This is a genomic window from Corynebacterium sp. HMSC073D01 (genome assembly GCF_001815555.1).
Classification (GTDB): domain Bacteria; phylum Actinomycetota; class Actinomycetes; order Mycobacteriales; family Mycobacteriaceae; genus Corynebacterium; species Corynebacterium glucuronolyticum.
Map to the genome: position 1 here is coordinate 57,672 of NZ_KV821013.1, position 57,671 is coordinate 115,342.

48 protein-coding genes (1 of these 48 only partly in view) are annotated in these 57,671 nt (G+C 57.7%); 35 read left to right on the forward strand and 13 right to left on the reverse strand.

Annotation, left to right across the window (positions count from 1 at the left end; translation table 11 throughout):
- The 6 genes from aroB to HMPREF3044_RS00545 form a co-directional block, all read left to right on the forward strand.
- Nucleotides 1-128, forward strand: the final stretch of a protein-coding gene (gene aroB, locus HMPREF3044_RS00520; protein WP_070738918.1) for a 3-dehydroquinate synthase. The gene continues 958 nt to the left of window position 1, outside the view; only the last 128 of its 1,086 coding nucleotides appear in the window; its start codon lies off the left edge, out of view; its stop codon occupies nucleotides 126-128.
- Between the two features lie 392 nt (nucleotides 129-520).
- On the forward strand, nucleotides 521-1,024 hold the full coding sequence (gene aroQ / locus HMPREF3044_RS00525) for a type II 3-dehydroquinate dehydratase (protein ID WP_231286055.1): 504 nt from the start codon (nucleotides 521-523) through the stop codon (nucleotides 1,022-1,024).
- Nucleotides 1,025-1,443: 419 nt separating this feature from the next.
- Nucleotides 1,444-2,538 carry a M24 family metallopeptidase gene (locus HMPREF3044_RS00530; protein ID WP_040428824.1) on the forward strand — a complete coding sequence of 365 codons (1,095 nt, stop codon included), beginning with the start codon at nucleotides 1,444-1,446 and terminating at the stop codon, nucleotides 2,536-2,538.
- A gap of 146 nt (nucleotides 2,539-2,684) precedes the next feature.
- Nucleotides 2,685-3,248 carry an elongation factor P gene (gene efp, locus HMPREF3044_RS00535; RefSeq protein WP_034989002.1) on the forward strand — a complete coding sequence of 188 codons (564 nt, stop codon included), beginning with the start codon at nucleotides 2,685-2,687 and terminating at the stop codon, nucleotides 3,246-3,248.
- Nucleotides 3,249-3,252: 4 nt separating this feature from the next.
- Nucleotides 3,253-4,281 (forward strand): transcription antitermination factor NusB, encoded by a 1,029-nt coding sequence (gene nusB / locus HMPREF3044_RS00540; protein WP_005389918.1) that lies wholly within the window; start codon nucleotides 3,253-3,255, stop codon nucleotides 4,279-4,281.
- A gap of 244 nt (nucleotides 4,282-4,525) precedes the next feature.
- Nucleotides 4,526-5,377 (forward strand): PPK2 family polyphosphate kinase, encoded by an 852-nt coding sequence (locus HMPREF3044_RS00545; RefSeq protein ID WP_070738919.1) that lies wholly within the window; start codon nucleotides 4,526-4,528, stop codon nucleotides 5,375-5,377.
- Nucleotides 5,378-5,557: 180 nt separating this feature from the next.
- On the opposite strand, the gene HMPREF3044_RS00550 is transcribed toward HMPREF3044_RS00545, so the two are convergent.
- Both HMPREF3044_RS00550 and HMPREF3044_RS00555 read right to left on the reverse strand, forming a co-directional pair.
- Nucleotides 5,558-6,058 carry a hypothetical protein gene (locus HMPREF3044_RS00550; protein ID WP_005394072.1) on the reverse strand — a complete coding sequence of 167 codons (501 nt, stop codon included), beginning with the start codon at nucleotides 6,056-6,058 and terminating at the stop codon, nucleotides 5,558-5,560.
- A gap of 277 nt (nucleotides 6,059-6,335) precedes the next feature.
- Nucleotides 6,336-6,779 carry a YbjN domain-containing protein gene (locus HMPREF3044_RS00555; protein ID WP_070738920.1) on the reverse strand — a complete coding sequence of 148 codons (444 nt, stop codon included), beginning with the start codon at nucleotides 6,777-6,779 and terminating at the stop codon, nucleotides 6,336-6,338.
- Nucleotides 6,780-7,005: 226 nt separating this feature from the next.
- Here HMPREF3044_RS00555 and pyrR point away from each other — a divergent pair, with 226 nt between their 5' ends.
- From pyrR to tpiA, 27 genes are all read left to right on the forward strand, one after another.
- Nucleotides 7,006-7,623, forward strand: a complete 618-nt coding sequence (gene pyrR, locus HMPREF3044_RS00560) for a bifunctional pyr operon transcriptional regulator/uracil phosphoribosyltransferase PyrR (RefSeq protein ID WP_005389924.1) — start codon at nucleotides 7,006-7,008, stop codon at nucleotides 7,621-7,623.
- A gap of 19 nt (nucleotides 7,624-7,642) precedes the next feature.
- Nucleotides 7,643-8,956 (forward strand): dihydroorotase, encoded by a 1,314-nt coding sequence (locus HMPREF3044_RS00565; protein ID WP_070738921.1) that lies wholly within the window; start codon nucleotides 7,643-7,645, stop codon nucleotides 8,954-8,956.
- Nucleotides 8,957-10,216 (forward strand): glutamine-hydrolyzing carbamoyl-phosphate synthase small subunit, encoded by a 1,260-nt coding sequence (gene carA / locus HMPREF3044_RS00570; RefSeq protein ID WP_070738922.1) that lies wholly within the window; start codon nucleotides 8,957-8,959, stop codon nucleotides 10,214-10,216.
- 2 nt (nucleotides 10,217-10,218) lie between these two features.
- Complete coding sequence (gene carB, locus HMPREF3044_RS00575) at nucleotides 10,219-13,593, forward strand: carbamoyl-phosphate synthase large subunit (protein ID WP_005394065.1); 3,375 nt, start codon at nucleotides 10,219-10,221, stop codon at nucleotides 13,591-13,593.
- Nucleotides 13,594-14,389: 796 nt separating this feature from the next.
- Nucleotides 14,390-15,217 carry an orotidine-5'-phosphate decarboxylase gene (pyrF, locus tag HMPREF3044_RS00580; RefSeq protein ID WP_005389928.1) on the forward strand — a complete coding sequence of 276 codons (828 nt, stop codon included), beginning with the start codon at nucleotides 14,390-14,392 and terminating at the stop codon, nucleotides 15,215-15,217.
- Nucleotides 15,218-15,478: 261 nt separating this feature from the next.
- Nucleotides 15,479-15,802: an integration host factor, actinobacterial type gene (gene mihF, locus HMPREF3044_RS00585; RefSeq protein ID WP_034989000.1), complete on the forward strand. Its 324-nt coding sequence runs from the start codon at nucleotides 15,479-15,481 to the stop codon at nucleotides 15,800-15,802.
- Nucleotides 15,803-15,811: 9 nt separating this feature from the next.
- Nucleotides 15,812-16,387 (forward strand): guanylate kinase, encoded by a 576-nt coding sequence (gene gmk, locus HMPREF3044_RS00590; RefSeq protein WP_005389930.1) that lies wholly within the window; start codon nucleotides 15,812-15,814, stop codon nucleotides 16,385-16,387.
- 156 nt (nucleotides 16,388-16,543) lie between these two features.
- Nucleotides 16,544-16,822 carry a DNA-directed RNA polymerase subunit omega gene (gene rpoZ / locus HMPREF3044_RS00595; protein WP_034988997.1) on the forward strand — a complete coding sequence of 93 codons (279 nt, stop codon included), beginning with the start codon at nucleotides 16,544-16,546 and terminating at the stop codon, nucleotides 16,820-16,822.
- 740 nt (nucleotides 16,823-17,562) lie between these two features.
- On the forward strand, nucleotides 17,563-18,867 hold the full coding sequence (gene coaBC / locus HMPREF3044_RS00600) for a bifunctional phosphopantothenoylcysteine decarboxylase/phosphopantothenate--cysteine ligase CoaBC (RefSeq protein ID WP_070738923.1): 1,305 nt from the start codon (nucleotides 17,563-17,565) through the stop codon (nucleotides 18,865-18,867).
- Nucleotides 18,868-19,279: 412 nt separating this feature from the next.
- Nucleotides 19,280-20,485 (forward strand): methionine adenosyltransferase, encoded by a 1,206-nt coding sequence (gene metK / locus HMPREF3044_RS00605; RefSeq protein ID WP_005394060.1) that lies wholly within the window; start codon nucleotides 19,280-19,282, stop codon nucleotides 20,483-20,485.
- Between the two features lie 6 nt (nucleotides 20,486-20,491).
- The gene (locus HMPREF3044_RS00610; RefSeq protein WP_070738924.1) at nucleotides 20,492-23,161 is read left to right on the forward strand and encodes a primosomal protein N'; all 2,670 of its coding nucleotides are present in this window, start codon (nucleotides 20,492-20,494) and stop codon (nucleotides 23,159-23,161) included.
- Between the two features lie 251 nt (nucleotides 23,162-23,412).
- On the forward strand, nucleotides 23,413-23,946 hold the full coding sequence (def, locus tag HMPREF3044_RS00615) for a peptide deformylase (RefSeq protein WP_005389936.1): 534 nt from the start codon (nucleotides 23,413-23,415) through the stop codon (nucleotides 23,944-23,946).
- 59 nt (nucleotides 23,947-24,005) lie between these two features.
- Entirely contained in the window at nucleotides 24,006-24,968 is a 963-nt protein-coding gene (fmt, locus tag HMPREF3044_RS00620; protein WP_005394057.1) for a methionyl-tRNA formyltransferase, read from the forward strand.
- Nucleotides 24,969-24,983: 15 nt separating this feature from the next.
- Complete coding sequence (locus HMPREF3044_RS00625; RefSeq protein ID WP_070738925.1) at nucleotides 24,984-26,846, forward strand: RsmB/NOP family class I SAM-dependent RNA methyltransferase; 1,863 nt, start codon at nucleotides 24,984-24,986, stop codon at nucleotides 26,844-26,846.
- A 232-nt stretch (nucleotides 26,847-27,078) separates the two neighbouring features.
- Nucleotides 27,079-27,744, forward strand: a complete 666-nt coding sequence (gene rpe / locus HMPREF3044_RS00630; protein WP_034989055.1) for a ribulose-phosphate 3-epimerase — start codon at nucleotides 27,079-27,081, stop codon at nucleotides 27,742-27,744.
- A gap of 77 nt (nucleotides 27,745-27,821) precedes the next feature.
- Complete coding sequence (gene ribD, locus HMPREF3044_RS00635) at nucleotides 27,822-28,796, forward strand: bifunctional diaminohydroxyphosphoribosylaminopyrimidine deaminase/5-amino-6-(5-phosphoribosylamino)uracil reductase RibD (RefSeq protein ID WP_070738926.1); 975 nt, start codon at nucleotides 27,822-27,824, stop codon at nucleotides 28,794-28,796.
- Nucleotides 28,778-29,425 (forward strand): riboflavin synthase, encoded by a 648-nt coding sequence (locus tag HMPREF3044_RS00640; protein WP_070738927.1) that lies wholly within the window; start codon nucleotides 28,778-28,780, stop codon nucleotides 29,423-29,425. Before ribD ends, HMPREF3044_RS00640 begins: the two co-directional genes overlap by 19 nt.
- A 1-nt stretch (nucleotide 29,426) precedes the next feature.
- Entirely contained in the window at nucleotides 29,427-30,722 is a 1,296-nt protein-coding gene (locus HMPREF3044_RS00645) for a bifunctional 3,4-dihydroxy-2-butanone-4-phosphate synthase/GTP cyclohydrolase II (protein WP_070738928.1), read from the forward strand.
- Nucleotides 30,723-30,837: 115 nt separating this feature from the next.
- Nucleotides 30,838-31,326, forward strand: a complete 489-nt coding sequence (gene ribH / locus HMPREF3044_RS00650; protein WP_005389951.1) for a 6,7-dimethyl-8-ribityllumazine synthase — start codon at nucleotides 30,838-30,840, stop codon at nucleotides 31,324-31,326.
- Nucleotides 31,327-31,356: 30 nt separating this feature from the next.
- Nucleotides 31,357-31,944, forward strand: coding sequence for a PH domain-containing protein (locus HMPREF3044_RS00655; protein ID WP_005389953.1), 588 nt, complete (start codon nucleotides 31,357-31,359; stop codon nucleotides 31,942-31,944).
- Nucleotides 31,945-32,186: 242 nt separating this feature from the next.
- Nucleotides 32,187-34,229 (forward strand): excinuclease ABC subunit UvrC, encoded by a 2,043-nt coding sequence (gene uvrC / locus HMPREF3044_RS00660; protein ID WP_050762614.1) that lies wholly within the window; start codon nucleotides 32,187-32,189, stop codon nucleotides 34,227-34,229.
- A gap of 310 nt (nucleotides 34,230-34,539) precedes the next feature.
- The gene (gene rapZ, locus HMPREF3044_RS00665; RefSeq protein ID WP_005394038.1) at nucleotides 34,540-35,448 is read left to right on the forward strand and encodes an RNase adapter RapZ; all 909 of its coding nucleotides are present in this window, start codon (nucleotides 34,540-34,542) and stop codon (nucleotides 35,446-35,448) included.
- Between the two features lie 166 nt (nucleotides 35,449-35,614).
- Entirely contained in the window at nucleotides 35,615-36,589 is a 975-nt protein-coding gene (gene yvcK / locus HMPREF3044_RS00670) for a gluconeogenesis factor YvcK family protein (protein ID WP_005389958.1), read from the forward strand.
- A 184-nt stretch (nucleotides 36,590-36,773) separates the two neighbouring features.
- Nucleotides 36,774-37,715 carry a DNA-binding protein WhiA gene (gene whiA, locus HMPREF3044_RS00675; protein ID WP_005394035.1) on the forward strand — a complete coding sequence of 314 codons (942 nt, stop codon included), beginning with the start codon at nucleotides 36,774-36,776 and terminating at the stop codon, nucleotides 37,713-37,715.
- Between the two features lie 612 nt (nucleotides 37,716-38,327).
- Entirely contained in the window at nucleotides 38,328-39,335 is a 1,008-nt protein-coding gene (gene gap / locus HMPREF3044_RS00680) for a type I glyceraldehyde-3-phosphate dehydrogenase (protein WP_005389963.1), read from the forward strand.
- Between the two features lie 201 nt (nucleotides 39,336-39,536).
- Entirely contained in the window at nucleotides 39,537-40,754 is a 1,218-nt protein-coding gene (gene pgk, locus HMPREF3044_RS00685; RefSeq protein WP_070738929.1) for a phosphoglycerate kinase, read from the forward strand.
- A 2-nt stretch (nucleotides 40,755-40,756) separates the two neighbouring features.
- A complete protein-coding gene (gene tpiA, locus HMPREF3044_RS00690) occupies nucleotides 40,757-41,512 on the forward strand; it encodes a triose-phosphate isomerase (protein WP_070738930.1) in 756 nt (251 codons plus the stop codon).
- A 192-nt stretch (nucleotides 41,513-41,704) separates the two neighbouring features.
- On the opposite strand, the gene HMPREF3044_RS00695 is transcribed toward tpiA, so the two are convergent.
- Nucleotides 41,705-42,694: a fumarylacetoacetate hydrolase family protein gene (locus HMPREF3044_RS00695; protein ID WP_246820799.1), complete on the reverse strand. Its 990-nt coding sequence runs from the start codon at nucleotides 42,692-42,694 to the stop codon at nucleotides 41,705-41,707.
- Nucleotides 42,695-43,091: 397 nt separating this feature from the next.
- Between HMPREF3044_RS00695 and secG the strand changes: the two genes are divergently transcribed.
- Nucleotides 43,092-43,328 carry a preprotein translocase subunit SecG gene (gene secG / locus HMPREF3044_RS00700; RefSeq protein ID WP_070738931.1) on the forward strand — a complete coding sequence of 79 codons (237 nt, stop codon included), beginning with the start codon at nucleotides 43,092-43,094 and terminating at the stop codon, nucleotides 43,326-43,328.
- A 167-nt stretch (nucleotides 43,329-43,495) separates the two neighbouring features.
- Here the strand turns inward: secG and pgl are convergent, their stop codons facing one another.
- The 5 genes from pgl to tkt all read right to left on the reverse strand — a co-directional run bounded on the left by pgl (nucleotide 43,496) and on the right by tkt (nucleotide 50,704).
- Nucleotides 43,496-44,230, reverse strand: coding sequence for a 6-phosphogluconolactonase (gene pgl / locus HMPREF3044_RS00705; protein WP_070738932.1), 735 nt, complete (start codon nucleotides 44,228-44,230; stop codon nucleotides 43,496-43,498).
- A gap of 15 nt (nucleotides 44,231-44,245) precedes the next feature.
- A complete protein-coding gene (locus tag HMPREF3044_RS00710) occupies nucleotides 44,246-45,220 on the reverse strand; it encodes a glucose-6-phosphate dehydrogenase assembly protein OpcA (RefSeq protein WP_070738933.1) in 975 nt (324 codons plus the stop codon).
- Between the two features lie 77 nt (nucleotides 45,221-45,297).
- Nucleotides 45,298-46,818, reverse strand: coding sequence for a glucose-6-phosphate dehydrogenase (gene zwf / locus HMPREF3044_RS00715; RefSeq protein ID WP_070738934.1), 1,521 nt, complete (start codon nucleotides 46,816-46,818; stop codon nucleotides 45,298-45,300).
- A 694-nt stretch (nucleotides 46,819-47,512) separates the two neighbouring features.
- Nucleotides 47,513-48,595 carry a transaldolase gene (gene tal / locus HMPREF3044_RS00720; RefSeq protein WP_070738935.1) on the reverse strand — a complete coding sequence of 361 codons (1,083 nt, stop codon included), beginning with the start codon at nucleotides 48,593-48,595 and terminating at the stop codon, nucleotides 47,513-47,515.
- On the reverse strand, nucleotides 48,596-50,704 hold the full coding sequence (gene tkt / locus HMPREF3044_RS00725) for a transketolase (RefSeq protein WP_210400508.1): 2,109 nt from the start codon (nucleotides 50,702-50,704) through the stop codon (nucleotides 48,596-48,598).
- Between the two features lie 743 nt (nucleotides 50,705-51,447).
- On the opposite strand from tkt, the gene HMPREF3044_RS00730 reads away from it, so the two are divergent.
- Nucleotides 51,448-52,398 carry a heme o synthase gene (locus HMPREF3044_RS00730; protein ID WP_081446680.1) on the forward strand — a complete coding sequence of 317 codons (951 nt, stop codon included), beginning with the start codon at nucleotides 51,448-51,450 and terminating at the stop codon, nucleotides 52,396-52,398.
- A 162-nt stretch (nucleotides 52,399-52,560) separates the two neighbouring features.
- On the opposite strand, the gene HMPREF3044_RS00735 is transcribed toward HMPREF3044_RS00730, so the two are convergent.
- The 5 genes from HMPREF3044_RS00735 to HMPREF3044_RS00755 all read right to left on the reverse strand — a co-directional run bounded on the left by HMPREF3044_RS00735 (nucleotide 52,561) and on the right by HMPREF3044_RS00755 (nucleotide 57,400).
- Nucleotides 52,561-53,196: a sugar O-acetyltransferase gene (locus HMPREF3044_RS00735; protein ID WP_005394027.1), complete on the reverse strand. Its 636-nt coding sequence runs from the start codon at nucleotides 53,194-53,196 to the stop codon at nucleotides 52,561-52,563.
- Entirely contained in the window at nucleotides 53,193-54,161 is a 969-nt protein-coding gene (locus HMPREF3044_RS00740; protein ID WP_005394025.1) for a quinone oxidoreductase family protein, read from the reverse strand. The genes HMPREF3044_RS00735 and HMPREF3044_RS00740 overlap by 4 nt, the downstream gene beginning before the upstream one ends.
- Before the next feature lie 22 nt (nucleotides 54,162-54,183).
- Nucleotides 54,184-55,182: a COX15/CtaA family protein gene (locus HMPREF3044_RS00745; RefSeq protein WP_005394023.1), complete on the reverse strand. Its 999-nt coding sequence runs from the start codon at nucleotides 55,180-55,182 to the stop codon at nucleotides 54,184-54,186.
- A gap of 345 nt (nucleotides 55,183-55,527) precedes the next feature.
- On the reverse strand, nucleotides 55,528-56,238 hold the full coding sequence (locus HMPREF3044_RS00750) for an ABC transporter permease (RefSeq protein WP_005389987.1): 711 nt from the start codon (nucleotides 56,236-56,238) through the stop codon (nucleotides 55,528-55,530).
- Nucleotides 56,239-56,416: 178 nt separating this feature from the next.
- Nucleotides 56,417-57,400, reverse strand: coding sequence for an ABC transporter ATP-binding protein (locus HMPREF3044_RS00755; RefSeq protein WP_070738937.1), 984 nt, complete (start codon nucleotides 57,398-57,400; stop codon nucleotides 56,417-56,419).
- Nucleotides 57,401-57,671: the final 271 nt, after the last annotated feature.

Sequence of the window (57,671 nt, forward strand, 5' to 3'; positions counted from 1 at the left end):
ACGACAAGAAGGCGCGGGCGGGCAAGCTTCGGTTTGTTTGCCTCGAAGGTGTCGGAAAAACGACTCGCGTTGAAGGCCCGAGTTTTTCGGAGCTGCGCGCAGCATACGAAGCCCTCGCCGCCGAATAAAATCAACCTCACACAACCTTGGTTATCTGGGGGAGATGCAACGGTGCCCGCCGGGCTCATTCGACGTGAGTCCATGACTGTGGTTTCACTGGTGAAGCGGCAGGTTATGGCCCCGTTTGCACTCGGATCGCCAGCGCCTTGTGTGAAAATAAGTAACGCACGCACGATTGCTCGGTTCCTGCTGATTACCCTATTTTCACCTGCGTCCTTTTAGATCCCTCGTGCGTTTTCGTCGGTGGCGGAGTGTTTTTCAGCGATGATGACGGCGATGGTAACAGCGCTGTCTGGTCTACACTGAGCAGGTGATACACCACCGACGCGGTGTGGGGCCGGCACTCGTGCATGTAGCGTACGCGTGATTTCACGATCCGATGAGAAAGGAATACCTCCCCATGACACATCAGCAGGAGAACTCGCCACTCGATTTTTCCACCAGCGGGCGCGTGTCTGACTCTGCGGATATTCTCGTGCTTAATGGTCCGAATCTGGACCGACTCGGGAAACGCCAGCCTGAGGTGTACGGAACAACAACACTGTCTGACGTATGTGCGCTTATCGATTCGGAGGCGCACGCCTACCAGGTCACCGTGTGCCATCGTCAATCTAATTTTGAGGGGCAGCTCATCGAGTGGGTCCACGAGGCTGCCGATGCGGGTATCCCAGTGATCATCAACCCGGGCGGTTTTACTCATACCTCCGTCGCGTTACGAGATGCACTAGCCGAAATTGCCGACGGAGCCGGGTTTGTAGAGGTGCACATTTCCAATATCCATGCCCGTGAGGAATTTCGGCATCACAGCTTCCTTTCGCCAATCGCGCGAGGCGTGATTGCCGGCCTTGGAATTTACGGGTACGTCGCTGCACTCGGTTACTTTGCTAGGCCATCCCAGTGCTAGCTGTTCCTCTCCCCGCATAGGAGCAGCATTTTTGCACTCTGATCCCTGATTCGGTGAGCTGCACCCAACGCGTGGACCGGACGGAACCACCGGACGGCGTCGGCACCCATACGACAGATTTTCCGAATATTCTCTCCGGATCAATTTTTTGCCGGAGAGCTCATGGTAGACCGTTTCCGCACGGCTCCATCTCCATCGTGCCGGTAGTTCTATCCCCAATGCGCTGGCATTTCCATCTCCATCGCCCCGGTTTTTCTATCCTCACCGTGCTGGCAACCCCGTCTTCGTCGTCCAGGTTTTCTGGAAAACTGCCCGTAAAACCTCGGAAGTGGGGGAGATAAGAAAAACTGCAATGCCGAATCGCAGTTCGGGGCTACTATAGGGTAAACGATTCATCCCCTACGTGAAGGTGGTTAAACATGACAGTCTATGCAGATACCCGGTTCCAAAATCGACGTCGTCGCCTGGCGTCAACCCTTGCCGGTCAGCGCATAGACGCGATGCTCGTCACGCACCTTACCCATGTGCGATTCCTCTCCGGGTTTTCAGGGTCCAACGGTGCAGTTCTGGTGAAGAAGGATCTCACGGCCCTTATCTCCACCGATGGCCGTTACACAACGCAAGTCGGAGAAGAAGCCTCCGACCTCGAGCTCATCAGTGCACGTAACTGTGGCTCTGCGCTGTTGGAAACCGTCGATGGGCCGCGTCGGGTGGGATACGAAGCCGACTATGTCACTGTGAGTGAGCTCGAAAGCCTGCAGAAAGCCTGCCCCGAAGGCATCACTCTTGTGCCTGTCACCGGCGTCATCGAGGAAATCCGTTTGGTTAAGGACGAAGTATCCCTCGACCACCTCCGCCACGTTGCGCGTATCGCCGTCGTAGCGTGGGAAGAACTCCTGGAGGCTGGGGAACTTCGGGCTGGCCGCCGGGAGAATGAGGTGGCCGCAGATCTTGAATACCGGATGCGCAAACACGGGAGTGAGCACACATCCTTCGATACGATCGTGGCAAGCGGGCTGAACTCCGCCAAGCCACACCATGGAGCAGACGACACAGAAATCCAAGACGGCGACATCGTCACTGTTGATTTCGGCGCACACCTGCTCGGCTTTAATTCCGATATCACTCGTAGCGTCATCGTTGGTCACACCACGGACTTCACAAAGGAAATTTACGATGTCGTCCTCCGCGCACAGCTCGCGGGCATCGATGCCGCAACTCCTGGAACTGCGCTCGTTGATGTGGATCGTGCATGCCGGGATATTATTGACGAAGCCGGCTACGGCGAATACTTCGTCCACTCGACCGGACATGGGGTCGGACTCGACGTTCACGAGGCCCCCTACGCCTCCACAGGAGGAAAAGGCGTTCTTGAGCCGGGGATGACGCTTACCATCGAGCCCGGTATCTACGTTCCGGGCAAGGGCGGAGTTCGCATCGAGGATTCGCTCATTATTCGGGCTGGCGCGCCGGAAATCATAACCGATACTCCAAAGGAATTGCGACTGGTGTAAGATTTACCCGCTAGTAAAAAGATAACCCTCGACGTTCCGAGGTATTCGGCGGACTAAACAGTGCGTTTCGCTCTCTAGAGTGGGCTTTCCACGCGCTCTTTCGTCGGATTCGGGACGTGTCAATGTGTTTCGAAGGAGTTCGTTCGGTGGCAACTACCGCTGATTTCAAGAACGGTCTTGTTCTCAAGCAAGACAACAAGCTGCAGCAGATCATTGAGTTCCAGCACGTGAAGCCCGGCAAGGGGCCTGCTTTTGTGCGTACGAAGCTCAAGGACGTTGTCACGGGTAAGGTCACCGACAAGACGTTCAATGCTGGCGTGAAGGTTGAGACCGCCACGGTCGATCGCCGTGACATGACCTACCTGTACAACGACGGCAGCGCATACGTTATGATGGACGACAAGACTTTCGAGCAGGTCGAGGTCGCCCCCGAAAAGATTGGCGAGCCCGCTCGCTTCCTCAAGGAGAACATGCCCGTGGAGGTTTCTTTCCACGAGGGTGAGGTTCTCTTTGCTACTCTCCCCACGTCTGTTGAGCTCGAGATCGCCCACACCGATCCGGGCCTGCAGGGAGATCGCTCCACCGGTGGCACTAAGCCTGCTGAGCTGGAGACCGGCGCGGAGATCCAGGTTCCGCTGTTCCTGGAGACCGGCAACATTGTGAAGGTTGATACTCGAGACGGCTCCTACCTTTCAAGGGTTCAGAACTAAAACCTTGAGCGAAAACAATACCCACTCTAAGCATGGCGCCCGCTACAAAGCGCGGCGTCATGCTGCAGAAATCCTGTTTGAAGCCGAAGCGCGTGACATCGATCCGGTTGAAGTAACTCGCACCCGCGAGGAGCTTTCTCACGGACCAGAACCTGTTACCGCTCCTGTGCGTCCCTACACTAGGGAGATCATTGAGGGGGTTGCCGTCAACCTAGACCTCATTGATTTCGCTATTGAGCGGGAGCTGGCTGATACGGATTGGACATTTGACCGCCTTCCCGGCGTCGACCGCGCGGTGCTGCGCGTAGCCACATGGGAGCTGCTGTTCAATGCCTCGAACGTTCCACAGAAGACCGCAGTCACCCAGGCCGTGGAACTCGTGAGCCAACTGTCGACCGACGATTCGCCTGCCTACGTGAATGCCGTTCTTGACGCAATGTGGAAGAATCCCGAGTCACCGGCCGACGCGCTTGCACGCGTGGAGGCCGAGGAGGAACAAAGGCGCCTGGAAGCCGAACGCGAAGCCGAGGAGCGCCGTGCCGAAGCAGAGCGTCGTGCGGCCGAGAATGCTGCTTTCACCATCGAGGGTTTGGAAGCGGATGCGGATGCGGATACTGTCACGGAAGTGGCGGATGTCGCTCCCGAGGATCCCGTTCCTAGCGACGATGCGGGCGAGGCAGAACCTACTTCGCCACCCGAGATCGGTGTCGTCAGCGGATTCACCCATACCTTCACTTACTCCCAGGAGGACGAGGGTGCAGCTGGTTCCGATTCCCCAGAGGCGGATTCTGATTCCTCAGAGCCTGCCGTTGCGGGGGCTGGTGACAAGGACCGTGCAGCTGCACCGGCTTCGGAGTCACCCTGGTCTGCTGAGACGAGGAGCTCTGCCGGGGACAGCGAGGAGTTGAGCGTCGAAAAGCCTGAACCTATCGCGGACACCGCAGTTGATGAAACCGGTGAGCACACCGCAACCATTGCTGCGGATGCGCCAGAGCCCACTAGCGATGCCGAAGGCTCTGACGAGCAGAAGTAACGCCAGCATCGGCCGGGGCTGCGTCCGTCCCGGATGGCGGGGTACGTTCGACCTGTGTAGGCGATGATGTAAAGAGCCAGGGTATTGTCCCTGGCTTTTTCCACGTCATAACGGTGGTGATTCGGGAAGACGATTCAGCTCGCAATGCGCTCCCTGCCGGGGTGGGTGTAGGATTTCGCGCACCTATTTCTCCGGATAAGGTCTTTCCAAACGCATAAGACCGTGCACTGGTAGCTTTTAGGTTATGGCTAAATTCTCCACTGATGACGCTCTTGATCTTGCTGTCGGCCCCCACTTCCGGTTAGAGGATGTGAAACCCGATTCCACACCCCACTTCGATTGGGACGAGGACGACTGGGAGGAATATTTTCACAAGCACGACGATGAGCTGAGAGATCTGCAGGAAATGCTCTACGCGAACTACCGTGCAGGTGTGGAGGGCACCGGAATTATTCTTCTTGTCCTCCAGGGAATGGATACCTCGGGCAAGGGAGGAATCGTTCGCCATGTCGTGAGCGTCTTCGATCCGAAGGGGGTAACCCTCGCTTCCTTTGGGAAGCCAACTGACGAGGAACTCCAGCATGATTTCCTGTGGCGGGTGGAAAAGGAGCTCCCGAAGCCGGGTTTCGTCGGTGTATTCGACCGCTCCCACTACGAGGACATCCTGATCCAGCGCGTGAACCAGATGGCGCCTGCAGAGGAAATTGAGCGCCGGTATGGGGCGATAGTCGCATGGGAAGCCGACCTGGTGAAAAAAGGTACCCGGATTATCAAGGTGATGCTGCACATTTCGCGTGACTTCCAGGAGGAGAATCTGCTCGAGCGCATAGAGCGAGAAGATAAACACTGGAAATACAATCCCGGAGACATCACGGAGCGCACCAAGTGGGACGACTACATGGAGGCCTACCAGATTGCGCTGACGCGGACCTCGACGGCGACGGCCCCTTGGTACTGTGTTCCGTCGGATAACAAGCCCTACGCCCGGATGGTGGTGAAGTACCTCCTCCTCAACGAGCTGCGGGCGATGAACCTTAGCTGGCCGGAAGCAGACTTTGACCCCGAAGAAGAAAAGGAACGGCTGAAGAATTCCTAGAGGACACACGTCGAAGAAGGCGAACCCCGGCTAGGACCAACATGATTCCGCATGCTAGCGCTGCGGTGAAGGAAAGGCGCACGGCACCTGGACATCAGGTGCCGTGCGCCCTGTGTGTTGGGCTCCGCACATGTTTCCGGCGGCACACGCTGAGTTCTCACGCGTCGCTCGCGGGTGAAGCTAGAGATGGTTGCGGATCTCCGAGGACTCTCTCGCGAGAATTCCATGCGAGGCGATGATGCCGGTGAACGCTGTGTGCAGCTCCTGGGTCAGCTGCTGGTCGGTCAGTCCGGCACCGGTAAGAATCTCATACTCGATTCGGGCGACTGGATCAGTATCGACATCGGCGATAACGGCCTTGATCCCGTAGATGCGGGAGTTAACGGTGTTTGCCGCGAGGTAATCTGCGGTGAAGGTCGCGTCATCCACGTCGTCCCCGGCGGGATTCAACCGCCGATCGGAGCGGACAATCATTGCGGCGGGAGAGAGCTGTACGACAAGAGTGTCGAACCCGTTGAGGTTGACCTTCCACACAGTTGGTTTGTTTTGAGCTTGCTCCGTGGCCGTGGTGGCATCGGTCGAGGATTCGGGGGTGGGGAGCTCGACAGGGGTAAGAGTGACATCGTTTGCAGCTGCGGCACGGACGATGCGGTCGGGGGTGACTTCGGTTGGTTCTATCAATTCACGTTCCTTTGGGGTATGTGGCTGTGTTTTTGGAGTATGTGGTTGTGTCAGCGGAGTGTGTGGTTGTGTTTATGGAGCATGTGGTTGTGCCCGGGCATCAGGATGGGCTAACACGTACTACTTTGCTCTTCGGGACTGACATTTCCCGTTCAGTAAAAATAGAGGAGTTTTTTGCTGCTGTGTTTGTACGTGTCTTATTCGGTACACGTATTGGTGCGACATGCTTCCGGCCATGGTGGAAGGGGGTGCCTTTTCACAAGCCGTGCATTGGAGGTTAGGCGGGGCTTCCGTCCTCATTCCAATTCACGGCCTCCGGGAAGATGCCAGCGAGCCACTGGGCAGCGCTCCCACACTGCTCAACTGTGGTGAGCAACCACGCACCTAGCTGGTTGTGGCTCAGACCGTACGTGGCATCGGTCCCACGTCGCATGAAAATGCTGAGGCGTTCGCCTTGTTTTTCGAAGCTCATCGTCGGGAAAAGCTGAGTCTCGTTAAACGTCGTGCAGGCAGAAAGCAGCTGCGCAGACGCGTCTATAGGCAGCGTGCCTCGCCACACACCCGTCGCGGTAAGTTGGTCGGAAGCAAGAGTGAATTGGATGACGATGTCGCTGAATCCGACGAGGAGGTTGTCGCCACGGGATTCCGAGCGGATTCCGTTTTCCTGCAGGATCGCGGCAGCTCTCTGCGACGTGTAGGGGGTAGGAGTGGTTGAGGTCATGCGTCCATGGTCTCACACATGAGAAGGACTGCGCTTGCTACCCCGAACGTTGCAGCAGGAGACCGGCGCGCGTGGGGGTGGCTCTGGGTTGAATTAAAGGTATGCAGGAGAAGTTATGTAATGCTTTGGGGCACAGCGTGGTAGCATGTGCGGAAGAAAAAGTTCATATATTTACCACTAGACAACCTTTAACGGACCGCACAGAGAGGCGGGGAAGGGGGTCACGATGAGAAACGACGGTAGTACCGCACAGGGATCGGAGTCCACGGAGCTGTTAACCAGCGCCGATGTCTCCCGCACTATCGCACGCATCGCGCACCAAATTATTGAAAAAACTGCGCTCGACTCGGACGCTGCGCGCCCAGTCATTCTTCTTGGTATCCCCTCGGGAGGGGTACCGTTGGCCAATCGTCTGGCCGAACTAATCAAAACGTTCACGGGGGTTTCCGTCCCCGTCGGGGCTCTCGACGTCACGCTGTACCGCGATGATCTTCGCAACAAACCGCACCGCGCCCTCCAGCCCACCACGATTCCTCGCGGTGGTATCGACGGTGCTGTTGTTGTGCTTGTCGACGATGTCCTGTTCTCCGGTCGCACGATCCGTGCGGCACTCGATGCACTGCGCGATATTGGCAGGGCAGAGGAAGTCCAGCTGGCTGTGCTTGTTGATCGAGGTCACCGGCAGCTTCCCATTCGCGCGGATTACGTAGGCAAGAACATCCCGACTTCCCGTAGCGAGGATGTGATCTGCAAGCTGAAGGAACTCGATGACGCGGACAGCGTCGAGCTCATCCGCAGCGAAAATGCCCAAGATTCAACCAGCAACGAAACGAACCGCTCGTAGCGCGAAAGCAGCAATTCACATGGAGAAGAAAAACGTGAATCTCATCATCACAAACGTTCGCCCATACGGCGAAGGTGACCCCACAGACATCACGGTTGAAAACGGGATGATCACCGCAATCGGCAAAGCAGGAAAGAAAGACGGCTTCGATGTTGTCGATGGCAACGGTGGAGTGCTTCTTCCTGGCCTCGTCGATATGCACGTCCACCTGCGTGAGCCCGGACGTGAACACACGGAGACAATCGAAACCGGGTCGCGCGCGGCAGCGCGCGGTGGCTTCACGGCTGTCATGGCCATGGCGAACACCCAACCCGTCGATGACGAACCGATCATCGCCGAATCGATCTACCTCAAAGGACGCGAGTACGGACTCGTCGACGTTCACCCGATCGGCTCCATTACAAAGGGCCTTGAGGGAAAGACACTGACGGAATTTGGGCTCATGAAGAACTCCATGGCCCACGTCACCATGTTCTCCGACGACGGAAAGTGCGTCGCCAATTCCCAGATCATGCGGCGGGCACTTGAGTACGCCGCTGGTACTGATGTTCTCCTCGCACAGCACTGTGAGGACCCGCTGCTCACAGAAGGTGCATGTGCCCACGAAGGCCCTGTTGCCGGGAAACTCGGCTTGCGGGGCTGGCCACGTGCCGCAGAGGAGTCCATCGTTGCTCGCGACATGCTGCTCACCCGTGACTACGGCGGTCGCCTGCACTTGTGCCACTTGTCCACTACGGCCTCTGCGGATCTCGTGAAATGGGGCAAGGAGCAGGGCATCAACGTCACAGCTGAGGTGACCCCACACCATCTTCTGCTCACCGACGATCTGCTCGTCAACTACGACGGGATTTTCAAGGTGAACCCGCCACTGCGGGAAAAACACGATACCGAATCCCTCCGCCATGCCCTTCTAGACGGAACTATCGACGTGGTCGCCACCGACCACGCCCCGCACGCGGCGGAAGATAAATGCGTCGAGTTCCAAAACGCACGCCCAGGCATGCTTGGCTTGGAAACGTCGCTTGCCATTATCGCGGAGATCTTCGTTCGCTCGGGGCTTGCAGACTGGCGGTTTGTGGCCAAAGTGATGAGCGAACGCCCGGCAGAAATCGTCCGGCTGGCGGATCAAGGCCGACCCATCACCGTCGGGGAGCCCGCCAACCTGACAGTTGTCGACCCAGATCGCACGTGGGTCTCGCGCGGAGACAATCTGGCATCGAAGGCCTCCAATAACCCCTACGAGGGCATGGAATTCCATACACGCGTGACACACACGTTCCTGCGTGGCGCGCTTACACACAGCCTGGAAGAAGCGAAGGAAAGCAGCAAGTAAATGGACAACAACAACGCTCGTCAACACACACCGGCGGTTCTCGTTCTCGCCGACGGCCGGACGTTTAGGGGGATCGGTTTCGGTGCGACTGGCCGCGCGCTCGGCGAGGCTGTGTTTACCACAGCAATGACCGGCTACCAGGAAACAATGAGTGATCCGTCGTACCACAAGCAGCTGGTTACCCTCACCGTTCCGATGGTGGGCAACACAGGCTACAACGAGGAGGACTGGGAGTCCCACGGCGATAAGATTTGGGTCGCCGGCCTCATTATCCGCGATCTTGCAGTCAAGCACTCCAACTGGCGCGCTGATGAATCGCTTGAAGACGCGATGGTTAAGCAGGGCATCGTGGGAATCCGAGGGGTGGACACCCGTGCCCTCGTGCGTCACCTCCGCAACCACGGATCCATTGCCGCCGGTATCTTCTCCGGCGACGAGGCGCTACAGGACACGGAGACGCTCGTCTCCATCGTTACCTCTCAGCCGGCAATGGAGGGCGCGGATCTAGCCGCCGAGGCGGGAACCGATGACGTTTACGTCGTCGAGCCGACCGGAACCGTGGCTAGTGGTGCGCATGCTGCACAATCCGTACCTACCGTTGTCGCCTATGACATGGGCATTAAATCCGCTACGCCAAAGAACATGGCCGCCCGCGGTCTCCGTGTCGTCGTCGTCCCCGCCAACACCCCGTTCCAGGACATTGAGCAGTACAAACCGGACGGAGTCTTCGTATCAAACGGCCCCGGCGACCCGGCTACTGCAGACACGATGGTGGGGATCGTCCGCGAGGTTCTAGCTGCAAAGATTCCGTTCTTCGGGATTTGCTTCGGTAACCAGATTCTCGGTCGCGCGCTCGGTCTCGAGACGTACAAGATGAAGTTCGGCCACCGTGGCATCAACGTGCCGGTGAAGAACCTCATCACCGGCAAGATCGATATCACAAGCCAGAACCACGGCTTCGCCCTGAAAGGAACGCCGGACGACACTTTTGAAACTGATTTTGGACCTGCTCGCGTGACCCACGTGTGCCTCAATGACAACACCGTCGAGGGCGTGGCCCTGGAGAATGGCCTGGCATTCTCGGTTCAGTACCACCCAGAATCCGCAGCTGGCCCCAACGATGCGAACCAGCTGTTCGATCAGTTTGTGCAGCTACTGACGGAGGGGCCGGGCAACGGCCCGTACGATCCGCCGGCGGCCTTTACACACAGCGCGTCGAGCCTCATTGAAAAAGATAACGTTAAGAAGGGCGATAAGTAACTATGCCAAAGCGTAAAGATCTACAGCATGTCATGGTCATCGGCTCTGGCCCGATCGTTATCGGTCAAGCCTGTGAGTTTGACTATTCCGGTACCCAGGCCTGCCGCGTGCTGCGGGAGGAAGGCCTGCGCGTGACGCTGGTGAACTCCAACCCCGCCACCATCATGACGGACACGGACTTCGCCGATCACACCTATGTGGAGCCCATCGAGCCGGAGTTCATTGACAAGATTTTCGCCAAGGAGATCGAGCAGGGACACCCCGTGGATGCCGTTCTCGCCACCCTCGGCGGACAGACCGCACTGAACGCGGCGATCCAGCTAGACCGCCAGGGGATTCTCAAGAAATACAACGTGTCCCTCATCGGTGCGGATATTGACGCTATTGAGCGTGGCGAGGATCGCCAGAAGTTCAAGGACATTGTGGAAAAGGTAGGTGGCGAATCCGCCCGTTCCCGCGTGTGCCATAACATGGACGAGGTCCACGAGACGGTAGCCGAGCTTGGCTTGCCCGTCGTCGTTCGCCCCTCATTCACCATGGGCGGTCTGGGGTCAGGACTTGCATTTACCCCAGAAGATCTCGACCGCATCGCCGGCGGTGGCCTCGCTGCATCTCCAGAGGCCAACGTCCTGATCGAGGAGTCCATCCTCGGTTGGAAGGAATACGAGCTGGAGCTCATGCGTGACGGAGCCGATAACGGCGTCGTTATCTGCTCGATCGAAAACGTAGATGCGCTCGGTGTACACACCGGCGACTCCGTCACTGTCGCTCCCGCGCTGACTCTGACGGATAAGGAGTACCAGCGTCTACGTGATCTCGGCCTGGCAATTATTCGCGAGGTGGGCGTCGATACGGGTGGCTGCAATATTCAGTTCGCCATTAACCCCGATGACGGTCGGGTCATCGTTATTGAGATGAACCCCCGTGTGTCACGATCGTCGGCACTGGCATCGAAGGCTACCGGCTTCCCGATTGCCAAGATCGCCGCCATGCTCGCCATTGGCTACAACCTGGACGAGATTACGAACGACATCACGGGCGAGACTCCCGCAGCTTTTGAACCGACTCTGGATTACGTTGTGGTTAAGGCCCCGCGCTTTGCTTTCGAGAAGTTCACCGGCGCGGACGATACCCTCACAACGACAATGAAGTCGGTGGGTGAGGCGATGTCGCTTGGGCGTAACTACATTTCCGCCCTGAATAAGGTCATGCGATCGCTCGAAACGAAGAAGTCAGGTTTCTGGACGGTTCCGGACTCCGCAATTGCTGGCGATGCCTGCACCGACAAGGATGCTGTCCTTGAGCTCACCAAGCGCCCGACCGATGGACGTATGTACCAGATTGAGCTCGCGCTGCGCCTTGGCGCAACGGTAGAGGAGCTGCACGAGGCGAGTGGCATCGACCCGTGGTTCCTCGCAGAGCTGGAGGGCCTAGAGGAATTCCGGACGACGTTGCTTGAAGCACCGACGCTGACGGAGGATCTGCTCCGCCATGCCAAGTACTACGGTCTTTCCGATGCTCAGATCGCCGCACTTCGCCCGGAGATCGCCGGCGAAGATGGCGTGCGCAGGCTCCGCTGGTCGCTTGGTATCCGCCCGGTATACAAGACGGTGGATACGTGTGCTGCGGAGTTCGAGGCTAAGACGCCGTATCACTACTCTTGCTACGAGCTCGACCCGGCCGCCGAATCAGAGGTGTCCAAGCAGGAGGAGAAGCCGAAGGTGCTGATCCTGGGCTCCGGCCCGAACCGCATTGGCCAGGGCATCGAGTTCGATTACTCCTGCGTCCACGCGACCCTCGAGCTATCTCGAGTCGGGTACGAAACCGTCATGGTCAACTGCAACCCCGAGACCGTTTCCACGGACTACGACACCGCCGACAGGCTCTACTTTGAGCCCCTCACGTTCGAAGACGTTATGGAGGTGTACCACGCGGAGAGCGAATCCGGGACCGTAGCAGGTGTCATCGTTCAGCTTGGTGGGCAGACCCCGTTGGGGCTGGCTCAAAGGCTTCGCGACGCTGGTGTACCGGTTGTGGGTACTACTCCGGAAGCCATCAACCTCGCAGAGGATCGTGGCGAGTTCGGTGGTGTCCTCAAGCACGCTCAGCTTCCAGCTCCGGCCTTTGGCACAGCAACGAGCTTTGAGGAAGCCAAGGCCGTTGCAGAAAATATCGGTTACCCCGTGCTCGTCCGCCCCTCCTACGTGCTCGGTGGCCGTGGCATGGAAATCGTTTACGACGAAGACAGTCTGCACGATTACATTTCCCGTGCGACAGAGATCACGAGCGATCACCCGGTTCTCGTGGATCGCTTCCTGGATAACGCCATCGAGATCGATGTTGATGCCCTCTGTGATGGGGAGAACGTCTACGTTGGTGGCGTCATGGAGCACATTGAGGAGGCTGGCGTTCACTCTGGCGACTCCTCTTGTGCGCTGCCACCGATGACGCTCGGCTACGAGGATCTCGCAGCGGTACGCCGCTCGACCGAGGCTCTCGCCCACGGCATTGGCGTGAAGGGGCTGATGAACGTCCAGTACGCGCTCAAGGATGACATCCTCTATGTCATCGAGGCGAACCCGCGCGCATCGCGTACCGTTCCCTTCGTGTCAAAGGCAACGGGTGTTCCGCTGGCCAAGGCAGCAGCACGCATTATGCTTGGTGCCACGATTGAAGAGCTGCAGGGCGAGGGTATGATTCCCACGACCTACGATGGTGCTTCTCTACCACTTGATTCTCCGATCGCTGTGAAGGAAGCCGTCCTTCCGTTCAACCGTTTCCGTGCACCGGATGGAAGCGTCCTGGATACGATCCTCGGTCCGGAGATGAAGTCCACGGGCGAGGTCATGGGACTTGCCGATAGTTTCGGTGCTGCATATGCAAAGGGCGAGCTAGCTGCTGCAGGAAAGCTTCCAACAGAGGGCACGATCTTTGTTTCCGTCGCAAACCGTGATAAGCGCACACTCATCTTCCCGATCCAGGAGCTGGAGGCCATGGGCTTCAAGCTGCTGGCAACATCAGGCACGGCCCAGATGCTGCGCCGTAACGGTGTTGAGTGCGAGGTCGTCTACAAGGTTTCCGAGGTCGCAGAAAAGAACGAGGATGCGGGCAGCGAGGCGCATGAGGGTGCGGAGACGCGCCAGTCCATCACAGACCGCATTTATGCGGGCGATGTCGATCTCATTCTCAATACCCCTGCAGGTTCCTCTGGGGCACGCCACGACGGCTACGAGATCCGCGCCGCTGCGGTGGCGACCAACACGCCCCTCGTGACTACAGTGCAGGGCATCACTGCGGCGGTGCAGGGCATCGAGGCGCTCCGCAAGGGTGGCCTGACCGTCCGTGCGCTGCAAGAGGTCGATCACTCTGTTAGATAGATAACCGCTAAGTAGGAAAACTGGCGTCGCTCCCGCACCTGCTGCGGAGAGCGTAACGGGGCGACATGAGGCGCCGTGAGAGCATGTAGGGGTGCGGGCTCTCGCGGCGTCTCTTTTGGCTTCTGACCTGTGGTTGTGGCCCGGAAGGATCCTTTCTTTTTCGTTTCGCTTCATCTGCGGGGACGTTCGCGCCGACATACGCTCTCTTGCCTGCTGAAAATACCGTGTATCGACGATATCGTGTGCCGGAGGTGCGGCCACTTTGACGGTTGCAGTGGAGGGGGACGTGGTACTCCGTGTGGTGCTTCTCATGCCCTGTTCAAAATCTGGGGGCGAAATGCGCGGGGGAGAAGGCTCGTGAGGGATGGAAGGAAACGACGCACCTGACACCTCGGGCAGATGGGCTAACGAGTAAATAGAGCTGTGGAGCGGGTCATCGTGGTTCGGTATCTCCCGGCCCTGCCCCCAGGATTGTGGGCCTCTTGGGGCGGGATGGTGTGGTTACATTCCGTGCGAAAAATGAGGACGTATTCTCAGTATTATTACGAAGTATTTATGCGATACGGTAGCCAATGCGGCAGCAAATTGAAGCTGGAAAGTTCCCTTTCTTTGTGCTTCCAATACGAGGTGGGGAGGACAACGAAGACGATATAGAAGGGCGGGGATGCGTCGATAGGCGTTAGTCAGCGCGTTAAAGACGGTTGTTTGCGCACTACAGCTGGTATGTATGTAATCTTGATACCAGGTGATTGTGGGATGATACGCAGAGCACCTGTGAGAAGCACATATTTTCTCTATGCGAAAGGATAATTCCATGGTGAGCTTCGGTGCGCGACTACGCGAGGCAGCAAACAAAACAAACCGGTTGTGTGTTGGGATCGATCCGCATCCTTACCTTCTTGAGGAATGGGGAGTGGACATCGATACGTTTTCTGCTCGCTGTGTGGAGGCGTTTGCAGGCCGGGTCGCTATGGTGAAACCACAGGTGGCATTCTATGAGGCCTACGGTTCGCGCGGATATGCGATTCTCGAGAAGACGATCGCTGGCTTGCGTGAGTCGGGAACGCTCGTGCTCGCTGATGCGAAGCGGGGGGATATCGGTTCAACGATGTCTGCGTACGCACGTGCATGGCTGTCGGAGGGGTCACCTCTTGAAGTTGATGCCGTCACGGTGAGTCCTTACTTGGGTGTGGGATCCCTCAGCCCTTCTTTCGACCTAGCAGCGGACAATGGCAAGGGTGTCTTCGTCCTTGCTGCAACGAGCAATCCCGAAGGAAACACTGTTCAGGGATGTATGACCCGGGATAGTGTCACCTTGGCGGAGGATGTCATTTCTCGTGTCAGCGCGTTAAACAGTAAGCACTTCGCAGGGGATGAACTGGGAAGCTTCGGTGTGGTGTACGGCGCAACGGTAACCATGAACGTGAATCTCAGCACATTCAACGGGCCTGTCCTCATGCCTGGAGTGGGGGCACAGGGGGCAACTTCAGACGACGTACATTCTCTCATGCGTGGAAATGTGGGCAATGCGTTTCCGAACATTTCGCGAGCTATTCTCTCGCACGGGCCGAACGTTGCTGACCTGCAAAAAGCTTGTGACGAGGCTGGTAGAGAATTTGCTTAGCGTGGCGTAGCGGGGCGCGTTGGTGGGGCTAATCGTTGACTTCGGCCGTTGTGCCTGTACACTAGCCCCTTGTGCCAGCGAAAAGGTGGTAAGCTTCATTGCAGTTTCGACAGCCATTCGCAGGTCAACCACAGTCGGTTCCGCGCATTGCTGCGAACCTTACGTGGTAGGCTATGGCAAACATGGTTGGTTTATACCTAAAGGGTATAAACTTGCTCATAGAATTACCGAGAGAAACTTTTAGATTTGGAGGAACTCCTCATGGCCCTTCCCAAGTTGACGGATGAACAGCGCAAGGCAGCCCTCGCGAAGGCAGCTGAGGCCCGCAAGGCACGTGCAACGATGAAGGAAAACCTCAAGCGCGGCAAGATCACCCTCAAGGAAGTTTTGGACAAGGCGGGTAGCGATGAGATCGTCGGTAAGACCAAGGTCTCCGCTCTCCTCGAGGCAATGCCGAAGGTAGGCAAGGTCAAGGCTCGCGAGATCATGGAAGAGCTGGAGATTGCTCAGACCCGCCGTCTGCGCGGACTCGGTGACCGTCAGCGTCGCGCCCTCCTCGATCGTTTCGGTTACGGCGAGGAGTAAAACCGGTACATGACTGACCAAAATCGTCAGGGGCGGCTTGTTGTTCTAGCTGGCCCCTCGGCGGTGGGGAAGTCCACCGTAGTCAGTCGGCTCCGTGAAGAAGTTCCCAACCTTTACTTTTCCGTCTCTATGACAACGCGTTCCCCGCGTCCTGGAGAAGTAAATGGTCGGGATTACTTTTTTGTCACACCTGATGAGTTTCAGCAGCACATCGACAACGGTGAAATGCTTGAATGGGCGGATATCCATGGAGGGCTGCAGCGCTCCGGAACCCCCCGGCAGCCTGTTGCTGAAGCAGTTAGCGCCGGTCGACCCGTCCTTGTAGAGGTCGATCTGGCCGGTGCGCGGTCGATCCGGAAGTCTACGCCCGAAGCCGTTCACGTTTTCCTCGCTCCTCCTAGCTGGGAGGAACTGGTAGAAAGGCTTAAAGGGCGTGGCACAGAGACCGACGACGTGGTGAAACGGAGGCTGGAAACGGCTCGGACAGAACTCGCTGCGCAGGATGAATTCGATATTGTGGTGGTGAACAAGGACGTTGATGACGCCGTTGCAGCACTGACCGAGATTCTTCTTGGACAAAAATGATGTGACCGGCAATCTAGATGAAAATGGCCGGTTAACTTGGGTCGCGCCTCGCCATCTACTATAATTGCTGGGAATTGCGACCTTCGCCGACGCGACCGGGTAAGAACTTGTCGGTTGACTGTCGGAGAAAACAAGCTAGAGGAATGTGGAGTACACGTGGTGACTGATAATTCAGAGAACAAGGCGGTTTTCGATCCGCCGACAGGTATTACCGATCCGCCGATTGACGAGCTCTTGGAGAAGGTTTCCTCCAAGTATGCTCTCGCGATTTTTGCGGCAAAGCGTGCCCGTCAGATCAACAGCTACAATCAGCAGACTGGCGATAGCGTTTTCGAGTACGTCGGCCCACTGGTTCCTCCGGAGCCGGGCGAGAAACCACTGTCAATTGCTCTGCGTGAGATTAACCAGGGGCTCCTGGATCACGAGGAAGGTTAAACCTCGTCGCTCAGTTGGATGTCCAGTTGAGCCGGGTTCCATCCCTCATTGAAGCAGCCGCTACGCGTTTATGCGTAGCGGTCTTTTTGCTTTTCCACTCCCGAGGACGGATATCGAAGTGGGGGAACAAAAGCAGGGGGCTGGCTGCACCGTGGACCCGTGCGCCATGTCTAGCTTCTTTAGCCAATTGAGCATATTTCGCGTTTGTGCGCGAGGGCTGACCCAGCGTATTACGGCTGGAGGTATCTCCGTGCGGAGGATTTCCTTCACCTAATGGGACGCAGATGAATGCGCTTTGGGCTCACCGAGCCTTCCGTACTGTCTCACGGCCCCAGAGGCCCCGATCTCACAGCCCCGAGAGCCCCGATTTCTCCAGCTTCGATCTGCTGAGGCTTTTGCACGGTTTGTCGCGGGCGGTAATTCGCAATATCGGTTGCCGGCCTTTTTCGTTGCTCCACACGAGCGACGTTTGGAACCGCCACCACGTGCTCACTCACTTAAAGGCGTGGATATGCAAGTTGGGAACTGAGCCTAGTTCGTCGATCCCGCAAATGGCGACACCCGTGGTTCAGGCAGAAAGACGTTCATTAAGGGTGTCGAGGAAGGATCAGTCTCGCAGCACAGGAGCAAAGAGGACAAAGTAAGGTAGGTAGGAAAGCATGGTGCCATTGCTGCGCCATGGTCCTAGCGTCCTATCAGCATCGAGGTGGTGACGGAACCTCTTCAGAGGATTCCTTTGCATGTTTGGTGCGTTATTGAAAGGTGAGTTCGTGTCAACGTCAGCCGTGCACAGGGACGGGCAGGAATCGCTGCCCACACCCGCAAACATTATTGTCGGGGTTACCGGTGGCATTGCCGCCTACAAGGCATGCCAGGTGATTCGGGACTTCACCAAGATGGGACACAATGTTACAGTAGTTCCCACTCCGAATGCTTTGAACTTCGTAGGTAAAGTCACCTTTGAGGCGCTTAGCGGGAATCCAGTAACGACCTCAGTCTTTGAAGCCGTAGACGAGGTCCGACACGTCTCGTTAGGGCAAAATGCTGATCTGGTTGTCATCGTCCCTGCCACGGCAGATTTTCTTTCTCGGCTTGCGCACGGGCGAGCCGATGATCTTCTCACGGCAACGTGTCTTGTCGCGACGTGCCCAATGGTCGTGGCTCCGGCTATGCACACAGAAATGTGGAGGAATAAAGCTGTTCAGGAGAACGTGTCGCTGCTCCGCGACCACGGAGTGACGGTTCTCGATCCTGCTATCGGGCTTCTGACAGGCCCGGATTCTGGTGCAGGAAGACTTCCGGAGCCGCAGCAGATCGAACAGCTCGCTCTGGCACGGCTTGGCGGTGTGGAATTTCATCGCAACCTGGAGGGGATTCGTGTGCTTATCAGTGCCGGAGGGACAAGGGAGGATCTAGACCCCGTCCGCTACATTGGCAACCGGTCCTCGGGTAAGCAGGGGTTCGCATTAGCCGAGGTTGCGGCGCAACGTGGGGCCAAGGTAACAGTTGTTGCTGCAAGCACAGAAGCCTTGCCCGACCCGCTGACCGCAACGATGGTGCACGTCCGATCGGCGCGGGAACTCAAGGCAGCAATGGAGGAGAATATGTCTCGTTCCGATGTCATCATTATGGCGGCTGCGGTTGCCGATTACAGGCCAGCATCGGAATCTGAAACGAAGATGAAAAAGGGGTCGGAAGCGGAAAGGAATTTGTCGTCGCTTGAGATGACCGAGAACCCGGATATCCTCCGTGGCCTGGTTGAGCAGCGGGATCATCAGATCCTCGTAGGTTTCGCCGCCGAAACTGGCGATTCCACTCACACACCCTTGGAGCACGGTCTAGCGAAGACGAAGCGAAAAGGATGCGACCTGCTTATGTGCAACGAGGTTGGTCGAAACAAGACGTTTGGCTCTTCGTCCAATTCGGGCTGGTTGATTGATAAAGCCGGAGGGTACAAGGAAATTGAAACGGCATCGAAGTACGTTGTCGCCGGGCAGATTCTCGATGCTGTGGCAACACTTGCGCCGCATCATTTGCATGTATAGACCGCTTGGTCTATCTTAGGTAGGTGAAAGTGACCGCTTCCCGTTTGGCTTCTGCTGGATGATCGTGTGTTTTGGTGCGTGTAAAATTTGCAGATGCCTTGCTCCGAATGTGGATGCGGCTCAACGAAATGAAGGTTGTGGTGCACCGAGCTGTGGAGCTGTGGATCCCACCTCGACCGCAAAGGAGCATCTGTGGCACAACTCCGCAGGCTCGTGCCCGCAGTCTGTTTTGTTTCGACCCGCAGGCCGGCACGTCTCTGGGTGAGGAAGAACAGGCGGTGGCATGCGGGTGTACGCTAGTGCCAGCACCGCACATAAAAGTGCTGGATGATCGGCGGAAAAGCCGCAAGAATTGAACATCCGTGAGAGACGGTAAGCCGACCAAGTATTCCAAGGAAGAATCGAGTTTTACGTGAGACTTTTTACTAGTGAGTCTGTCACTGAAGGACATCCAGATAAGATTTGTGATGCCATCTCTGACACTATTCTCGACGCGATGCTGCGCGAGGATCCACACTCGCGCGTCGCCGTTGAGACCGTTGTCACCACCGGGCTTGTCCACGTTGTGGGAGAGGTGCGGACATCGGGTTACGTGGAGATTCCACAGCTCGTACGCGAGAAGCTGAAGGAAATTGGCTTCACGTCCTCCGAGGTCGGCTTCGACGGCACCACCTGTGGTGTGACCGTGGCGATCGGTGAACAGTCAAAGGAAATCGGCGACGGTGTGGATACCTCTCACGAGGCTCGTTCCGGTGCCGTTGAGGACGACTTGGACCAGAGCGGCGCTGGCGATCAGGGGCTCATGTTTGGTTACGCTTCCAATGAGACACCGGAGCTGATGCCCCTTCCCATCGCACTTGCACACCGCCTCGCCCGCCGCCTGACGGAGGTGCGCAAGCAGGGTATCGTGCCCCATCTCCGCCCTGACGGAAAGACGCAGGTTACCTTCGCATATGAGGAGGACGGAGCGACACCGAAGTACCTCGACACGGTCGTTATCTCCACGCAGCATGACCCTGAGATCACACAGGACTGGCTTGCGGAGCAGATGCGGGAGCACGTTATTAAGTCTGTCATCGCAGACATGGGCTTGGACAATCTCATCACCGAGGAGCTCACCGTCCTGATCAACCCCTCCGGGTCCTTCACCGTCGGCGGCCCAATGGGCGACGCGGGACTCACAGGCCGCAAAATCATCGTTGACACCTACGGTGGCATGGCTCGCCACGGTGGTGGTGCGTTCTCCGGCAAGGATCCCTCGAAAGTGGACCGTTCTGGTGCCTACGCAATGCGCTGGGTAGCAAAGAATATCGTGGCTGCTGATCTTGCGGATCGCTGTGAGGTCCAGGTTGCATACGCAATCGGTCGCGCCCACCCGGTGGGGCTGTACGTAGAGACGTTCGGCACCGCTAAGCACGGGCTCACCAATGACCTCATTCAGGGTGCCGTGAGCAAGGTCTTCGATCTACGTCCGGCAGCAATCATCCGCGATCTGGATCTGCTCCGGCCGATTTACGCACAGACGGCTGCGTACGGTCACTTCGGCCGCACGGATATCGATCTGCCCTGGGAACACACCAATAAGGTCGATGATCTCCGCACAGCCCTGCTAACATAGGCAAACATGCCAGTCGCCCGCGTCCCCGCTCCTCACCAGCCGGTGGCGCGGGTTTTGCCGTTGCTGGGGCTGCCACACCTCGACCGTCTTTTTGACTACTATGTGCCCGCCGCTTTTGACGAGCAGGTTCTCATCGGCTGTCGGGTGCGCATCCGGTTCTCTGGCAGGCTTGTCGACGCCCTGGTGTACGCCCGTGCATCATCCAGCGAGCACTCGGGGAAGCTCAGCTATATCGACCGGGTCATCTCCCCGGCACCGGTCCTCACCCCGGCGATCGCTCGTACAGTCGAAATGCTGGCAGACCGCTATGCAGGCATTCGGTCGGATATTCTCCGCGCTGCTATCCCTACTCGGCATGCCGGCGCAGAAAAGGCCGATTTCTCCACCCCCTGGGAGGATTTGGGGACCCCGAGTGAGCCAGATCTGTCGGGGTGGACGAGCTACCGGTTCGGGCCGTCCCTCGTCGACGCGATTATTGCTCGGGTGGGGGAACAGCCACGTCCGCACGTCATAGACACGTGGTTAGAGATTGCGAAACGCCCGGAAACGTCCCCCCCGAGACTCTCCGTGGTGCAAGGAGAAGCCAAAGATGATGGGAGCGCAACCAACAGCGACACTCAAACCAGGTCCCGTCCTGTGCTGCGGTTGGTGCAGGAAGAGCCGGTGGCCACCGACCCCGCCGACGAAGAGTCCGGTAAGTCCGCGAAAAAGAAAAAAGGTAAGCGGCGCGCTCCAGATTCGTGGAAGCAAAAACAACACCCGCCGAGGGTCATTCCTCAACCAGCTGATTCCGGAGAAACACATGCGCAGACAGGAGCTGAGGATACTCATGCCCGCATAGGGGCTAAGGATGGAGAGAGCATTTTTGGGGACCGCGTTACGCCATCGACAGGCACCCCGGTGGATGAAGACGATGTTCTCACCGAACATCCGGAAGCCAATGCCCACGGAGTTCAGTCCTGGGCTGATAAGCGCCCCTCGGTTTCTGCCTCTGTGCCGGACTATTCCGATGAAGAACACGGTGACGCGCCAAGTACCAATGCTCCCAGCAGGGATACGAGCAAGGACGCAGGTGCTCATTCCGAAGGTGGTGTTGGCGCCTGTGCCAATGCCGGTAGCAATGCCAGCACGGCTGATCGTCCAGCAGCCGTTCCACGCGCTGCATGGCAAGTTCTCCCCGGCGAGAAATGGGAAGAGCCCGTGGCAGCGCTGGCGACGAAAGTAGCGATCGATGGTGGTGGTGTTCTCATCGTCGTTCCGGATGCACGCGATGTCGCGCGAATCGACGCGCAGCTGCGTACGAACATCTCGCCGCGGCAATTTGTCACACTGGAGGCTTCACTCGGGCATCAGGCACGTTACAGGCGCTTCCTTTCCATTCTGTCAGGTCAGGCACGTATTGTTGTAGGAACCCGGTCAGCGGCCTATGCGCCCGTTCATAACCTCAGCCTCATCGTGTGCATGTTCGATGGGGATGATTCGCTTGCCGATCCTCGAGCCCCGTACTGCCATGCGCGAGAGATATTGACTACTCGTTCGACGGTGGAAAAGGTACCACTCATCATCGGCGGGTACTCGCGGACAGCGGAAACGCAGCTTTTTGTTTCCTCTGGATGGATGCATTCCCTGGAAGCTCCGCGAGGAGTGATTGAGCAACGTCGCCCGCGCATTGAGGCAGTGGGTGACCAGGCATCGGCCTTCGATCGAAATCCAGTGGCCGTAAACGCACGTATTCCGTCGCTGGCTTTCGCCGCAGCCCGTGAAGCCCTGGGCCGTGAGCTACCCGTGTTGGTTTCTGTGCCACGAGCAGGCTACATTCCCACACTGGCCTGTCAGGATTGCCGTGCCCCTGCCCGGTGCCGGTATTGCAACGGCCCGCTGCGCCTCAAACAGGGTGATAACCAGGCCCCACCGTTTTGTGGGTGGTGTGGAAAACCTGCCGCTAACCACAGGTGCCTGGAATGCGGTTCGCCGAGGTTACGAGCTGTTGTGCGCGGAAGCGACCGGACTGCAGAAGAACTAGGTCGGGCGTTCCGAAACGTGCCAGTAATCAGCTCCTCGAGTGACCACATCATTGACGATGTCGACAGCGGTCCGCGCATCGTTGTCGCCACCCCGGGTGCCGAGCCCCGTGCAGAAGAAGGGTTCGGCGCAGCACTGATTTTGGATACCTGGTCGGTACTGTCGCGTGCTGATCTGCGTGCTCACGAGGAGGCGATCGCTCAGTGGGCCGAGGTAGCAGCACGAGTGCGGCTCGATGGGCGCGTGGTTATCATGGCTGAGCCTTCACTTGCAGTTGTACGTTCTTTTCTTCAATGGAATATGACGGGTGCGGCTGAACGGGAACTAGCCAGTCGTGCGGAGGTTGCTTTTCCCCCGACTGTGCATATGGCGGCCATTGACGGCCCGATGGAGACGATTTCTCAATTTGTCGAGGAGGCCGAACTACCGGAGCAGTCGGAGATCCTCGGTCCGGTTGATTTGCCGGTCGGTATCCGGATGCCGGCGGAATACGATACCGGCGAGTGGGGAATTCCTCAGCGGATCCTCATCCGCAGCCCGCTCGGTCCCCGCTCGGAGCTGGGGAGTGCCTTGCGTCGTGCACGAGCTTTGAATAGCGCGCTAGCGAACCGGACGAGAATGCGCGTTCACGTCGATCCGCTGCACATCGGTTAGTGCTTAGGTCATGCTCAGCAGTTCGTCCTTAGCCTCACATCGATTAGTGCTTTAGACTTGACCAGCGCGAAGACGTAAAATGCCCCAGAGACGCTGCTTTGTGGGTAGTGAAACCGCCGTGAGCCACACGAGAGGATCGCTAGAGCCATCCTAGAAACATGCTCGAGGCTTGCTCGAGACATACTCGAGATAGAGTAACGGACCTGTGGTGTGCGATAGAAAGCAAAAGAGAAAGGGAAGACTGGAACGATATGATCAGGAAACTGCGCTTAATGGGAGACCCTGTTCTCGTATCTGAAGCTGAGCCCGTCGATGAGGTAACCGCCTCCACCAAGACACTGGTGTCCGACATGCTTGAGACGATGGACAGCGCTGGTGGCGTAGGTCTTGCCGCAAATCAGGTTGGTGTCCTCCAGCGAGTGTTTGTGTACGACTGCCCGGTAGACGACTCAGATCCCAACCCTGATCGGGAGTACAAGCGTGGTGCCATCATCAACCCGGTTTGGGAACCAGTCGGTGAAGAAATGCAACTCGGGCAAGAGGGGTGCCTTTCCATTCCTGACGTATACGCGGATACCGAGCGTTATATGAACGTGCATGTCACAGGGTTGGATGAAAATGGTGACAACGTTGACTTCGAAGCCACGGGGCTTCTGGCTCGATGCATTCAGCACGAGACCGATCACCTTGACGGTGTTCTTTTTATCAAGCGCCTGACTAAAGAGCGCCGTAAGGAAGCCATGAAAGAGATCCGTAACTCCGAGTGGTTCTTGAGCAATAATTAACAGGACAGCGCCCCGCAGGTGACCCCCGTTGCACACATCATGGAAAGAGAAATAAGTAAATGAGGATCCTTTTTGCTGGCACTCCGGAACCGGCTGTCGCAACGCTGGAAAGGCTGATAGCTTCAGACCACGAGGTGATCGGAGTGGTCACGCGACCCGACGCACGGCGCGGGCGCGGACGGACTCTGCATCCTTCTCCCGTGGCGGAATGTGCAGACAAACACGGCCTGCCGGTGTACAAACCTGAAACCCTGCGGGGTAATAAGAGTTTTGTTACTTTGCTCAAGGAGCTCGCCCCTGACTGTGTCCCGGTCATCGCCTACGGCAATCTCATTCCCGAAGAGCTGTTGGACATCCCGGAACACGGATTCGTCAACGTTCACTACTCCCTGTTACCCCGTTGGCGTGGAGCAGCACCCGTGCAGGCAGCAGTCGCCGCAGGAGACGACCAGACGGGAGCTACAATCTTCCGCATCGATGCCGGCCTGGACACTGGCCCCGTCCTGTCCACTGTCACAACCGCCATCACAGCCGATGACACGGCCGATGACCTGCTGACTCGACTTGCCTACGAAGGTGCGGATCTCTTGGTTCAAACACTGACGGACCTGGAGCAGGGCGCGGTTGTTCCCGTTCCCCAGGAAGGCGAAGCAACGTACGCCCACAAGCTCGATAAAGATACCGCCCGCATAGACTGGGAAGAGTCAGCGGATGTAATCGACCGCAGGATCAGGGCGTTCACACCTGCACCCGGTGCATGGACGCAGTGGGACGGCGCGAAAGTAAAACTCGGCCCGGTTTCACCGCTGCCGTGTACGCAAGCCCCAACATCATCCTTGCCGCCTTCATCGCAGGTCAGCCTCTCACCAGGGGAGGTTCGAATTGAGAAGAACAATGTGTTTGTCGGTACAGGTTCCGTTGCAGTGGCACTGTCTACTGTGCAGGCTCCGGGGAAGAAGATGATGGATGCTCCATCGTGGGGCCGGGGAGTTCAACAACAAGACGGAATCGTGTGGAAGTAGGACGGAGCGCAAGCGATGAGTGGTGGATTTAGGTCTCGCAGTAAGAAGGCATCGACGGCGAGCACGGGTTCCAAGCGGGAGCCCCGTAGCGAAGCAAACAGGGGTGCTGATGGCCAGCATCCCGAGCAGCGTGGACGTATCAGTGTCGGCGGCAAGCGTCATGCCGGAAATCGGGATGATGCGCAGGCGCAGGAGCAGAAGGGGCCTGCAGGCGAAAAGAACGGTGGCGGAGGAAATCGTGGCCGGATCAACCAGCGGGACAACAACCGAAGTGACCACAGAGGTGGCGGACGCAACGGCCGGAGAGGCGGAGGTAGAAATGACCGTCCGCGTGGCGGTAACGACCGGCGACGCGGCGAGCGGAATGATAGGCGAGGCGGCGGCCGGTCACGTGGCCAGGACGCATCATTCGAGGTACCCGACGTTGACACCCCACGCCTGATTACGCTCTCGGCTCTCGGTGCGGTGTTTAACGACGGTGCCTACGGAAACATCGCCTTGCCGCGGGAAATTACGGAGGCCGGGTTGAGTGGCAGAGATGCCGCTTTTGCTACCGAGATTGGCTACGGCACCATGCGGATGGTCGGTGTCCTAGACGAGATCATCGGCAGCTGCTCCAGTCGTCCCATGAGCGAGCTTGATCCCATCGTTCTCAACGCACTGCGCATGGGTATCTACCAACTCCTGTACACCCGGGTCGAGGATCACGCTGCTGTGGATACGTCCGTTCGACTCGTGCCCCAGAGGGTAAAAGGGTTTGTCAATGCGATCCTGCGGGCGGTGCAAAAGAAGCCCCTTGAGCAGTGGATCGAAGAACTGGCACCGGAGGGGAAACTGGCTCAGCTGGCGTTCCGTACCGGTCACCCGGAATGGATCGCGCGTAGTTATCTAGCAACGCTATCCGCTCCTAGCGGTGCCGTCCCATCCGCAAATGGGGTGGGTACTGAGTCATCTGCAGATGGGGCGCGTGCTGATGCCTCCGCTGCCCGCTCCGACCCCTCTACTGATCCTTCCGCTGAACCCTCTACTGGTTCTTCCACCATTCTTTTCGACGAACTCGCAAAGGCCTTGGAAGCAGATTCCACGCGGCCAATCGTTCACCTGGCGGCGAAGCCGGGGGAGATTTCCGCTGACGAACTGGCGTTGATTACAGGAGGCGAGGAAGGGGCCTACTCGCCGTACGCGGTTTACCTCGAAGGCGGCAACCCCGCAGACATCGAACCTGTCCAGGAAAAGCTCGCATTTATCCAGGATGAGGGATCGCAACTCATCGGCGCGGCGCTCGTGCGCGTCGATGTAGACAACGATGCTGGCCGGTGGCTCGACCTGTGCGCGGGTCCCGGTGGCAAGGCGACGATGATCGGTTCTCTCGCTGCGATTGATGGGGCCACGGTGACCGCCGTAGAGATTGCACCGCACCGTGGTGATCTCATCCGGAAGGCGACGGAGGGCTTGCCCGTCACCGTCGTGGTTGGTGACGGCCGAACTGTTGACGTCGGCTCCAGCTTTGATCGAGTGCTCGTCGATGCTCCCTGTTCCGGGTTGGGTTCCCTGCGTCGTCGCCAGGAATCGCGCTGGACGAAGGACGAGAGCGACATCGAGGAGCTCACCGCGCTCCAGTACGAACTCCTGGAGGCCGGAGTGTCTCGGTGCAAGCCAGGAGGCGTTGTGGTGTACTCCACGTGCTCACCCGATCTGCGCGAGACGCGCGAGATCGTTGACAAGGCCCTGGTCACTCTTCCCGTAGAGGAACTAGACGCACATCCGCTCGTTGCCCCGATGGACAACGTGGGACGCGAGAAATCTGTGCAGATGTGGACGTATCGCCATGGCACGGATTCGATGTTCTTTGCCGTGCTGCGCAAGAAAGCCGAATAGGTAGCTAGAATAAAACGAACCTAAAGGCCAGATCGGGCCGATCTGCCTGATGGGGCCGATCTGCTCGATGTGCAACATGGAGCAGGTTGGTTCGTGGGAGGGGCGCTCGCAACAGGAGCGCTCCTTTCGTTTTGGGACGGCGAAGGACTCCGTACCCCGGATACCCCGCAACTGGGGAGATGGGTTCTGGTACTTAGCCACCGGAATCTGCAACGTGGCTAGTATTGGTGGCATGACACTACCTACTCGTCCCATTATTGCCCCGTCGATTCTGGCTGCGAACTACGCAGCTCTGGGAGAAGATATCGCCAAGGTCGATAACGCCGGCTGGATCCACGTCGATATCATGGATGGACACTTCGTCCCCAACCTTTCCTTCGGTGCCGATGTGACGAAGGCCGTCAACGAGGTGACCGACCAAATTCTTGACGTTCACCTCATGATCGAGGAGCCAGAAAAGTGGGTCGACAACTATATCGAAGCCGGTGCGGATTGCGTCATCTTCCACGTCGAGGCTACCGATGACCCGCGCCCACTTCTCGTTGCTCTACGCGAGAAAGGTGTCCGCGCCGGATTCTCTGTTAAACCCGGTACCCCCATCGAGGATTACCTCGACCTTGTTGATATCGCCGACCTCGTGCTCGTGATGAGTGTCGAGCCCGGCTTCGGCGGGCAAAAGTTCATGCCCGACATGCTCGACAAGGTGCGCACACTCCGTGAGTACATCGACAAGAAGGGGCTGAGGACCCTGATCGAAATCGACGGGGGTGTAGGAGAGGGCACGATCACGAAGGCTGCCGAGGCTGGCTGCGATGCTTTCGTGGCTGGTTCCGCGGTGTTCGGGAAGGATGATCCCCACGCAGCCGTCGACAAGCTGAAGGAGCTTGCAACCCTGTGACCGCGAGAGGACCACTAACCTCGATACCCGGGGGAGATCCCCCCACACCACGGATCCCCGAACACCATCGCCTGGGAGTGGACGCAGCCATCACAGCAGGTGAGGAGGCAGTTGGACGAGCGCGTCCAAACCCCGCTGTTGGGTGCGCGCTTGTCAAAAATGGCAGAGTCATCGCCACCGGCTCCACCCAGCGCGTTGGCGGGCCACACGCAGAAATCATGGCACTGCGAGCTGCCGGTGAGGATGCGCGCGGGGCAACGGCGTACGTTACCCTCGAGCCGTGCAACCACACTGGCCGTACAGGCCCGTGCTCAAACGCACTCGTCGAGGCGGGTATCGCGACGGTGGTATACCTCACCCCAGATACATCGACCCCTGAAGCAGCCGGGGGAGGCGACTACCTCAAAAGCCACGGAGTAGAGGTGGAGTATCTCCCTGTCGCCGTCGGTGCGCTGACTCCGTGGTTGTTTGCACAGCGGAACCACCGACCCATGTTCACCGTGAAAGTTGCTCACACCATCGATGGGTATGCTGCTGCTTTGGACGGAACGAGCCAATGGATCACCGGAGAAACGGCACGCGCCTACGCCCATAGGGATCGATCCAGGCGGGATGCCATCCTCGTGGGTACAGGGACCGCTCTCGCCGATAACCCTTCACTCACAGCCCGTCGGGAGGACGGGAGCCTGTACGAAAACCAGCCGGACAAGATCGTTTTCGGCTCGCGCCCGGTGCCACGGGATTACCACCTCTATGAGACCGGGTTCATTCAAGTGGACACTCTGGAAGAGCTCGTGCAGCTGCCGTACAACGACATCCTCGTGGAGGGTGGTCCTGGCGTGTTGTCCACTTTGTTTACCAACGACCTTGTCGATACCATTCATTCTTACGTTGCGTCGGCGGTACTCGGCGCGGGAATCCCCCTCATCTCCACGGGATGGGGCACCTCCATACAGGACATAAAGCGGTTCAGCCGCACCGACACGATCAATCTTGACGACGATGTCCTCATCGTCCTAGAAAGGCACGGCAGTTGTTTACAGGGCTTGTAGAAGAAGTCGGGCACATCGCCAGGCTCGAAGCCGCCGACGATTCCGTTATTCTCACTGTCAACGCGGACACAGTGCTCGACGGCGTGCACACCGGCGATTCCATCTCCGTCAATGGCGTGTGCTTAACTGTGACCGCATTCACCGACGAGAGCTTTCAAGCAGACGTGATGAAAGAATCGCTCGACCGCTCGAATTTGGGCGCGCTCAGTGAGAGAAGTCCCGTTAACCTCGAGCGCGCTGCTGAACTGGGTTCACGCCTTGGTGGCCACCTTGTTCAGGGACACGTCGATGGCGTTGCCACTCTGCTAGAACGGACGCCAGGAAGCCACTGGGAGGTTTTCCGCTTCACCTTGCCTGCAGCTTTGTCCAGGTACGTGGTGGAAAAGGGATCCATCTGTGTCAATGGCACATCCTTGACCGTTTCGGGAGTTAGCGCGACAGGGACGTTGACCGAGGGGAACACTTCGGACGCGTGGTTCGAGGTGGCACTTATTCCGACGACACTCCGTGACACGAATCTCGGTACGTTGGAACCGGGGGACAGCGTCAACATCGAGGTAGACGTGATTGCGAAGTACGTGGAAAAGATGCTGACACCCGACACGGGTTACGCACGCACGACAGACTAAGGTGAACAAGGTGACTGAAAGCATAAAACTCGATACCGTTGACGAGGCCATTGCAGAGATTGCTGCAGGCAAGCCCGTCGTTGTCGTTGACGACGAAGATCGCGAGAACGAGGGCGACATCATCTTTGCCGCAGAGAAAGCCACCCCTGAGCTTATGGGGTTCCTTGTCCGGTACTCGTCGGGCTACGTCTGCGCCCCGCTCACTGGAGCAGACTGCGATCGACTGCAGCTTCCGCCGATGGTTCAGAACAACCAGGACGTGCGCGGCACTGCCTACACCGTGACCGTAGACGCGGCCACGGGATCGACCGGTATTTCGGCGATGTCGCGCTGTGAGACGGTTCGACGGCTTGCGAGTGCGACCTCTACTCCGGATGATTTCACCCGACCGGGTCACGTGGCCCCACTGCGCGCACGGGAAGGTGGGGTGCTCGTTCGGGCAGGCCATACGGAGGCTGCGATCGATCTCGCTCGTCTTGCTGGGCTGCGGCCAGCCGGTGTGTTGTGTGAGGTCGTGTCCGAGGACGATCCGACCGACATGGCTCGCTTGCCGGAACTTCGTCGTTTTGCAGACACGCACGGTTTGAAGCTGATCTCCATCGCGCAGCTCATCGAGTGGCGTCGCGCGCACGAGAAGCTAGTGGAACGGGTAGCAGAGACCCGGCTTCCCACCGAGTTCGGACAGTTCAAGGCATACGGCTACACCTCGCTTGTCGACGGTGTGGAACACGTCGCGCTCGTGGCAGGGGAGATAGGCGATGGCGAGAACATCCTCGTTCGCGTGCACTCCGAATGCTTGACAGGCGATGTGTTTGGCTCGCGGCGTTGCGACTGCGGGCAGCAGCTCCACGCCGCGCTGAAGAAGATTCAGGATGAGGGGCGTGGCATCCTGCTGTACATGCGTGGACATGAGGGGCGCGGGATCGGGCTCCTTGCCAAGCTGAAGGCTTATCAGCTACAGGATGAAGGGGCCGACACGGTAGATGCGAACCTCGCACTTGGTTTCCCGGCAGACGCACGTGAATACGGAACCGGTGCCCAGATTTTGGCGGATCTGGGCGTGAAAAGCCTGAGGCTGATAACCAACAATCCGTCGAAGCGCGTCGGGCTGGACGGATACGGGATTGATATCGTCGGCCGTGTTCCGATTTCCGTTGAAGTGAGTGAAGATAACTACCGGTATCTGGAAACCAAACGTGATCGCATGGGGCACCAGCTGCCTGAGCTCGATGAGTTTGCCCACACCCACGAGTCCTTTGTTGAGGCACTCCACAGCAACCGCACCCCTGAGCAATAAGACGGAGGCTCCGCGGATCGCGTGCGGCCTTCGCATCATCCATTGGTATAGTTTCTCTGTATCCGTGCCCAGCAGCGACGGTTGGGTCGAACAATAAAACAAAGGAAGTGTAGATATGTCCGGAGCAGGGTTGCCGACGTTTGGCAGCATCGATGCGACGGGTTTAGCCGTTGCTGTGGTCTCCTCGACGTGGAACGAGGAGATAACCGACATCCTCCATGCCCACGCCGTGGCTAAGGCGAAAGAACTCGGTGCGCGCGTATACGACGTGCGCGTTGTTGGCGCACTTGAAATCCCTGTAGTGGTGGCCAAGCTGGCTCAACACTTCGACGCAGTTGTAGCAACCGGCTGCGTGGTAAAGGGAGGAACACCGCACTTTGACTATGTGTGCGACTCTGTCACCGAAGGGCTGACCCGCATTGCCTTGGACACGGGGACTCCGATCGGCAACGGAGTCCTCACGACCAACACGCTTGAGCAAGCGCGGGAGCGCTCGGGTGTGGAAGGTGCAAGCGAAGATAAAGGCGCGGATGCGATGTTTGCGGCGCTGCACACAGCGCTCACGCTGCGGAAGATTGTCAAAGACGCTGGCAGCTGGAAATAGTGCCGAGGAGTACAGGCAGCAGAGGAGATAATGATGAGTGAACAAGAAGCACCAAAAGATCAGCAGTCGGCGGGTGAAGCGGTGAACGCTCCTACACCAGGAGAGAGCACGCAGAATCCGGCGGATGAGCAAGAGATCACACGCATGGTGGCGCTTGACCCCACCATCTCTTCTTCTAAACCGTGGAAGTTCGAGGTTCGCTCACCGTACTTGACCAAGGTCATGATCGTCGCGATGGTCATTGTTGTGCTTGGTGCGGCATTCATGACGGTTGCCGTGGGCATGGACGAAAACGGTGCTGCCCTTTCCGTGGCTGATGACCTCGCTTTTATCGGTATCGGGATCATTGGTCTGTTCCTGTGCCTCCTCATCCGCCGGCCGCGCGTTCGTGCCAATGAAGATGGCGTGGAGGTTCGTAACTTCCTCGGGACGCGGTTTTATCCGTGGCAGATCGTGTACGGCCTCGCGTTTCCTAAGGGCGACAGGTGGGCTCGGCTCGAGCTTCCGGAATTTGAGTTCGTTTCCATGCTGGCTTTTCAAGCCGGAGACGGTGAACATGTGGTGCGCAAAGTGCACGAGTTCCGCGAGCTTGAGAACGCATACATGCCAGACGAGTAAGCGATGTTTCCTCCACGCCACCTATCTGCTGCGTGGCGTGTGCCTACGGCGATTACGTAGAACCCTGCTCTTCACATAACCCTGCTTGTCACATGACTCTGCTCGTCGCATGTCAGCGCCAGAAAGTGTGGCGGCAACCCCGCTCTGACGAGTGGGGTTCGGTTTTTTTGGGGCACCGATGGACGTAGAGGAGGAATTCACGTGGGCTACATTGGTTGTAGTTTGTGGAAGGAAGTGTGTTTGTGGCAGACCCGTTGAGCTACCGTCCCGCACCGGGAACGATCCCGGAGGAACCGGGGGTATACAAGTTCCGTGATGCACATAAGACGGTGATTTACGTCGGCAAGGCAAAGAACCTGCGTGCCCGTTTGGCAAACTATTTCCAGCCACTGCAAGATCTCCACCCGCGGACGAGACAGATGGTGACCACGGGAGCGTCTGTGGAGTGGACGGTAGTTGCTTCCGAGGTAGAAGCGCTGCAGCTCGAATATACGTGGATCAAGAAATTCGATCCCAAGTTTAACGTCATGTATCGGGACGATAAGACGTATCCGATGCTGGCTGTTTCTTTGAAAGAGCAATACCCGCGAGCTTTCCTCTATCGCGGTCCGAGGCGGAAGGGCGTCCGATACTTTGGCCCCTATTCTCATGCGTGGGCAATTCGCGAAACCCTTGACCTGCTTACGCGCGTATTCCCGCTTCGAACCTGTTCGAAGGGTGTTTTCAACAGGCAACGGCAGCTAGAACGTCCGTGTCTTTTGGGGTACATCGACAAGTGCAGCGCCCCGTGCGTGGGCCGGGTGAGCGTCGAAGAGCACCGCGAGATCGTTAACGGTTTCTGTTCCTTTATGGCAGGGCAGACGGATGCGGTGACACGGAGCTTGAAGCGCGAGATGAATCAAGCCGCAGAGGAGCTGGACTTTGAGAAGGCAGCTCGGCTACGCGACAATCTGGGAGCGATCTCCAAAGCAATGGAACGTCAGTCCGTCGTGTTCGGCGACGGTACAGATGCAGATCTGATCGCCTTTGTCACAGACGAGTTGGAGGCCGCCGTGCAGATTTTCCACGTGCGGGGCGGGCGCATCCGTGGCCAGCGTGGGTGGGTCGTGGAGAAGGAAGGAGACGAGCCCATTGCTGAACTCATGCAGGACTTCCTCATGCAGTTCTACAACGATGCAAGTCTGGCAAAGCAGGAGACAGCAGTGGAACTGGAGCGCCGTGGCGTAGATCAGCTCTCGCACACGGAGGTTTCCCATAACAGCGTGGTTCCGAAAGAGGTCCTCGTCCAAGAGCTTCCGCTAGACGTGGAAGCTGTTCAAGAGCAGCTGGAGCACCTCCGTGGCGCACAAATTTCGCTTCGCGTACCCCAACGCGGGGAAAAGCGAGAGCTCATGGAGGTTGTTGAAAGAAACGCGAAAGAAGCGTTGAAGCAACACAAACTTAAACGGGTAGGCGATTTGACGGCCCGTTCCGCTGCCATTGAACAGCTCAAAGAGTACTTGGAGATGGATGAGGCGCCTCTCCGTATTGAGTGCACGGATATTTCCCATATTCAGGGCACCGATGTCGTTGCGTCTCTGGTTGTGTTCGAAGATGGGCTACCTAAGAAATCGGATTACCGCCGCTACATTATCCGTGATGAACCTGGAAATGATGTGGCTTCCATTGCGGAAGTAACGCGTCGTCGCTTCAAACGGCACAACGAGGACAAGCGCGCGATGCCGGAGGAAGATGAATTTACCGATGTGGAGGCGACGAAGCGTTTTGCCTACCCGCCACAGTTGTTCATTGTGGATGGTGGCCTGCCACAGGTGCATGCTGCTGCCGAGGTCTTCGAAGAGCTGGGAATCACCGATGTGAAGCTCATTGGATTGGCAAAGCGGCTTGAGGAGGTGTGGATTCCCGATGATGATGATCCGCTCATCCTCCCTCGATCGTCGGAGGGGCTGTACCTGTTGCAGCATGTGCGCGACGAAGCTCACCGCTTTGCGATCACTTTTCACCGCCAGAAGCGGTCGAAGCGACTTCGGGTGTCTGAGTTGGATTCGATCCGTGGTCTCGGTGCGCAGCGAAAGACTGACCTGGTCAAACACTTTGGCAGCGTAAAGCGACTGAAGGAGGCAAGCCTAGACCAAATTGAGGAGGTAAAGGGGATTGGCCCCAAGCTCGCAGAATCGATTTTCTCCGCTCTTCATCCTGATACAGGCAGCCGACCGGTAGCCGAAACCAAGCCTGTTGCTGATGCCAAGCCGGTAGCTGATGCCAAGCCGGTAGCCGATGCCTAGCCTGTAGCTGGCACCTGGCACCTGGCCTGAAGGCGCTGTTTAATCTCTTAATCTCACTGCGTTGCTGCCAGCGCTGAGGTTGGGAGATAGTTTGGCTATTCGCGGGCTTCCCCGCCCGCTTGTGACTGAACAGCCAGCCTTCGGGTGCTCCTAGGGGACGAAAGTGGTGGGACGCGAATTGTGCCATCTGACAGGTAGGGCGGTTACCAGCCAAGATGCCCACCTTCCTCTCGTTGTGGGAGACCGTAAGGGCACGGATTACGGTTCGAAGGAGCGTCGATTAGCAAACAAAGACGGTAGAGTTGAAGCCATGATCAACGATCCAGGGACCCCGAAAGCCAAGGAAGAAGGGAAAGGTAGCAGCAACCGACCCGTGCTGCTCACCGGAATGTCCGGGGCGGGGCTGAATACCGCCTCGCGAGTGTTGGAGGATATGGGGTTCTTCGTGTCGGAGAACTTGCCTCCACAGGTCATCCTTGAGCTTGTAAAACTTAGTTTTGCAGAGGATTCACCTGTAAATAAACTCGCTGTTGTTACGGATGTCCGTTCGCGCGACTTTCGCGGTGGCCTGACGCAGACCATTGATGAGCTGGCAGCACGTGGGCATAACCCCATAGTGATGTTCCTTGAAGCTCGCGATGATGTCCTCATTCGTCGTTTCGATTCCGTTCGCCGAACCCATCCACTCCAGGGCTCGGGGACACTACAAACGGGAATTTCCCGCGAACGGCAAATCCTTTCTTCGATCAAGGAAAACGCCGACATCGTCATTAACACCTCGGATCTCAGCATCCATGATCTCCGCCGCGCCATTGAAGCTAGGCTCGCCACCATTGCCCAGATGAAGCGACACATCACCGTGCTTTCCTTCGGCTTCAAGCATGGAGCACCAGCAGATGCTGACCTGATCGTTGACGCGCGGTTCCTGCCTAACCCGTATTGGGTCCCGGAGCTACGCCCATTTCGTGGCGTAGACAAGCCCGTGTCTGACTACGTCCTCAGCCAGCCCGGAGCGCAGGAATTCGTGGACAAGTTTGTCGACATGCTCAAGACAATGGTTCCGGGTTATCGGCGGGAAGGAAAAAACTTCATCACTATCGGAGTGGGTTGCACAGGTGGCCATCATCGCTCCGTTGCTGTCGCTGAGGAAATTGCGCGTCGTCTGCGGGAAAGTGGCGAGGAAGTCTCCGTTTCCCACCGCGACATCACGAGATCATAAACGGCAGATCGGAGAAGGCTGATAATTCGCGCGAGTGAGTGACGTCGGTGTGTGTCCCGGTGTGGGGCCTCGTCGGGGTCATAGGATCGTGAAAGTAATCTACATACTATCGATAGGGTGGCTGAGCGCTACCCGACGATCAAGACGAGTGAAGAAAGGGTGACACGTGGCAAAAATCGTGTGTTTGGGCGGCGGCCATGGACTTTTTCAGACTTTGACGGCTTTCCGCCTCAAAGGGGAGAAGGACATTACAGCAGTGGTTTCCGTCGCAGACGACGGTGGCTCCTCGGGGCGAATCCGGAAAGAACTCGAGCAGATTCCACCGGGTGATCTTCGGATGGCCATCGCCGCGTTGACACCTGACCGGGAGAATATAGGCTCCGTCCCCTGGGAAGATCTCCTGCAGCACCGCTTTGGAGGCCACGGCGCTCTTGCCGGACACGCGGTGGGAAACCTTCTTATCGCAGCCTTTACCGAGATGCTTGGAAGCTCCGTAGCGGCTCTCGATACAGTGGTGAAAGCGGTAGGTGCCGTTGGCAGAGTTCTTCCCGTCAGCTGCCAGCCACTGCAGATTGAGGCCGACGTGTCGGGTCTTGACCACACCAACATCGGAAATATCTACCCCGTGCGCGGTCAGGTGGCTGTCGCTTCTACTACCGGTGCTGTGCAGAGAGTCCGACTCATTCCGCAAAACCCGCGACCGTGTGCGGAAACGATGGAAGCTATCCGCCGAGCGGATATCATCACCTTGGGGCCGGGCTCCTGGTTTACTTCTGTCATCCCCGATGTGCTTATCCCAGGTATCGAGCAGGCTATTAACGACTCGTCAGCCGTCACTGTCGTGGTACTAAACCTGTCCGCCGAACCAGGTGAAACTGCAGGGTTTACAGCGGAAAGGCACCTCTACGCGCTCAAGAGGCATTCGCAGCGCTTACACGTGGATTATTTCCTGGTCGATCAGAACATGGTGAACTCGGAGAAGGAGCAACGCGAACTCGTCATCTCCGCCTCCGATTTTGGTGCCACAATTCTGTTTAGAGATCTGTGTGAAAAGGACGAGTTTGGCACTCCCACTGATAGGCACGATCCTGAGCTGCTCGGTGAGGCGTTGGACGAAGTGCAGCGGGCAGCACGCTCTTAGGAGACACCGACGTGCCGGGGATGTTCGTGCTGCAACGGTTACCGTGGAGCGCGTTCTAGGACTACAGTTGTAACCTCAAGCAACGGCACTTCATGCAGTCAATAACTAGCTAGCGCAGTTTGTGGATACCTCCAACACGCTGCCACTGCCGACACGTTGGAGACGAAGAGAGAGGCATCGAGGTATGACGCTTACAGACGATGTAAACGCGGAGTTGGTGACAGTTCCCCTGGAACGCACCTCTGCTGCGGCGGAGCTCGCCACCTTCATCCGACTCAACGGTAGCTTCGAACAAGATCCAGAATTCGTTTTGAAGATCACGTCCGCCACTCCTCGCGTGCTCGACCGATTGGCCGTGCTACTGCATGAGGAGTTCATGCGAGATGCGGAGATTGCGGGGGATACCCTCGTTGTCCGAGATGGAGTGGCAGCACTTATCCGAAAGTTGGGACTCGTTACTCGGGCCGGTGAACCCGTACGCGGTCTGCCCGTCTTCATAGTAAACGGAACCATGTTGGATGCGGAATCGGCGTGGCGTGGTGCATTTCTCGCAGCCGGCACGCTCATGGAGCCGGGGAGGAGCTCGTCGCTCGATATCCAGTGCCCCTGCCAAGAAGTGGCTCTTGCTTTGGTCGGGTGCGCCCGGCGGCTTAACCTCGTCGTGAAAAGTAGGGAAGTGCGGGGCTTCGATCGCGCTGTAGTCAAAGACGAGCACGATATCGGCGCGCTTCTCACCCGTTGCGGTGCTCCACGGACCCGAATCGTGTGGGAAGATGAGCTGAAGAAGAAGCAAAAGAGCGCCTCAAACTCCCGTCTTGCTAATTTCGACGACGCAAATATGAGGAGATCGGCGCAGGCCGCCGTCGCAGCGGCAGCGAAAGTTAGTCGCGCTCTTGAAATTCTCGGAGACGATGTGCCGGATCATCTCGCCGAGGCCGGGCATCTGCGAATCACCTATCGTCATGCGTCCCTGGAAGAGCTGGGGAAGCTTGCCGATCCGCAAATGACGAAGGATGCCATAGCCGGACGCATCCGGCGCCTCCTCACCACTGCTGATCGTCGGGCGAAAGAGTTGGGGATCCCGCCAACGGCGGAGGCACTGAAGCATCTCGACGAAGCCGAATAAAGCACGAGGCAAAAGCTGGATCAGCGGTGTCTGCCGGCGGCGTGAGCCGCGTATGTTGTAGCGATGGGGAGCCGCTTCACCGTTCGCGGTCCACTGCCACTCATGGCCGTCCACATCCTCCACTTTTGTGAAAGAGCTAGAAGAAAATACGGTGTGTGACCAAAAACACAAAGGTGAACCTTTTGTGTATCACTAACGGGGGCGTGGGCGCGTGCAGCGTTCGTCCAATCGGACAATTTCCCACTAAAACGGGCGTAAATAAAACTCGATTTTGCGATTGTGTTCGTGCAAACGATACCAAACGGGCAAATATGGAAGGCGAAAATGCCCGCTTGGGGAGTAAAACCGGGCGCGTAAAACTTTTGATTCATGCAGGAACCGAAATATCCCGGTACAGTTAGACACGTGGAGTTGGAAAACGAAACACAGCGTCGCACGGCCGGTTCTTGGTAAGAGAAACACCTTCCAAGGGCCACCATAAGAGCACAGTCGAGATGTGGGATTGCGAAACGGTTTCCCAGCGACTGCGCGCACAGGGCAGCAGTTCCTGTTACGGCGAAAGCGGTTTTCCAACAAAACACGAACTGCACAACAAATTTCAAGGAGATAAACGTGACTGTACGTGTAGGTATTAACGGCTTTGGTCGTATTGGCCGTAACTTCTTCCGCGCTGTTCTCGAGCGTGGTTCCGACCTGGAAATCGTGTCCGTCAACGATCTGACCGACAACAAGACCCTGGCTCACCTGCTCAAGTACGACTCCATTCTTGGCAAGCTCTCCGATGACATTACCTACGACGATGAGTCCATCACCGTCGACGGCAAGCGCTTCATCGTTCACTCCGAGCGCGACCCCAAGAACCTCAAGTGGGGCGAGGAGAACGTGGACATCGTTATCGAGTCCACCGGTATCTTCACCGAGCGTTCCGCCGCTGCAGCCCACCTCGAGGCTGGCGCCAAGAAGGTCATCATCTCTGCACCGGGCAAGAACGTTGACGCAACCTTCGTCGTTGGTGTGAACCACACCGACTACGATCCCGAGAACCACGTCATCGTGTCCAACGCGTCCTGCACCACCAACTGCCTCGCTCCCGTGGCAAAGGTGCTCAACGATACCTTCGGCATTGAGCGTGGCCTCATGACCACCGTTCACGCTTACACCGGCGACCAGCGCATCCACGACGCTCCGCACCGCGACCTGCGCCGCGCCCGCGCCGCTGCCCAGAACATCGTTCCGACCTCCACCGGCGCTGCTAAGGCTGTCGCCCTGGTTCTTCCGGAGCTCAAGGGCAAGCTGGACGGCTACGCACTCCGCGTTCCGGTCATCACCGGCTCCCTCACCGACCTCACCATCGATGTCGCTAAGGAGACCACCGTTGAGGAGGTCAACGCTGTGGTGAAGAAGGCTGCTGAGGGCGAGCTCAAGAACGTTCTCGGTTACACCGAAGATCCGATCGTCTCCACCGACATCGTCACCGATCCGCACGGCTCCATCTTCGACGCTGGCCTCACCAAGGTTATCGGTGGCACCCAGGTCAAGATCGGTTCCTGGTACGACAACGAGTGGGGCTACACCAACCAGCTCGTTCGCCTGACCGAGTTCATGGCTGCAAAGTTCTAAGAGCAGGTTCATAAACCAAGTACATATCCTCGTGCCAAACGGAAAACGTGGCGAGGAAATGCCTTAGGCTTTTTGCTCAAGCCCCGCATCCTGGCACTACGCGAGGGTGCGGGGCTTTTTGGGTCAGCACGTGTTTTCACACCGAGACCCTCCCGCAACTAACGCGCCCATACACTTTCTTTACAAACAAGGAGTATCTATATGGCTGTTAAGCAGCTGAAAGACCTCATCGAGGCCGGTGTAGAGGACCGCTACGTCCTCGTCCGTTCTGACTTCAACGTCCCGCTGGATGATGATCGCAACATCACCGACAAGGGTCGCATCACCGCCTCCCTACCCACCCTCAAGGCGCTTGTCGACGCTGGTGCCAAGGTGGTCATCATGGCTCACCTCGGTCGCCCGAAGGGTGAGGTTAAGCCCGAGTTCTCCCTCAAGCCCGTTGCTGAGGCTCTGAGCGAGGAGCTTGGCCAGTTCGTTGCTCTCGCTGGCGATGTCACCGGCGAGGACGCACACGAGCGCGCCAATGGCCTCAACGCAGGCGACGTGCTCCTGCTGGAAAACGTTCGCTACGATCCCCGCGAGACCTCCAAGAAGGAGGAGGAGCGCGCAGAATTCGCCGATGAACTTGTCGCCCTCGTCCCCGGTGGTGCTTTCGTGTCCGATGGTTTCGGTGTTGTCCACCGTGCCCAGACCTCCGTCTACGATGTTGCCAAGCGCCTTCCGCACTACGCAGGCGAGCTCGTGAACAAGGAGATCTCTGTTCTCGGCTCTGTGGCTAAGGATCCGAAGAAGCCGTACGCCGTCGTTCTCGGTGGCTCTAAGGTCTCCGACAAGCTCGGTGTCATCGAGGCTCTTGCGACCAAGGCCGACAAGATCATCATCGGCGGTGGCATGTGCTACACCTTCCTCAAGGCTCAGGGCTACAACGTGGAGAAGTCCATGGTTGAGGACGATATGGTTGATACCTCGAAGAAGCTTCTTGAGGAGTACGGCGACAAGATTGTGCTGCCGGTTGACCTTGTGTGGGCTGACAAGTTCGACAAGGATGCCGAGAAGAAGATCGCTGATCTCGATAACCCGCCGGCTGGCTGGCTCTCCCTCGATGTGGGACCGGAAACCGTGAAGAAGTACGCGGAAGCCCTGTCCACCGCTAAGACCATTTTCTGGAACGGCCCCATGGGCGTGTTCGAGTTTGAGAAGTTCTCTGACGGCACCCGTGGTGTCGCTGAGGCCATCATTGCTGCTACCGATAACGGTGCGTTCTCCGTCGTCGGTGGCGGTGACTCTGCTGCTTCCGTGCGCATGCTGGGACTGCGTGAGGATGGCTTCTCGCACATTTCCACCGGCGGTGGCGCATCGCTCGAGCTGCTGGAAGGCAAGGATCTGCCCGGCATCAAGGTACTGGAAGAGGAGAACTAATCATGGCACGTAAGCCGCTTATTGCAGGCAACTGGAAGATGAACAACGACCACCTAGAGGCCCTCAAGGAGGTTCAGGCGTTCGCGTTCGCACTGGAAAAGCACGACGATTACTTTGAGAAGGTCGACGCTGCGTTCCTCGTCCCATTCACCGACATCCGCTCCGTGCAGGTGTTCGCAGAGTCCGAGAAGCCGAAGTTCACCTACGGCGCACAGGACATCTCCACCCATGACAAGGGTGCCTTCACCGGTGAAATCTCCGGCACCATGCTGAACAAGCTGGGCTGCACCTACGTCATCACCGGCCACTCCGAGCGCCGCGAGTACCACGGTGAAACCGACGAGCTGGTGGCTGAGAAGTCTCGCGTTGCTATCGAAAACGGCCTGACACCGATCATCTGCGTCGGTGAGAGCCTTGATGTCCGTGAAGTCGGCAACCATGTGGAGTTCGTCGTTGAGCAGACGAAGAAGTCCATTGAAGGCATCAAGAGTATTGAAGATGCTGTCATTGCCTACGAGCCTGTGTGGGCTATTGGTACCGGCAAGGTTGCGACGCCGGAGGATGCTCAGGAAGTGTGCGCCGCGATCCGTGAGGTCGTGGGCGAGAACGTTCGCATTCTCTACGGCGGCTCCATGAAGGCTGAGACGGCCGCTGACCTTATCGCGCAGAAGGATGTCGACGGCGGTCTCGTCGGCGGCGCTTCCGTCCACGGTGAGGACTTTGCAAAGCTTATCGCTAACGCTGCAACGAGCCTGTAGCATAGTTGCCCGTTAACCAAGACTGGTCCGTTCCGGATTATCCGGAACGGACCAGTTGCTTTCTGTATGCAGGAATTCACATTTCACCGAACGCCTCAGGCCGTATTACGTGCCCGAAACAGCCTCAATCATTCCGGTCGGATCTCGTGGTACACGTTGTGTGGAAACCTCCCAATTTCGAAGAGGTCTCGATCACCCGATAGTGAATGTGTTCTCGATTGAGCCTAGCTTTTCGACGACCACTTCGACTGTATTCCCGTCGGTCACCCTCTCTCGTGGAGACCGGGCATATCCTACGCCACTCGGCGTACCTGTGGCTATGACATCACCGGGGCGTAGAGGATAGATGTGTGACATGTACGAGACTATTTTCTCGGGTGAAAAAACGAGATCCGACGTGTTTCCACGTTGTTTTTCCTCACCGTTCACCGATGTGGTGAGGTCAAGGCCAAAGCCACACTCATCAGGCGTTGTAACCCACGGCCCGAAGCCGGATGAGCGATAAAACGCTTTTCCCTGGTGCCATTGAAGCGTTCTGTTCTGGAAGTCCCGCATCGTCGCGTCGTTGAGGATGGCGAAGCCACCGATCGATTCCTGTGCTTCCTCCTCGTCTGCCTGGTACACCCGGGTGCCGATGATTACAGCAAGCTCGCCTTCCCAATCCACGCCGTTGGAAGCGTAGGGCGGTACCGTCACCTTGGCAAATGGAGCGGTTACTGAATCGAAGAATTTTGTAAAAACAGTCGGGTAGGAGGGTACTTCCCGTCCCATTTCCTCAATGTGACGGCGATAGTTAACACCGACGCAGATAATCTTTTGCGGCTCCAGGACGGGGCATAGGAGATCCTCACGGGATATTCTCAGTGGTTGGTCGCTGGCTGACGTGGCTGAGCGAGCGGCCTCTTCCCATGCTGGAGTGTTGAAGAGAGCAGCTACGTCCGCAAAGCCTGGCACGGGAGCCACACATAAATCGGCCGGAGTGCGGCCATCCTCTTCAACGTCGGAGAGAATCACTGCGCATGTAGTTTCTGTCTTCGATATGTCCATCGATGTTCGTATCGTCCCGAGCTTCACCGATCCTCCTTGGCTAGTACTTGTTTCGTGGGCTACTTGATCGCCGTCTATCAAGGTGACCGCGGGTGCAACAACTGTGCCAGCAGAGACCGTGCCAGTGGAGACCACGACTATATAGATTGTATTAGAACTTGAAAATGAAGACTGGAGGGGATGTTCACTGGATGAGTATGGGGCTAGGCCTCTAGGCCTGCTCTTCTGAACAAATAATTGAGAAGCCTATGGCGACCTTGATGTGTCAATAGAGTACGGTTTTCCTTCAAACGTGCGACGTAAGAGTTCTTCTGTCCTTGGTACAAGGGCGAATGCGCCTAGGAATGGGGACAAAGAGAGGGGTGGAGAACCGAGTGCCAGACACCGTACCCCGAAACGCTTGACCGGATTAGTCGGAGTAGCAACTAACTAGTGTATAGTTAATGGTTGCGCTTCAGGGCGCAGTTACATATGACCAACACAGTTACAACAGAGACTTTTAAAACCAACACCGAAAAGGATGAGTACGTTCATGACCCTGGCACTTCAGATCATCTTCGTCATTGCAAGCTTGCTCATGACGATTACCATTCTTCTGCACAAGGGCAAAGGTGGCGGTTTGTCGAGCCTGTTCGGTGGTGGCGTTCAGTCTAACCTGTCCGGTTCCACCGTTGTGGAAAAGAACCTCGACCGCTTGACTGTCATCATGGTCGTTATTTGGGTTGGCTGCATCATCGCGCTTAACCTTATTCAGTCTTACGGGCTCTAAGAGCAGACAAACTTCAAGCCCTGCTTCCTCCTCTTTGATGGAGTGTAAGCAGGGTTTTTGTCGTACCCACGACCGTGCGATGCGGAGTCTGCGGATCCGGTTGCCTGCACGAGAGTTTATCCTCGTGCGAGGTTGGATTCTTAGAAGGTTTTGGCCCTCCTCAGGCTCTAGGATAGCTCTGACGTGAGCACGGACGTGTCTACCAGCCGTACGACTTCGCTTGCGGGGCACTTCGCTTTGGCGGCGCCTTCTGTAACTGCAGCGTAGGCATCAGCCTTCGCCTTGCCGCTGATCAACAGGATTGCCTTCTTCGCATGCTGAACGGCCGGGAAGGTAAGCGTTAGGCGCTGAGCCGGCGGCTTCGGAGAGTCCATGACATAGGCGACAAGGCAATCGTCGGTATTCAGGACCGGGTGGTGGGGGAAGAGTGAATTCACATGTCCGTCCGGGCCGACACCGAAAAGATGGATATCGAAGGTAGCAGGAAGGGCATTCTCGTACTCTGCGGCCTTGGCCTGAAGATATGATTCTTCTGGCGTGCCGTCGAGGTTGTACGAGTGAATGTTTTCAGCGGGAATTGGGACGTGATTGAGAAGCGCCTCGCGAGCCTGGCCCTCGTTAGAATCCGGGTGGGCAACCGGAACGTTACGCTCGTCGCCAAAGTAAACATGGGTCGCAGCCCAGTTAATGGCTGCAATGGGGAAGCTATCCCGTTGCTGCTCAGCTGCTTGGTGCAGAGCAAGGAGGCGGCGACACGTCTCGATGCCTGCAGTCCCACCGGTCAACACGATGTGACATTCTGAACCATCCTGCTGGAGCTCAGCAACCGTGTTCACAATCTCACGAGCGGCGTACTCGCACATTTCGTGGAGCGATGGGAGGTCAGTGTGAGTGAGCGACATGGAGAATCCTTCCTATTAGTCAGCTTCGAGGTAGGTCACCTTGGAGAGCCCGTCGAGGGCACCTGCGTAGGCCTGGTCTGGGACGAGGTGGCGCATCTCTTCCGACAGACAGTCCACATCGGGGCGACGTCCCTGCGCGATCTTGGTCACAGGACCGTCACCGATGGTGAGCTCAATAGTCTCGGAGTCTGCGACTGTGAGCCTGACGGTGCCGGTTGCGCGCTCAAGGATGACCTCTGCCACGGGGATTGCAGGATTACCGTTGTGATCTACAGGGTGATCGGCAGAACCCCGAACCTCGCGGAAAACCGGTACCCCAAGAACGTCGGCAAGCCATCCGGCAGCTAGATCCACGGTGGGACTGATAGCGAGCCCATAGAGCTTGGCGCTCTGCACATCCTCAAACGGAGGCTGGTCGAGTGCGGAGGCGAGGATACCGCGCCACGGGGTGAGACGGGACCAACAGAGATCCGAATCTCCAGGGGTGTAGTTTGAACGGCGACGATAGATTGCGTCCTCGGCAGGATCGTAGAAGGAATCTGTAATCCGGCGTGTAGCCAGCTCACCGATCGGATCCCCAGCAGGGTTGACCGGAGCAGAAGCCGGCCACCAGGCAACGATCGGCGTGTCGGGAAGAAGCAGGGGAGTAACGACACTATCCAGGTGCTCAGTAACCGCGCCTCTGAGTTGCATCCAGATGATCTCGGAAGCACCCGCATCGCCACCGACGTGCAGTTCTGCGTCGATGACGGACGGCGGATGGATGCCGAGTGTATGTGCCTCTTCCAGTGGCTCCAACACGAGAACGCGCGAAGGGTGCTCCTTGGACGAGGAAGAAATGGTGTGGAAAAGCTTATCTTTATTTGTCTTTCCTCGAATCACCACAATGAGTGTGAGGACGTGGTTTGCCCGTGGTTGCATGCCCGAGGACTCAATGTGCTCGAGGGTGGAGGAAATCTCCTTCGTCGATGTGTTGCGCAAGTGGTGCATGGTCTATTTTCCTCCGATCAAAACGGGCGATGTGGGGGTGTGGAGAAAGGGCTTGTGGGTGAAGGTCAGCGTCAGCATTACGGCAGCCTCCACTTGCGACCAGACCGACTCATCATGCGGTCCGCGGAAGCAGGCCCCCACGTTCCTGCCGGGTAGTCCTCCGGGGTGCCGTGTTTCGCCCAGTGAGCGATGATCGGATCGAGGATCTTCCAGGAAAGCTCGACCTCCTCGTTGGACGGGAAGAGGCTGGACTCGTCGAGAAGAGCGTCGAGAATAAGGCGTTCGTAGGCCTCGGGTGACTCCTCCGTGAATGATTCCGAGTACGAGAAGTTCATATTCACGTCCCGTACCTCCGTAATCTGCCCCGGCACTTTCGAGCCGAAACGGAGTGTAACGCCCTCATTCGGCTGAATACGCATCACCACGGCATTGGAAGTAAGTGCATCATCATCTTGGAAGGGCATATGGGCAGCTTCCTTAAAGACAACAGCGATTTCCGTTACACGGCGTCCAAGTCGCTTGCCTGTACGTACGTAGAACGGCACACCATCCCAGCGTCGGGAGTGAATCGCCAACGTGCAAGCTGCGAACGTCTCTGTCCGTGAGTTCGGATCGAACCCCGCTTCCTCACGCAGCCCCACGACCTTCTCTGATCCTTGCCAGCCAGCCGTGTACTGGCCACGCGCTGTTGTAGCGGACAGCGGGTACACCGGTTCTGTGGCGCTGAGAACCTTGATCTTCTCCGTCTGCAGGGCCTCCGGGCTAAACGATGCCGGCTCTTCCATAGCAACAAGTGCCATGAGCTGGAGGAGGTGGTTTTGTATGACATCGCGTGCCGCGCCGATGCCGTCGTAGTAGCCTGCACGACCGCCGAGACCGATATCCTCAGCCATGGTGATCTGGACGTGGTCAACGTAGTTCGCATTCCACAACGGTTCGAACATGGCTCCTGCAAAGCGGAGAGCCACAATGTTCTGCACCGTCTCCTTGCCCAGGTAGTGGTCGATACGGTAGACAGAGGACTCGGGGAACACCGAGTTCACAGTCTGGTTAAGCTTTCGCGCGGATTCAAGATCGTGGCCGAACGGCTTCTCAATGATGACGCGACGCCAGGCATTGCCGTCCTTCGACTCTGCAAGCCCCGAGCGATCAAGCTGGTAGCACACGTCGTCGAAAAAGCTCGGCGGTACCGATAAGTAAAAAGCCCAGTTGCCGTGTGCAGAGTGGAGGCTACTCAGTGTGCTAGCGAGACCATCGAAGTCTGCGTCTGAATTGAGATTGCCCTTGACAAAGGTCATTCCCTCAGTGAGGCGTTCCCAGACGTTTTCGCGAATCTCTGTGCGTGCACCTGCCTCAACGGCTTTCCGGACATAAGCAGCAAACTCGTCCCGGTCCCAATCTCTGCGGCCGAAACCGACGAGTTGGAAACCAGCGGGGAGTAAGCCACGGTTGGCAAGGTCATAAACGGCAGGCAAAAGCTTCTTTCGGGCTAGGTCGCCTGTGACGCCGAAGATGACGATGCCGGAAGGACCGGCAATCCGCGGAAGTCGTGAATCCTTTGCACTTCGCAGCGGATTTTCCCATTTCCCATCTACCACTGAGTTACCTCACTATCTGCCACGAATGTCTTACTCACGTATGTTAACTTCTGTGCAACCAGACCAGGATTACAGATAGCATGTCCGCCCTAGCGTTCGTTACCTGCTGCATCGGTCAGCCGTACAAAACATCATAAGCCAAAAATGCTTTTACACCCGCATTTACCGGTGACCAGTTCATCGGCTGCACGTTACCCCACAGCTTTCCATCAGCATTGAAAATTCGTGCGTCACCATACAGATCTGACCTCAGGGCCTCAGAACTGACCCCGGAACTTCTGAACTGACCCCGGGACCGCCAGCGGAGTGCCACACGGACCATCTTCTCCACAGATGCACAGTCAATAAGGAGACAAGCAGACACGTGATCATAGGTAACCGCACGCAGTATGTGGCGCACGGTCCTCGTGCTGGCTTCATTGAAAATGGGTTTCCTGGAGCATGTCCGAGAAGCAGTACCGAGATGCCTTACCGAGAAACATCAGTGAGCTTCGGTAGCCACGCATGTCGAGACGGGAACAAGAGACACAGACGTTGACCAAGGGGAGGCGCGGCCGATGACCAAGGGGAGGGCGGGCCAGAGAATGTGCAAAGACGGTGGATCAGCGATCCACCGCCTTTGTAGTCACGCACCCTGCTTGGTTGAGCAGAGGTGCTAACCTGATATCTCGCGAGCTTTCAGTGTGCTAGTGCACTAGGAAAGCTTGCTCTTCATGGAGTCGAGCAGCTCTTCCCAAGCCTGGACAAATTTCTCTACGCCCTCACGCTCGAGAACCTCGAAGACATCCTCGAAGTCAATACCGATCTCGCTGAGCTTCGCGAAGAGCGCATCAGCTTCCTCACCCTTGCCGGACAGTGCATCGCCGTGAATATCGTTGCCCTCGAGAGCAGCATCGATCGTCTTCTCCGGCATGGTGTTTACCGTGTTCGGACCGGCGAGCTCCGTCACGTACATATCCTGCGGGTAGTCCGGGTTCTTCACGCCAGTGGATGCCCACAGCGGGCGCTGAATGTTTGCGCCCTCCGGCAGGTCTGCAGCCTTGAAGAGCTCTTCGAATGCAGCATAGGCACGGTGTGCGTTGGCGATACCAGCCTTGCCCTTGAGTTCCTTGGCCTCATCGGTGCCGATGGCATCCAGGCGCTTATCTACTTCCGTATCCACGCGGGATACGAAGAAACTTGCGACAGAGTGGATCTTAGACACATCGTGGCCATTTGCTGCCGCGCGCTTAACGCCATCGATGTAGGTCTGGACGACCTGACGGTAAACCGGCACGGAGAAAATGAGGGTGACGTTAACTGAAATGCCCTCGGCAAGTGCATCAGCAATTGCCGGCATGGATCCCTCAGTGGCCGGAATCTTAATCATCGCGTTCGGACGATCGACGCGCTCCCACAGGTTCTTTGCCTGGGTGACGGTTGCATCGCGGTCGGCAGAAATACGCGGGTCTACCTCAATAGAGACACGACCATCCTGACCGCCGGACTGCTCGTAGACGTCAGCGAAAAGATCGCAGGCATCCTGAACATCCTTGATAGCCATGGTGTAGACGCTATCGTCGACGTTCGAGTCGGCCTCCTTCAGCTCGCTGATCTGGGCATCATATGCGGTGCCCTTGCCCATAGCGGCAGCGAAGATCGAGGGGTTCGTAGTCACGCCGACGATGGACTTCGAGCTAAGCAGCTCCTTGAGATTGCCGGAGGTAAGACGGTCACGGGAAAGATCATCCAACCACGTGGAGGTGCCGACCTTCTTCAGATCATCAATTGCGTTCATTTATGCTTCTTCCTTTACAGCGTTGAGGGATTCCTTGGCGGCGTCGTACACAGCATCTGCGGTGACACCGAACTCGTCGTAAAGCTTCTGGTACGGAGCGGAGGCACCGAAGTGCTCGATGGATACCGGACGGCCATAGGTGCCGAGCCAGCGGTACCACGGCTGGGCGATGCCTGCCTCGACGGAAACTCGAGCCTTAACAGAGGAGGGGAGGACCTCCTCGATGTAGGAGGCATCCTGCTCCTCGAACCAGTCAAGGCAGGGGACACTGACAACGCGAGCTGCGATGCCCTCAGACTCGAGCTTCTGAGCCGCTTCGACGGCCAGCTGAACCTCGGAACCGGTACCCATGAGGATGATGTCCGGGGTCTCCTTCGAGCCTTCGACGAGGACGTAGGCACCCTTGACTACGCCGTCCTTTGCCTTTTCCTTCGTGCCCTCAAGCACCGGCACGTTCTGGCGGGTAAGAGCAATGCCCTTCGGGCCTTCGCGGTAGAGGAGAGCAGCACGCCAGGCAGCGGCGGTCTCGTTTGCATCGGCCGGGCGGAGCATGGACATCTCTGGGATAGCGCGCAGGGACGCGAGCTGCTCGATCGGCTGGTGGGTCGGACCATCCTCGCCGAGACCGATGGAGTCGTGCGTCCAAACATAGAAAGCGTCGGTACCCATGAGGGCAGCGAGGCGAACAGCAGGACGCATGTAGTCGGAGAAGATGAGGAACGTACCGCCGTAGGGGCGGGTCGGGCCATGCAGAGAAATCCCGTTGAGGATGGAGCCCATGGCGTGCTCGCGGATACCGAAGTGGAGGTTGCGGCCGAAGGGCTGAGCCGTCCACGTGTCGGTGGAGATCTCCTCGGGGCCGAAGGAATCGTCAGCGTCAATCGTCGTGTTGTTGGAGCCGGCGAGGTCAGCAGAGCCGCCCCACAGCTCAGGCAGAGTCTCGCCGAGAGCCTGCAAAACCTTGTGAGAGGCCTTGCGGGTAGCAACACCCTTCGGATCGGGGTCCCAAGAGGGGAGGTTGGCGTCCCAACCCTCCGGGAACTCACGGTGGGTGATGCGGTCGAGGAGAGCCTTCCGCTTGGGGTTCTTCTCTGCCCATTCGTCGAACTTCTTGTTCCACTCTTCGTGGGCCTGAGCGGCACGCTCACCGATGGAGCGGGTGTGGGCGAGGACCTCGTCAGAAATGTAGAAATGCTGCTCTGGGTCGAATCCGAGTACCTTCTTCGTTGCCGCAACTTCATCGTCTCCGAGAGCCGCACCGTGGATACCGCCGGTGTTCATCTTTCCGGGTGACGGGTAACCGATAACGGTCTTCACTCGGATGAAGGACGGGCGGGAGGTGTCAGCCTTTGCTTGCTCAATGGCCTTCTCAATGGCGACGATGTCCTCGCCGGACTCGACCTCGAGAGTCTGCCAGCCGTAGGCCTGGTAACGGGCTACAACGTCCTCAGTGAAAGCGATTTGGGTGTTGTCTTCGATGGAGATGTTGTTGTCATCCCAGAAAACGATGAGGTTACCGAGCTTCTGCGTGCCTGCGATAGAGCACGCCTCACTCGTGACGCCTTCCTGCATATCGCCGTCGGAGGAGATGACATAGATGTAGTGGTCGAATGGAGATTCACCGGCCGGTGCCTCGGGATCGAGGAGGCCACGCTCCCGGCGGGCTGCCATGGCCATGCCAACAGCCGATGCGAGGCCTTGGCCAAGCGGGCCGGTGGTAATTTCCACACCCTTGGTGTGCCTGTACTCGGGGTGACCCGGGGTCTTCGCACCCCATGTGCGAAGGGCCTTCAGATCTTCCATTTCAAGGCCGAAGCCCGCGAAGTAAAGCTGGATGTACTGGGTGAGGGAAGAGTGGCCACAAGAAAGGACGAACCGGTCGCGGCCGAGCCACTGGTCATCCGCGGGGTCAAGGTTCATCGTGCGCTGGTAAAGAGTGTAAGCCAGCGGCGCAAGACTCATGGCGGTGCCCGGGTGACCAGAACCGCAGTTCTGAACTGCGTCAGCTGCGAGGACACGTGCCGTATCAACAGCTTGGGTGTCCAGGTCAGTCCAATCAGTGGGATAGTTGCGTGCAGTTTTTTCCTGCAGTTCAGGTGACAGGTTCAGGTCGGTCACGTGTGTTCCTCAATTCCTGATTAGGTGGATAGTTTCGTACACCAGCTTAGCCGGATTTTCGGGCTCTGAGGGGCGTTATTGCCAACAGTTTCATCGATCGACCGTTTGTAAACGTTGCGCCAGGTTCTGTCCTGGGGTAATGAGCAAAGCCAATAGAGCTATTGCCCATTTTCACGCCAACCGTATGGTGGTTAGCCGACGCGGGATGTATTGGTGGCAGGTGGCCATGAAAATCCCTACCGGGAGCTGCACGAACCGCCGGAGGGGGCATTACGGCGCCTCGAATGGAAGGCTTCGCACACTGTGAAGATGCGTTGAAGATGCGGTGAAGATGCGGTGAAGATGCGTTTCGCCAAAGATCACAGTGGTGCCCCACAGTGAAGGACACCCGCACATGACGGCCAATGGCGTTAACAAGGGAAGTTACGGTTAATAGCTGCACCGAGCATTAGTAGTGGGCGATGGAGATCCGTCTGCACGGTAGATGTAAAATACCTCACCGAGGTTGTTCGGTATGAGCATCTGCGGAAGGTTGCCCTTGTTCGCACCCGGTTGTCCTACGGTGCGGTGGGCTCCCGTGGCCAGTGGCAGCCGCTCATCCGCTGCACTGGTAGGTTGTGACTTTGTTGCCGGAGACGGGCTTCACCTCAATAAAGGGGGAAAGTTTGTAACTGCGAAACGTTGATGGGGGTAAACCTAACTACGGGTAATTGCGATTAACCTCCAATCAAACGATAGTATTAACGCATACCAAACGACACCGGTTGGAGGAATATTTCGTGGAGAGAGTGAAAGCTTACATTGCCCTGACTAAACCCAGGGTCATCGAGCTCTTACTTATCGCGGCTATCCCCGCCATGCTCCAAGCTGACCGTGGCACGGTTCACCTGGGGCTTATCATCCTCACACTGATCGGTGGCTGGATGGGCGCGGGTGCTGCCAATACGTTGAATATGGTGGTCGACTACGACATCGACCAGAAGATGCGCCGCACGGAGGGGCGCCCGCTTCCTAAGCATTCGGTGGGGAAGAATCAGGCTCTTATTTTCGCCGTTCTGCTGACCATCGGTTCGTGCGGGATCCTCTGGTTCCTTGCCCATTCCCTGCTCGCAGCGGTCTTCATTCTGATCACGATTTTCTGGTACATCTGCATCTACACCAAGTGGCTGAAGCGGCGGACCTCCCAGAACGTGGTGTGGGGAGGCGCAGCCGGGTGCATGCCGGTAATGGTGGGCTGGGCTGTCATCGTAGATAACACGCAGGGTGCCGCCAACTGGTGGCAGGCTGTCGTATTGTTCCTCGTCATCTTCTTCTGGACTCCGCCACACACGTGGGCGCTGGCAATGAAGTACCGCGACGACTATAAGGCCGCGGGGGTTCCTATGCTTCCTGTCGTTGCGAAACCGGCGGCAGTGACTCGGGCAATCCTTATTTACACTGTGGCTACAGTCATCACGACCCTGCTGCTGACTCCAGTTGCTGGATTCTTGTACCTTGCGGCTTCCGTGGCCGGTGGCATCTGTTTCATCGTCCGTGCGTGGCAGCTGCACATGCGTGTGAGAGCAGGTCACACCGTCCGCCCGTTCCAGCTGTTCCTGCTCGCGAACGTGTACCTTGCGGTAGTATTCATCGGCCTAGCCTTGGACGCTGTCTTCCTTCCGTCCCTTATGGAGATCTTCTCGTAGTAGTCCAACCCATGCTTTTTCCGGAACCACCGGTTCCGATCCGGACTGTGTTCAGTAGGTCCACAGCCCTGTCCAGTCTCTGACCTGTACGGGGTCTGACCTGTTAGTGTCTGGGTTATCTTCCTGAAACAGCCCCGCACAGTAGGTGCGGGGCTGTGTTCGTCATTGCTTCTCGACGCGCTGCCGGTCCTCGGCATCGGGGAGTTCTGCGCGCTCACGGTAGTCTCCGGGCTGATTCAGCTTTCGTTTAACCTCAGCGGGAACCCCCGCTACAAGACTGTCATCGGGGATGTCCTTCGTAATGACAGCACCGGATGCAATGACGCATCTGTTGCCAACGGTCACGCCGGGCATCACCATTGCCCCAGCACCGAACCAGCAGTCATCGCCGATGCGAACAGCGTGCCCCCGCTCAAAGCCGATTCTGCGCATCTCCAGATCGCCTACGGGGTGTTCCACAGAGATAATCTGGCAACCGGGGCCAAAAAGCGCGCGTGCACCGATAGTTACCTCAACCGTGTCGAGGATGACGCAGTTATAGTTGAGAAAGCAGCCCTCGCCAAAGCGCGTGTTGAAGCCGTACTCGACATTGAACGGAGCAAAAATCTGTGGCACTGCAGAATCCGCAGGCAGCAGCTCACGGAGGATGTCAGCACCACGCTCGGGATCTGTGTTTGCAAGGTCGTTGAACTGTTTGAGGAGTGCTACCGTAGTTTGCTTCTTTTCCTCGGCTGCATCGGAGCAGGGGATATGCCAACGCCCTGAAACATAGCCGTCAACGGCGTGCCAATCGGTCATGGCTTGCTCACCTCCAAAACGATGGAGCCCGTCGTCTTGCGACTCTGCAGGTCCGTGTGGGCGCGGGCGGCTTCTTCCAGTGGATACACTCCACCTACTCGGATATCGAGCGTGCCGGCGGCGACGGCCTTCGTTACGGCTTGACAGCGCATGGCGAATTCGTCGTCGGTGGCGATGTAGGCGCTAATGGAGGGGCGCGTGAGGAAGATAGAACCGTGTGTGTTGAGGAGCTGCGGATCGATCGGCTCAACCGGTCCGGATGCCGCCCCGAACAGAGCCACCGTGCCACGGGGCCGAACAACCTCAAGGGATTCCTGGAAGGTGTCCTTGCCGACGCCATCGTAAACGACATCGACGCCGACACCACCGTTGTACCGACGGACCTTTTCGGCCAGCTGCTCGCTGTAGCGGAACACCTCCGTGGCTCCTGCCTCGCGAGCCAACTCTTCCTTTTCGTCGGAGGAAACGACGGAATACACCGTCGCCCCCAGGCTGACAGCGAATTGGGTGGCGAGGAGTCCGACACCACCGGCTCCTGCAGTGATGAGGCAAGTGGAACCCTCGTCGAGGTGGTAAACGCCGTCGGTGAGGTAGTGCGCCGTCACTCCCTGGAGGAGCATGGATGCCGCGACTGTGGGTGAGATGGTGTCGGGTACCGCGACGATGCGGTTGCGTGGTACGCAGACGTATTCGGCGTAGGAGCCGAGGGCAGTAAACCAGGCGACAACAGTGCCCTCGGCTATCTCGCCTCGGGGATCCTGAACTACCTTGCCGGTACCTTCCTGACCCGGGATAAAGGGGAGTCCCGCGTGATAGATACCCGAGCGGTAGTAGGTGTCGATATAGTTAATCCCAGCCACATCGACCTGGATGAGGACCTGGTCGTCTGTTGGCTGGGGAATGGGGGCCTCGGAAAGCTTCAGAACCTCCGGGCCGCCGGTTTGTTCAATAACTATTGCACGCATACCTTCAACGGTACTGTGCTTCTTACCTCTCTGGGGTCAGAAAGGGGGTGGCGTTGGTCACCGAGTCCGTGCCCGTAGCTGCGTGATCGGACGTGGCGGGGACACGTGACGTGCCGTGCGCGTAGACAAACCCTGTGAAGGCAGTGACCACCGAACTTAAGAAAACGTGAATCGGCACAGTCCAGTTTGGTACGTGGAGGTTGACTTGGATGATGCCGACAAGCGCCTGGAGGACGCAGACGACGACGAGGCCGACGGCAATTTTCCGGGCAACCTCGGATGTGGTCTTGGTGGCAAAGATGGCGGCGAGGAGACCGACGATGAGCCCCAGGAAAAGGTACATCGTGCCAGCGTGAATGTGTGCCATCCACTCGATATCTACTTCCAGCCGTCCCTTCATACCGTCGTTTGCGTCGCCGGCGTGGGGGCCTGCGCCCGTAACCATTGTTCCGGTTGCGAGAACGAGTGCGAGTGCAGCCGCTGTTCCGAGGGCGAGGTACTGAATGGTCCGTGGGTACTCACGGCGATCTACGCCGTTGTCAGGCTCCATCACGCGGACGCATGTCAGGGCAGCAAAGAACACGAGGAAGACGGAGGGAAGGAAGTGGAGCGCGACGGCGTACCACTTCAGATCCATATGCACGGAAATGCCGCCGATGACAGCCTGGACGAAGACACCGATGAGCTGGAGCCACGCGAGCTTCTTGATGTAGGACCTACGGCCAGCCTTGTAGACGGCGACGAGCAGCCACACAGTCAACGCGACGAGGACGAAAGTAAGTGTGCGGTTACCGAACTCAATCAGCTGCTGGATCCACGGTGCAGCGCCTTGAACTGGGACGAGGGAACCCGGGTGGCAATTGGGCCACGTGTCACAGCCAAGCCCTGAACCTGTAACGCGAACAATGGAACCGGTGAGGGTGATGAGACTTTGACCGGCAAGGACACCGAAGGCCGCGTTGCGCTGATTTCGTGCCGAGCGCAACCCGGACTGGTGGTTAGCCGTTTCTGCTACAGACATAACCTAAACTTTAGACGTAGGTTGAATCAATTGTGCAATTGGGTGTGCGTTCCCTGTCAGAGCGGGGAGAAAAAGGGAAAACTCGTGTGTGGACTGGGTTTAGGCGCTCGGCTGTAGAGACGTAGCCGTTGTATGGGGCTCCAACTAAAGGCGGAGGGTGAGTGTTGGGGGCGGACGCTCATTGCCTGTCGACGACACGAGGTAGTCTGTCTTCCCCGCGTCGCAGCGTGCCAGACGATGCCACGTTCCCAACGGTTACCCCCTCTGTTAGCTCTTCTTGGGGAGGAGAACGGCGGGCAATCTGGCATCATTTCCGCTGCTCGCCTCCGTTCAGAGCACGGGGTGCTAGCGCTTGTAGGTGAAAGTGAAGAACCGATTGGCCAGAAGTGTGCCGACAACGGCCCAGATAATAAGCGAAATGAGGTGGGGAAGCGGGAAGGTGCCCACTGTGGCCTGCCACAGAGCGTCGGTAAGCGCGACGGAAGGCACTGCAGTGAGGAACGCAGGAACGCCGGGGCCGAAGGTGATCGCTGCTGCACCGGCTGCTCCCAGGAGGAGGAACCAGATGAGGTTCGCCACTGCGAGGACAATTTCCGAACTGGTTGTTCCGCCGAAGAGGAGACCCCAGGAGATGAATGCCCAGAGGCCGACGAGGATGAAAACGATCGCGATCGGGAAGGCAACCAGTGGGGCACGCCAGCCCAAGGCCAAAGCAATAGCGAGGATCAGGACAGCCTGAATGACGCTGACGACGAGTACCGCGAGGATCTTGCCACCGATGATGATGTTCTTCGGCACTCCGGACGCCCCGATTCGCTTCAGAGCTCCATAGCGACGGTCGAAGACGACGCTAATCGCCTGGCCGGTGAACCCCGCAGACAGCGCGGACAACGCGAGGGCGAAGGGAACCGCAAGCTCCAACGGGTTGTCGATTCCAGGAACGGGGAAAAATGCCAGCCCGATGAGCGACATGATGGGGATGATGAGTGAGAGGAGAAGTTGCTCGCCATGGCGGAGGATGAGCGTCGTCTCCATCCGGGCCTGGTGCAGGAGCATGGTGAACGTGCCGGCCGAACCGGGATCCGGGGTGAACGTCCCCGGTGCGAAGCGAGACGTCCGAGTAGGACGAGAAACGTTTGCAGACGACGAGGACGGTACCCGCGTGGCGCGGTCAGTTATGGGCGAGGACTGCGGAGTCCGCGCCGAGGGGGAAGACGGGGATGTAGCCATTGGGTTAGTTCGCGTCCTTTCCAGTGATGTCCAGGAAGATATCTTCGAGGGACGGCGTGGCCGCCGAGATTTCGATGAGGGGGAGACCAAGGTCTGCGCATGCTCCTGCAAGAGCTGCAAAAGCAGAGGCCGTCGGCTCGCACGCAACTTTGAAAGCACCGATCTCGTTGGCGTGATTTGCGGGGGAGAAACTATCAGCGGAAACTGTCAGTCCGTGACGCACTACCCGCTCTGCGAGCTGTATGGGGTCGACGGGGCCGTCAATAACAAGGCAGATGTGTGGCGCCGCCTCCTCTCGTGCCGTGCGGGCAAGATCGGCCGGACTTCCTGCAGCGACGAGGGAACCCTTCTGAATGATGAAGACATTGTCGGACAACGCCTCGGCTTCATCCAGGTGGTGTGTAGTCAGGATAATGCTGACCCCGTCGGCCTTTAGCGCTTCAATGAGTTCCCATACGAGGTGGCGTGCCTGGGCATCGAGCCCGGCTGTAGGCTCGTCAAGGAAGATCAGTTCCGGGCGTCCAATGAGCGCACACGCGAGAGAAAGTCGCTGCTGCTGACCCCCAGAAAGGCTCTTGTATGTCGTCTTTTCCTGGTCACTGAGCCCGACGAGCTCGAGGAGCCAGTCGGGGGACAGCGGGTTTTTGGCGTAACTTGCCGTGAGGCGAAGCAGTTCGCCGACACGAACCCCCGGGTACGCGCCGCCACCCTGAAGCATGATGCCGACTTTGCTTCGAAGCTCTGCTTGTTCGGTACGCGGATCAAGACCTAGCACGCGGATTGTTCCGTCGTCGGGGGTGAGGAACCCCTCGCACATCTCAATCGTCGTGGTTTTGCCGGCACCATTCGGGCCAAGAAGCGATGTGACGTGGCCACGAGGAATCGTGATGGTGAGATTATCAACCGCCGTCGTAGTGCCAAATCGCTTGGTCACATGCTGAAGCTCCACCGCAGCGCCTGCGGTGGACAAAGGGGTGCTATTCGCCATACGTTCTTTAACCTATCTAGTTCGAAGGTCCACGGAAGCTGTTTATCCATCGAAAGTCTGCCAGCTGCGTTGACATTCCGCTACTGGCAAGCTTGCCGTCCATAGACATTCTCGCTGCCTATAACCTCCCGCTATCTTAGGCGGTCGAGGAGGTGGAACCGAAACAGAGCTGGCGAAGCGAGGTGCGTGGCGCAGATATTTCAAGTAAGCCGAAAGATTCAAAGGGATGTAGCGGGTGCAAGGGAGTAGCGGTAGCGGGGTGGACAGTGCA

Coding starts and splice junctions, on each gene's coding strand:
- aroQ (WP_231286055.1), top strand. CDS start 521: ATGACACATCAGCAGGAGAACTCGCCACTCGATTTTTCCACCAGCGGG.
- HMPREF3044_RS00530 (WP_040428824.1), top strand. CDS start 1,444: ATGACAGTCTATGCAGATACCCGGTTCCAAAATCGACGTCGTCGCCTG.
- HMPREF3044_RS00545 (WP_070738919.1), top strand. CDS start 4,526: ATGGCTAAATTCTCCACTGATGACGCTCTTGATCTTGCTGTCGGCCCC.
- HMPREF3044_RS00555 (WP_070738920.1), bottom strand. CDS start 6,779: ATGACCTCAACCACTCCTACCCCCTACACGTCGCAGAGAGCTGCCGCG.
- pyrR (WP_005389924.1), top strand. CDS start 7,006: ATGAGAAACGACGGTAGTACCGCACAGGGATCGGAGTCCACGGAGCTG.
- HMPREF3044_RS00565 (WP_070738921.1), top strand. CDS start 7,643: ATGGAGAAGAAAAACGTGAATCTCATCATCACAAACGTTCGCCCATAC.
- carA (WP_070738922.1), top strand. CDS start 8,957: ATGGACAACAACAACGCTCGTCAACACACACCGGCGGTTCTCGTTCTC.
- carB (WP_005394065.1), top strand. CDS start 10,219: ATGCCAAAGCGTAAAGATCTACAGCATGTCATGGTCATCGGCTCTGGC.
- pyrF (WP_005389928.1), top strand. CDS start 14,390: ATGCGAAAGGATAATTCCATGGTGAGCTTCGGTGCGCGACTACGCGAG.
- mihF (WP_034989000.1), top strand. CDS start 15,479: ATGGCCCTTCCCAAGTTGACGGATGAACAGCGCAAGGCAGCCCTCGCG.
- gmk (WP_005389930.1), top strand. CDS start 15,812: ATGACTGACCAAAATCGTCAGGGGCGGCTTGTTGTTCTAGCTGGCCCC.
- coaBC (WP_070738923.1), top strand. CDS start 17,563: ATGTTTGGTGCGTTATTGAAAGGTGAGTTCGTGTCAACGTCAGCCGTG.
- HMPREF3044_RS00610 (WP_070738924.1), top strand. CDS start 20,492: ATGCCAGTCGCCCGCGTCCCCGCTCCTCACCAGCCGGTGGCGCGGGTT.
- def (WP_005389936.1), top strand. CDS start 23,413: ATGATCAGGAAACTGCGCTTAATGGGAGACCCTGTTCTCGTATCTGAA.
- fmt (WP_005394057.1), top strand. CDS start 24,006: ATGAGGATCCTTTTTGCTGGCACTCCGGAACCGGCTGTCGCAACGCTG.
- HMPREF3044_RS00625 (WP_070738925.1), top strand. CDS start 24,984: ATGAGTGGTGGATTTAGGTCTCGCAGTAAGAAGGCATCGACGGCGAGC.
- rpe (WP_034989055.1), top strand. CDS start 27,079: ATGACACTACCTACTCGTCCCATTATTGCCCCGTCGATTCTGGCTGCG.
- ribH (WP_005389951.1), top strand. CDS start 30,838: ATGTCCGGAGCAGGGTTGCCGACGTTTGGCAGCATCGATGCGACGGGT.
- HMPREF3044_RS00655 (WP_005389953.1), top strand. CDS start 31,357: ATGATGAGTGAACAAGAAGCACCAAAAGATCAGCAGTCGGCGGGTGAA.
- rapZ (WP_005394038.1), top strand. CDS start 34,540: ATGATCAACGATCCAGGGACCCCGAAAGCCAAGGAAGAAGGGAAAGGT.
- whiA (WP_005394035.1), top strand. CDS start 36,774: ATGACGCTTACAGACGATGTAAACGCGGAGTTGGTGACAGTTCCCCTG.
- pgk (WP_070738929.1), top strand. CDS start 39,537: ATGGCTGTTAAGCAGCTGAAAGACCTCATCGAGGCCGGTGTAGAGGAC.
- tpiA (WP_070738930.1), top strand. CDS start 40,757: ATGGCACGTAAGCCGCTTATTGCAGGCAACTGGAAGATGAACAACGAC.
- secG (WP_070738931.1), top strand. CDS start 43,092: ATGACCCTGGCACTTCAGATCATCTTCGTCATTGCAAGCTTGCTCATG.
- pgl (WP_070738932.1), bottom strand. CDS start 44,230: ATGTCGCTCACTCACACTGACCTCCCATCGCTCCACGAAATGTGCGAG.
- HMPREF3044_RS00710 (WP_070738933.1), bottom strand. CDS start 45,220: ATGCACCACTTGCGCAACACATCGACGAAGGAGATTTCCTCCACCCTC.
- tal (WP_070738935.1), bottom strand. CDS start 48,595: ATGAACGCAATTGATGATCTGAAGAAGGTCGGCACCTCCACGTGGTTG.
- HMPREF3044_RS00735 (WP_005394027.1), bottom strand. CDS start 53,196: ATGACCGATTGGCACGCCGTTGACGGCTATGTTTCAGGGCGTTGGCAT.
- HMPREF3044_RS00740 (WP_005394025.1), bottom strand. CDS start 54,161: ATGCGTGCAATAGTTATTGAACAAACCGGCGGCCCGGAGGTTCTGAAG.
- HMPREF3044_RS00745 (WP_005394023.1), bottom strand. CDS start 55,182: ATGTCTGTAGCAGAAACGGCTAACCACCAGTCCGGGTTGCGCTCGGCA.
- HMPREF3044_RS00750 (WP_005389987.1), bottom strand. CDS start 56,238: ATGCTCCTGCACCAGGCCCGGATGGAGACGACGCTCATCCTCCGCCAT.
- HMPREF3044_RS00755 (WP_070738937.1), bottom strand. CDS start 57,400: ATGGCGAATAGCACCCCTTTGTCCACCGCAGGCGCTGCGGTGGAGCTT.